We start from the raw sequence: 57,671 nt of genomic DNA, 5'->3' as shown, positions 1-57,671 counted from the left end.
TTTACTAAGAGAGACTATCTCAGCTCTTGCCATGTCAAGATTTTCATTTGCTTGAAGTATCCCTTTTTTGCTCTCTTGTGCATCATGTATCGCCTGAGAAATCTCATCTTTGATGCTATTTGCTTTTTTAGTTGCATCATCTATAATAGATACAGACTTCTCAACACTCTCTCCAACTCCCATCGCCGTTGTTGAGAGCTCATGTGAGATTGAAGCGTTTTCGCTTGCTGATTGTTTTGAAGTCTCTATGAGGTCTCTTAGTGTTAAAATAAGTGTATTGAAACTATGTGCCATTTGTGAGAGCTCTAAAGGTGCATTTTCATCCACTTTTATTGTTAGGTTTTTATTATCGCCAATAGTTAAAAGAGATGTTTTAAATCTCTCTATAGGTTTTACTAAACTTACGTTGATAACATAGATAGAGATTATAATAATTACAACAAGCAGGAGCAGTGAGTCAATGATTAAAGTATTTCTTATCTCATTTGCAGATGCTATAACCTCCTCTTCACCTATTCTTGAGATGATAGCCCATTTAAGGTCCTCTCCTATTTGAATGCTAGAGTAAGAAAATATAACGCTGCTACCATCAAAACCTGTTGATGTAACGTTTCCAGTTTTTCCTTCAAGAGCATTGCGAGAGGCTTGTGTATCGCCAGAACCAGTAGAAGGATTTGCGAAAGATGCCTTTACTGAGTGAGTATCTTTTCTCAAAAAGCTATCACTTCTCATAAGCTTGTCAGCTCCAACTAGATAATCATCTTGAGTTGCAGCGCTCCCTTCTTCTCTGTAGCTCATAACTTTGCTTATTGCGCTATTTGAAATTTGAAATATTAAAACAGCTTTAACTTCTCCATTTACTTTTACAGGTGTAGATAGAAACATTGAGGGTTCATTGTTGCTTGGTGCGTAAGGCTTCATGTCTATAAAAGTAGGACGATTGTTTTTTAGAGCTTCTTTGTATGCCATGCCCAAAGAGCTATCTTTTAGTGAGCCATGAGTAAGATTTGCTCCATTGTCCGACTTTTTTGCACCTGTGTACATAACATGACCATGTTTTGCGCATACAACAAATATGTCGCTATAACCATAATCTTTCATATAGGCTTGAAAATATGTCTCATGAGGAGCAATTTCCGCTAATGCCATCTGGTTTTTAGCTGGATAATCATCTTCTCCTTTAACTTCTAGTTCATTATGGACTCTTATAAGTGAGCTAGCAAGTTCAGCCAAATCTTTAGACCTTGAGAGAACCTCAATATCTTTTACCCTTGATTGGAAAAAATCCTCAATCTGACCTTTTTTAAGATCTCTTCCTTTTGAGAGTTGAGATAAATTTTCACTAAGTAGTGCCTCTTTACTTTTTGAACTAGCTATTGAAGTTGATATTAAAGCCAACACAGCTAACGAGGCAATCACTAAGAGGATAACCTGCATTTTTATAGACATTTTTTTCATTATTTTTTTAGCTCCAATTTTAGATTTTGAATTTTAACATAGATATTATGAAACTGCTTATAAATGAAGAGAAAAGTGTTAAAAAAACATTGTTTTATAATGTTAAATGATAAAGTTATTTATTAAAAACTTCTAAAAACTGCGCCCCATAGAGCTGAAACTTCTTCTCTGCAACACCGTTTACCTCTAACATATTCTCTCTGTTTTGCGGTTTTGCAACGGAGAGATTTTTGAGTACTTTATCTGAGAAGACTATGTAAGCTGGAACTTTTAGCTCACCAGCGATTTGTGTTCGTTTTGCTTTTAATTTTTCAAATAGTTCTGCATCGAAATCTTCTTCATCTCTAGGTTTTACTCTCTTTGCTTTATCGCTTACATGTAGTCTTGAGGCTCTTATAAAAATCTCTTTTTTGCCTCTTAGTGTCTCTGCGGCTTCTTGTGTTAGTTTGAGAACGCTAAACTCACCCAAATATACTATTTTTAGCTCTAAGAGCCTCTCTAAGATAACATACCAAACTCGCTTGGCTCTACTCTCACCAATCCCATAGACAGAGAGTTTATCAGCACTGTTAGCTAAGAGTTTTTGCTCTTTTGAACCTCTTAAAATATCTATAATGTAGTTTTTTCCAAACTTCTGCTCTGTTTTATAGATGGCACTTAGAATCATCTGAGCCTCTTTTGTGATGTTCTCTCTAATCTCTTTAGAGTTTGCGCAATTGTCGCACCCAGTTAAACACTCATCAAGCGTATCTTCAAAGTACTCGGCTATCTGCTTGTGAAAACAGATTTCACTTGTTGCGTATTTGTAGATAGTCTCTATTTTTTGGCTTAGATGCTCTTTATACTCCTCATTTTGTATATCATCCAAAAATCTTTTGTGTTGAGTAAGATCAGCTGCATTAAAGAACATAATAACCTCTGCGTCATCCCCATCTCGCCCAGCTCGTCCTATCTCTTGATAGTAGTTCTCTAATGATTTTGGAAGTGACATGTGAACTACAAAACGGATATTACTCTTATCTATTCCCATTCCAAAAGCTATGGTTGCAACCATAATATCTATCTTGTCATTTACAAAAATTTTGAAGTTTTGCTCTCTTACATGCTGAGGCAGACCTGCGTGATATGGCAGAGATTTATAACCGCTTTTATTGAGAAAGAGACTTAACTCCTCTGCCTTTTTTCTTGAGCTTACATAGATGATTCCGCTCTCTTTTTTATGTCTTGCTAAGAAGAGTTTGAGCTGTTCGTGTCCATTTGCAACTCTGCGCTCAAGAGAGATAAAAATATTTTTACGAAATATTTTCCCCTTTAAGAGAAGCGGATTTTGAAATCTCAACTCTCGCAGTATATCCTCAGTTACATGCTCTGTTGAAGTTGCAGTAAATGCGCAGATGGGAGTTGATGCAAAGTTTGCTCTTAAGTTCCCAAGCGCTCTATAATCATCTCTAAACTCATGTCCCCATTGTGAGATACAGTGCGCTTCATCTACTACAAAGAAGTTTATATTTAAACCTCGCAGCATCGCAATTGTGGCTTGATTGTTTAGCCTCTCAGGAGAGAGATATAAAAACTTTAACTCGCCATTTTGTGCTTGAGCGATTATCTCATCTACTTCATCACGGCTTTGTGCGGAGCTTATCATCTGCGCACTCATTCCTTGCGCTCTAAGTGAAGAGACTTGGTCTTGCATAAGTGCTATAAGTGGCGATATAACTATGCTTATGCCGTCCATCAGAAGTGTAGGGAGCTGATAAACAAGCGATTTTCCGCCACCAGTTGGTAAAATCATAAGCAAGTCACGACCATCTAAGATGGCATTAACACCATCTTCTTGAAGCTCTCTAAAACTGTTATGCCCAAAGTTGTCTTTGAGTAGTTTGTATTTCATCAATAAGAAGCTGATATGGCATCAACTTCATCCCATGAGAGGGAGTTTTTTTTGTGAGAGATTATGTGCGCAACGTAACGGGCAAACATATCTGTCTCTATATTTACCTTTGAGCCTCTTTTATAGTTTTTAAAAAGTGTCTCTTTCATGGTGTGGGGAATGATAGTTAGACGGAAGCTATCATCAAAAACCTCATTTACTGTAAGGCTGATTCCATCAACTGTGATTGAGCCTTTAGGGATGATATATGCTATGAATTTTTTATCAATTTTTATATAAACGTCATAAGAGTTGCCACTGTTTTTTATCTCTTTTATCTCGCCAATAGCGTCAATATGCCCTTGAACAATATGACCTTCAAATCTATCGCCCATCATCATGGCTGGTTCAATGTGAACTTCATTTTTGTAGTTCTCCATCGCCAAAACACTTTGACTCTCAGGTGATAGCTCAACGCTAAAGCCATCACTTGAAATCTCAATAACCGTCAAACAAGCACCATTTATTGCAATAGAGTCGCCAATAGAAGCTTTGTGTTTTGCTCTGATACTCAGTTTACTTCCACGCAAACTCTTAACATTTGCTATCTCTCTTATGAGTCCTGTGAACATTTGTTATCTCTTTTAATTGTAAATTATAGTATCGTTAAAATACTATTTTGCCCTCTTCTTGAAGACCTTTTATAATCTCTTGCGCCTTTGTATGACCCTTGTAAGCGGCTTTTCTACATAAGTCTAGTGCCATGTCATGATCTTGTGCACATCCAAATCCTTGATCATAAAGCAGTCCAAGATTGTAAAGTCCCTCTGCAAGACCGCCATCTGCGGCTCTCTTAAAACAGATAAAGCATCTTGCCTCATCTTTATGAACACCATGTCCCTCTTTGTATAAAACACCAAGGTTGTTAAAAGATTCCAGATGTCCTCTTTTTGCTCCCTCCTCATACCAAAAGGCAGCCTCTGAGAAGTTTTGTAAACATCCAAGCCCACGCTCCAACATAAGAGCTGTCTCATACATTGCTGGAACAACCTCTCTAGTTGCAGCTTCCATAAAAAAGTCATGTGCCTTAAACTGGTCATGCTCTACTCCGCCAAGACCGTTCATATATAAAATCCCTAAATTATAAAGAGCATAAGGCTGTTTAAGTTCAGCGGCTCTCTCGTAAAGAGAGAGAGCTTTTTTTTCATCTATATCACAACCTTGAGCGTTTTGGTACATGTAACCCAGAGATGCCATAGCATCAGCATTTCCCTCGTTTGATAGTTGTGTGTAGAGTTTAAATGCACTCTCAAAATCTTTGTTGTTATATGCGTCGTGAGCTTTTTTTATCATTTGTGTAAACCATCTTTAAAATATATTGTGCAAATAATACTAAAAAAGGATAAATTTGGGCTAAAGCGACTCTTCTCTTAACGCCTCAAGAGCTTTCATAAACTTCTCTTTATCAAACCCATACTCATTTATTAGCTCTATTGCTAACCCAATATTTTTCTCTTCTAAAACACCCTCAACACTTATAGCAACAGAGAGTACATGTAGAATTTTTTGCTCCCTTGTTGAGGGGTTTGGTATATTTGAGATTAGTTTTATAAAACTCTCTTCAAACTCCCACTGCTCAAACAGTAAAGAGGCTATTTCATAGCTGTTGGCATCAAATAGCTCTTTTTCTGCTTCCAAAATCGAGTTTTTTTGTGATAGTTCTATAAAAGCAGAGCTAAGCTGATTTTTTATTATCTCATAAGAAGTTATTATTTTTCCGCTCTCCATTAAAAAAGCTACTGATGATAGCGTTTGAATGTCAAAATCTTCATCCTTTAGCCACACCTTTAAAAACCTTGTGCGCAAGATACATATTTTGTCAAACTCTTGAGCGGAGATGTTATAAACAGACAAATCCAGCGGGAATGATTTTTTTAAAATAGTAGCCATAATTATGCCTCTTAGAACAGTTACTCCAAGCAGAGTAACAGCACTCTCAATGGAAGCAACACTACTCTTTAAGCCATAATATGGAGAGTTTACCAACTTTAAAATATTTGCACATAAAAGTGGCTCCTCTTTGAGTGCGGTAATGAGCGAATGGATATTTATCTCATTTGAAGAGAACATTTTTTGTATCTTCTTTATAGAAGACGGTAAATTTGGAAATGAGTCTGGAATAGCTATTTTGCTCACTAACTCTCCCCTTTAATCGTGTCGCAGATAAGAACAGTATCTCTTTTGTTAAAGACACCCATGATATTGCTAGACTCTCTAAGATGCTCTACTATTTTAAAATCATCTTCTGCTGAAATTACATAAACTGGCGTTTGTATCTCTTTGTTTTCCATAAAAAATAGAACCTCTGAACAGATGCCATCTATTAGAAAAAAGTCGAGTATCATCTTGTCATACTCATTTTTTTCTAAAAGCTCTTTTGCTTTGTTTATGGAGTTAGTAACTGTAATGTTGTAGTACGGGAGAAGTTTCTCTACTAAAATTTTTACATACTCCTCACTATCTTCAACGATAAGGAGCTTTTCGTTATCGCTGTTTTTTGAAGCAAAAATTTCTATTTTTGTTAATTCAGTTTGTATAGGAACAGCGATATAAAAACAGCTTCCCTCGCCAACACTACTCTCTACCCAGATTTTACCGCCATGCAAATCTTCTACTATTTTTTTGGTTATCACAAGCCCTAATCCTGTGCCCTTTGAAGCGGTTTGAAGGTGATTGTCTATCTGCGTAAATGGTGTAAAAAGCTGAGAAATGGACTCTTTATCCATACCTACACCGTTATCGCAGATTGATAAAACATACTGATTTCTTTGTTTGTCAAACGTAATAGAAAATATAACCTCTCCGTCATTTGGAGTAAATTTGATTGCATTTGAGAGTATGTTTATGAGGGATTGCTTCATAAGTTGTGCGTCTATAAAAAGAGCCAACGATATATCTGCTGGCATTGTTAAAGTGATATTTTTGGCTTCAGCAAGAGGCGAAATAATGATTGAAATCTCTTTTGCTATATCTGAGAGAAGCGTCATCCTTGGATGATAAGATATTTTTCCAGCTTCAAGTTTTGCAAAATCTAAAATAGTATTTACAAGGTTTAGCAAATTATTTCCAGCTATGGATATTTTTTCTATGTAAGAGCGCATATTTTGCGGTATCTCTTCTCTTGTTTGCAAAATTTGTGAAAAGCCTATTATCGCATTTAGCGGAGTTCTTAACTCATGTGACATATTTGCCAAAAACATATCTTTAGAGCGATTGGCTGACTCCGCTTTATCTGCAAAAATTGTTAGCTTATGCTCTTTTTCTCGGTTGATGAGTGTAATTTTTAAAATCTCTAAAAAAATATGTAAAATATCAAAGATAAATGAGCTATATGGGATTTTTTTAATATTTAGAGTTATAAAGATTGTCGCATTATTAAAGACTATTCTCTCAGAAATATCACTGCTTCTTTCATCTTCTTTAGTAGTTACACTATATGAGTCAATTGCCCATAAAAGCGACTCTTGCAAAGACTCTTTTAGTATGTTTTTGATGAAATCGCACATCTCTTGGGCTTTATCAAAAGGGATAAATTTTGTTTCATTTAAAATATAGCCATACTGCTGTATAAAGCGCATACCGCCATTGACGACTAAAAAGGTAAGTGATGATACTTTTTCAAAGGGCTTATTTATCTGCTCAAAAAGTTCTTGAGATGTTTGGGCTGTATTGTTTAGATAAGCTTGTTGCTCATTTTTTGGCAAATTTTTATCTATTGCGCTATACAAATCACTTACATTTTGGTGGTATTTGCGATGCAATTCATCAATTATGGAGATATCTACACCAAAGTAATCCATATCTAAAACCAAATTCTTTATAGCAGAAGTAGTCTCATGAAATCTGCACAAGAGAACATCATTTGATGGAAGCTCTATGATGTTGCTTGTATCTATGATATTTTTTTCATAGCACTCAAGTAGAAGTTCGTGTTTGCTTTTATGGATAGATAACATTTCATAAAGAGACTCAAGCGCATTTATAAGGCTGTTTTTTGAAGTAGTTGTTTTTTGAGCGCTATCATCTAGAAACTCTTTTTGCATGATAAATTCAGCAATATGTAAAAATTTATATATAGTTTTTAAACCTCTTTGAAGTTGATGATTGACAGAGGCTATATCTATAATAGACTGCATAATAATCTCAAAAGATGAAGCTATTAGGTATGTGTTGGGTCTAACTGGAGAGTCCTTATAAACCTGTTTAATCTTATTAAAAAGAAGATCATCAAAATCATCATTAAACAGCGAAACAATAAACTGCGCCCTTACTCTTTTTAACATTGGAATATCTTTAGGGTCAATAAGTTTCGCGAAATCTGCATTTGATAAAAGATAGTCATAAAATTTATCCACAATCAAAGAGGATAGAGACTCTATATAAAGACCGATATTTTTTCTATCTGATAGCACCTGTTCTGTTATGTTGAAATTTTTTATGATTAATTCTAAAGAGTTGCCCATTTTATGCCTTTATGATTGGTATGCTTATGTAAAAACAGCTACCTTTTCCTGATTGAGTCTTGACTTCTATGTTTCCATTATGAAGCTCTACTATTTTTTGAGATATAACAAGTCCTAGTCCAGTGCCTTTAAGGGCAGTGTTTTGATGCTCTTGTACCTGAGAGAAAGGCTTAAATAATTTTTCAAGCTGCTCTTGTGATAATCCTACTCCTTCATCGCAAATTGAGATGATATGGTTCTCTTCATCATTTTTATATGAGATATTAATGGCAGAATTTTGATTTGAAAATTTGATGGCATTTGATAAAATATTTAAAATAACCTGCTTTAGAAGTTGCTCATCAGCACTCAAACTAATCTCAAAAAAGCCTTTTTTTATGATTTCAATATCTTTTTTTAGAGCTTCATTTTCTACTAGCAAAATAGTCTCATTAATAAAATTTTCCAACAAAATCTCTCTTTTGTTAAGATTCATTCTGCCTGATTCTATCTTTGAGAAGTCTAGGATATTGTTTACTAGATTGAGCAGATGTTTGCCTGAGATATTGATTTTTTCTACAAAAGTTCTTATCTTCTCTTTAGGCATATCATCTTTAGCCATTAAAATTTGAGAGAAACCGATAACAGCATTTAATGGAGTTCTAAGTTCATGGCTCATTGTGGCCAAGAAAGTACTCTTTGCTTTTTCTGCACTAAGGGCTGCTATCATTGCATTTTCAAGTTCGGTTATATCTGTTCTTATCCCAATATACTCAATTATATTTTGATTTGAGTCGAGTATTGGATTTATGACTGCTTTTGTCCAATATGATGATTTATCTTTTTTTAGATTTTTGATTTCACCAAACCATGGCTCTTTTTTATCTCTTATGGTGTGCCACAACTCTTTAAAAATCGCCATTTCTGTATCAGGATGTCTTATTATATTGTGAGATTTTCCAATTAGCTCATCTCTTGAGTATCCAGAAATTTTGCAAAACTCATCGTTTGCGTAGGTGATTACCCCTTTTTTGTCTGTTTTTGAGACTATGAAACTTCTATCTACACTTGATTTGTATTGCTCAAGCAGAGATTTTGAGTTTGAGAACTCCTCATTTAATTTGTTTGTAGAAGTTAAAATATTTTTTACAAAACTAAAAGTTATGCTTATGAGCGCAATAATCCCAATAGTTGAGAGTATAACAATTAGAGCTAATTTATAAAAAATAGAGTTTAATTTTTCATCTATAATATTCCCTATTTCATGAAATAGAGCATTTTCAACACTATTTAAAAGATTTATAGTCTGAGAAGCTTGTTCAAACCAATAGTCAGGATTTGTTGCAAAATCTATATTGTTTTTTGAATTTGCAAGACTATCATCAATTATCGCAAATGTATTATCTATGTTCTTGCCTTTAAAAATTTCTTCAAACTCTTTTAAAAAGTCCTCGGTAATAGTGCTCTTAAACGCATCAATATTGTGATTGTAGTTTTTTAAAGAGCCTTTAATAGTTGAATAATCATCAATCAAAATCTTATTTTCTATAAAAACTTTATTTAGAGTAGCTCGGATAATCCCAAGAGACTCTTTTGCACTAGATAAATAAACTAATGCTTGTACAAAATTTCTGCTTTCTTTATCGTTCATAAAGGTTGGTATAGTAGCAACATAACTTAAAAGCAGCTCTATTTTTTGAGAGTAATAATCTTTTATATAAGCTATGGACTTAGTTTTCAAATCCATATTTTTTCTTGTGACATCTATCTCGTTTAGTAGATTTAATATAGTTTTATCTTTTAGTTGCTTCTTCTTGTAGATATATTTAGCATTATCTAGTGCTTTGTTTAGAGCATCTCTCGCTAAGAGGAGGTTTGTATCTTGTTTATCTAGTTCATTTTTTGCTAAAAAACCACTGCTTAGTCCTCTTTCTGTCTGCATAGCATGAACAATTTTTGAAATTGCTATTGATTCTAGGATATATCCTTTTGTAAGTTCAAAATTATTTTTTTCACTTAGACTCTGTGATAGAATCATAAAAAATAGCAACAGAGTTAAGAGCGTGGGGATGATAGATAAAAATAGAAGTTTGTATCTGATGTTTAAAAAATTCATAGCTTAATCTAAGAGAGAAACTTTTAGGACTTTATGCAATTCCGCCATATCAATTGGTTTTGATATGTAATAATCAAATCCTGACATCAAGAGCTTTTCTTTATCGCCTTGAATAGCAAAAGCAGTTACAGCTACTGTGGGAGTAGTGAGTAGAAGTTCATTTTTTATCTTCTTTATAAGAGCATATCCATCCATAATCGGCATATTTATATCACTTAAGATTAAATCAAAAGAGTTTGTTTGTAGCATTTCATAGGCTTCTTGACCATTGTTGGTAAGTACGATTTTTGCATCTGGATATGATATCTTTATCATCTCTTCAAGTACGATGAGGTTAAACTCTTCATCTTCAACTAGTAAAAATTTCATCTATACTCCTCTATTAGGTTGATTAAATGTGGTGTTTCATCGACATCTGTAAAACTATCTCTTATCTCTAAAAATTTATCTAAGTTATCAATAAAAAGATTTAGCAATATTGGGTCAAAATGGGTTCGAGCTCCATCTTTCATAATCTCTATGGTCTTCTCTAGTGGGAAAGCATCTTTATAAATTCTTTTTGATGATAAAGCATCAAATACATCAACAATTGATACTATTCTTGCGTATATATGTATCTCCTCACCCTTAAGACCTAATGGATAACCAGAACCATCATATTTTTCATGATGCTGTTGTGCAATAATTTGCCCAGCTTTTATAATAGGGTATCTCTCTCCATCTTTAAGCATTAATCCGCCGATAGTAGTATGCTCTTTCATTAGCTTAAACTCTTTGTCATCGAGCTTTCCATGCTTTAGTAAAATTGCATCAGGAATCCCTATTTTACCAATATCATGCAGTGGAGAAGAGTATAGAAGTAGTCTCTCCTGCTCCTCGTCCATGCCAGAGAGTTTTCCTAACAGTGCAGAGTAGTGGCTGATTCGCTTGATGTGCATACCTGTTTCTAAATCTCTATACTCACTAGCCATACCAAGCCTTAGAGATACTTCATACTCCGTCTCTTGAGCAAGTTTGAGTGCTACATGCAGTTGGGCTGTTCTCTGAATAACTAATTTATCTAGGTTTTTGTTTAGCTCTTCAAGTGCTACTTGGCTTTTATGTAGTTTTGTATAGTTTAATGTACGCAGTTTTAACTCTACTGTATCGACTGGTTTTGCTAAAAAATCATTTGCGCCAAGCGCTAAGGCTCTGTTTTTCTCTTCAGAATTTGCAGTCACAATAATTACTGGAATTTTTGAGTAGATGGGGTCTTTTTTTATTTTTTCTAGCATTGCAAAGCCATCCATCACAGGCATTCTAAGGTCAAGGAGTATAACATTTGCATTTATATGTTGAAGTTTGTCTAAAGCATCTTGCCCGTTTATAGCCTTGATTAGGTTCATATTTTCTGTATCCATAAACGCTAATTCTATTAAATCTAAGTTAAATGGCTCATCATCAACAGCAAGAACAGTAATAGTATTCATACTTCTAACCCCACATATAATCTTTTTGAAATTGTAATCAAATCTATATTAATTCCGAATTACTCATTTTAACAAAACCTGTTAGAATTATCTTTAGCTACTACATGTAACGCTGAGAAATTTTAAAAACTTCTAGCTATAATTTTAAAAATTGTTATATACAAAAATATGGAACTTATATGAATTATGATGTAATTATTATCGGTGGCGGTCATGCGGGGGTTGAGGCTTCTTTGGCATCTGCTAGAATGGGAAATAAAACTCTGCTTATCTCAATGCTCGCTGAAAATGTTGGAGCTACAAGCTGTAACCCAGCAATCGGAGGTTTAGCAAAAGGTCATTTAGTACGAGAGATAGATGCTCTAGGCGGAGAGATGGCTTTAATAACAGATGAAGCAGGGATACAGTTTCGCATACTAAACCAGACAAAAGGTCCAGCAGTTCGTGGAAGTCGTGCCCAAATTGATATGGATAGATACCGAGTAATCGCTAGAAATAAGATTTTAAACACTCCAAACCTAGAGCTAGTTCAAGAGATGGCAGAATCACTTATTATCGAAGATGGTGAAGTAAAAGGTGTTAAAACAAATCTTTTAAATGAGTACAGCGCCAAGAGAGTGATAGTTACAAGTGGTACATTTTTAAGAGGCGTTATACATGTAGGCGAGATAAAACAAATTGGCGGGCGATATGGTGAACAGAGCAGCGATGCTCTAAGCGCCTCACTAAAATCTTGTGGTTTAGAGATGGGAAGATTAAAAACAGGTACATGTGCTAGAGTTGATGCTTCAACTATAGACTTTTCTGTAATGGAAGAGCAAGGCGGTGATGAGCTTCCAAATCCATTTAGTTTTAGAACAAATCGTGAAGAGTTTAGAAAAACCAAAAAGCAGATTCCTTGCTACATCACCTATACAAATCAAAATACACATGACATTATAGAGAGCAACTTCTACAGAGCACCAATGTTTACAGGTCAAATTGAGGGACGTGGACCACGCTACTGCCCAAGCATAGAAGATAAAATAAACCGCTTTAGAGACAAAGAGAGACATCATCTCTTTATAGAACCTCAAACTCTTGAAAATACAGAATGCTACATAAATGGTATGAGCACTTCACTTCCACCAGATGTTCAACAGCTGATGATTAACTCTGTAAAAGGGATGGAAAATGCAAAAATAGTCCGTTATGGGTACGCCATAGAGTACGATTTTGTAGATCCAAGAGAGTTGAAACACACGCTAGAGACAAAAAAGATAAAAGGTCTTTATCTAGCAGGGCAGATTAACGGTACAACAGGTTATGAGGAAGCTGCTGCGCAAGGTTTAATGGCTGGCATAAATGCTTCACTTAGCCTCCAAGGCAAAGAGCCTTTTATTTTACGCCGTGATGAGGCTTATATAGGCGTTTTGATAGATGATTTAGTAACAAAAGGGACAAAAGAGCCATATAGAATGTTTACATCCCGTGCAGAGTACAGACTTCTTCTGCGTGAAGAGTCAGCAGATACAAGGCTTAGTCATTATGGACATACATTTGGGCTCATAGATGATGAGAATTATGAGAGAGTAAAAGCAAAAGAGGCACAGATTCAAGAGGGTGCGAGGATTTTAAGAGAGACAATTTTTACACCAAATAAGGAGTTTATAGCATTTTTGAACTCTATTGGCGAAGAGGGTGTAAGAGATACTATCTCGGCTGAACAGATAGTGGCAAGAAAAAGTTTTGATGTGTCAAAAATGTTAAAGCTAATTCCAGAGTTTGAGATGTATGAGTCATATATACTAGATGAAATTTTAGTAGAGGGGAAATATGCCCGCTATGTCCAAAAACAGAGCGAAGAGATACAGAAGATGAAAAAGTATCTAAAAGTAGAAATTCCTCAAAATTTTGCCTTTAGAAGCATTAGCGGATTAAGCAAAGAGATAGTAGAAAAGTTGGAATCTTTCAACCCGCCAACACTACAAGCAGCTTCACAAATCAGCGGAATAACCCCAGCTGCTATAGAGATTTTACATATATATATAAAAATAGATATAAAAAACAGAAATAAATAAAAAAATAGACAAAGGCACTTTGTGAAAATATATTATTATGTACATACAGGACATCGCACAGGGCTTGATAGATTTAGGCGAGCTTGCACTATTATCAGAGCCTTGGGAGATATAGATATTACGCTTCTTTGCTCTGACTTTAGGATAGCAAATGAAGCTAGACATTTTGGAGTAGATAAAGCCGTTGGTATTGATGTTGTGAGAAATATTCCTCAAATTGCACAACATGGCGATAAACTTATCTTTGACTCAGAAGAAGCAAATCCTATAATGCTTGAAGATATGAGAGATTTTTTTTCTACTTTTATACGAGTAAGTGATAAAAAAGATGAGATAAAGATGGAAAATGAGCTTCTAATATCTCCGTATCTGAGTGGTAAAGGGATATGCACCGCCTTAGCAGTTGATGAAAAATATTTTGAGAAAAAAGTTAAAACAACAGAAGTTAGTTACTTTTTTGGAGATGATGATTATGAGAAAGATTTGGGTAAAAACTTCTCATTTATTGAAGATTTAAACCCCGCCTTGCAACTTGGTTTTTACTATTTTTTAGATTATGAAGAGATGCTTAGAAAAAAGTTTAAAAATCATTATGAATTTGAAGATTATGATGAGATGATTCAAAGCTCTAAAATTCTTATCTCCGCCTCTCCTCAAGCTATTTTAGAGAGTGTTGCATCTGGAGCAAAGGCTATTTATATTCAAAGAGAAGATTATACAAGAGATTTTTTAGAGCTTTTTGAGAGCTTAAATATTCCGATTGTAAAAAATTATAAAAAAGAAGACCTTATTGAAATTATAAGTTCGATAGATAACATAAACTATTTCGAAATGGAACAATCTACACCAAAAATAGTAAAATTTATAAAAGAAAGCTTAAATTTATAATTAATTAAAAGTAATTTAGTATATAATCAGCCTCAAATTTTATAAGAAAGAGAGCAAATATGCATAACAGTAGCCGTAGAGGGTTTATGGGTAAAGCATTTGGCGCCGTAGCAGGTGTAGGGGCAGTTGCTTCATTGGTCGCAATGAAAAAAACGTGGGATCCGCTTCCAAGCGTTAAAGCTGCGGGTTTTACAACTCTAGATATGAGCATATATCCAGAGGGTCAGTTAATAACAGAAAAGTGGAGAGGGAAGCCGATTTTTGTTTTGAAAAAAACAGCGGCAATGATTGCAAAACAGACAGAGAGTCAAAAAGCAAGAGATATCGTTGTTGGCGATTCTCACTTTATGATAGCTATCGGTTTGTGTACGCATTTGGGGTGTATTCCAGCATATATTCCAGCTGAGGAGTCATTTCTTTGTGCATGTCACGGCGGTATGTTTAACTGGGCAGGGGAAGTTACAAAAGTTCCACCACCACGTGCATTTGATATTCCTCCATTTAAAATTGAAGGTACATCTCTTGTTCTTGGTGAAGTTGGTCCAGAGTACAAAGCTATGAAAGATAGCGGCATAACGCTTTAAGGGGGAGGAATTATGGCACATTTTACAAAAGCAACTAGTGTTAAAGATTGGTTAAACCAACGTTTAGCAATTGAAAAAGTTGAAAAAGTTATGGCATCTGAGTATTGGATTCCAAAAAATATTAACTTCTTGTGGGCGATGGGGATGGTTCTTGCAATCACGTTCGCACTACTTTTAGTTTCAGGAATTTTCTTGTTGATGTATTATCAGCCAGATGTTAAAGATGCGTTTTACAGCGTAAACTACACGATTATGAGAGATGTTGATTTTGGTTGGTTATGGAGACATGTTCATGGAGTTGCTGCTTCAGTTGTTTTCTTGATTATCTATATTCACATGTTTACTGGTATCTATTATGGTTCTTATAAAAAAGGCCGTGAGATGATTTGGGTTTCAGGTATGCTTCTTTTTGTTACATTCTCTGCTGAAGCATTTAGCGGTTATATGCTTCCATGGGGACAAATGAGCTACTGGGCTGGTATGGTTATTACAAATATCTTTAGTCTTGGCGGATTACATTTAGATGGTTTAGTTGAGTGGATTAGAGGGGATTATGTTCCTGCACAAGCTTTCTTAACTCGTTTCTTTATGCTTCACGTACTTCTTTTACCATTGGCTATCATGGGATTAATCGGGCTTCACTTTGCAGCTTTACGTATTCCACATGTTAATAATCAAGATGGTGAAGAGATTGACTTTGATGTTGAAGCTAAAAAATATTTAGCTGGTGACAAAGCTAGTTCAAAAGTTATCCGTTTTGCAAATGACTTTATGTCTAAAGACTTGATGGTTGTTGGATTTTTCTTAATCTTCTTCTTTTATCTTGTATTTTTTCAATATGGATTTGCGCTTGACCCTGTAAACTTTGACCCTGCTGATGGACTTAAAACTCCAGCACATATCTACCCAGAGTGGTATTTCTTATGGTCTTATGAGATTTTACGTCCATTCTCTGTAAACATCGGTCTTATAGCATTTGGTTTTGCACAAGTTATTTTTGTACTTTTACCATGGTTAGACAGAAGTCCAAATGCTGTTCCAGCAAGTCGCCGTGGAGCATTTAGTATCTGGTTCTGGTTATTACTTATTGATATGATAGTTTTAACAGCTATGGGTAAACTACCTCCAGAGGGTATGTTTAGTACTATCGGTTTAGTTGCCGCAGTTGCGTTTATCCTTTTATGGGTTGCACTTCCGTTTATAACTATGAATGAAAAAAAAGTATAAGGAGAATAGGATGAAAAATAAAGAACCTTTAATTCTGGTTGTTGTTGTTGCTTTTACTCTCCTAACTTATTGGTTAGTTGAGCCATACGCACACTCTGTAATGCACAAGCATGTAGAGAGTGAGCAGTTTGCTTATGCAGACTTAAAACCAGTTTCAAAAACTGGAAATGTTGCAAACGGTAAAGATCTAGTAATGGGCGCTGCTGCTTGTACTGGATGTCACTCGATAGAAAAAGAGGGCATGCCAGCTGCGATGGATGCTGTTTCTGCTGCTGCTAGCTATGGTGTAAATCCACCAGACTTAAGTAATGCTGGTGCTATTTATGATGCAAAGTTTTTGGCTAACTTGATAGTAAATCCAGCTCATGCACTAAAAGTAGAGCATAAGTTTGATGCAGCAAAAGGTCAAATGCACCCAATGACAGCGTTCTTTGGTGCTGGTGGAGATATTGATCAAGAAGTTGCAGATATGGTTGCATACTTAAAATCAATAGCTATTAGCCCAAGTGAAGTTACTCCAAAAATTGCATATGAAAATGCGTGTGGTAGATGTCACGCACTTGAGTATGAAAATTGGACTCAAATTGGTGAAAAACCTGCATTTAAATTTGAAAAAGATGCTTTAGCGTTTGATATTCAAGTGTTAGAGTACAAAGAACATTTAACAAAATATATGGGTAAATTGCCTCCAGATTTAAGTATGTATATCCGTTCTCGTGGCGAGCACTTTATAAGTACATTTATAGAGAACCCTCAAGCTCACTTAGAGGGTACTGCAATGCCTAGAGTTGGTGTTACTGCTGATGCTGCTGAGAAAGTGATAGAACACTTAGCAGATGCTGGTGATACAAAAAGACACGAAAGAGACTCAATTGGTAAATCAGTGTTAATTTACTCTGTAATCTTTGCTATATTTGCTCTTTTATGGAAAAAACAGGTTTGGAAAGATCTACACTAAATCTATACGTCTCTACAATCCTACCTCGTCTTGAGGTAGGAATCCTCTCTTTAACACTCCTCTATACTATCTTTATTCTTCTTGATTGCAACAATGGTCTGTTTTTATCTGATTGATTCTTTTGTGATTTGATTCTTATGCTGTGGTCAAAAAGTCTTTTGCAAATTGTCCTGCGCATCTATATTTAATTTTAGTAAATTCAATTCAAATGGAAGTTTTAAACTAGCAGACTTTTTTTATATTATTTCTTAATAGCAACAACAAGAGTGTTGCAAACTAAATCATGAAGTGCTTTTTTGTCTCTTCTATAAAAAGGGATAAGTAGTCCAAGAAGTGTCATGGCCGTAAACAAAAATAGAGTAAATCTAAATATTGCTTTAAAAAATCCTATGTTTTTACCACTTTTGTCATCTACTACTTTTATGTCATAAGCTTTTTTTCCAGGCGTCTGTCCAAACTTACTTAAAAGAGTTGCATAAATAACTCCATAAAGAGCTACTCCAAAAAATACAGCGAGCTGTGAGGATTGAAAATCATCACTCCCATTCATTACAACATAGGTTATGATATATAAAATTGGAGCATATATCATAAACATATCTGTAATAAAAGCTTTTACTCTATAACTATATGGAGCATAAACTAACTTTTGTGACTCTTTTACTTGTACAGTTTTACTGTTTTTTTTTAGGTTTCTAAATCTCATAATACAATTATAGCAGAAGAAAAAAATCTTTATATCTTGAAATTTGTGATAATTTTATAGAGTTTAGCAGGATTTTCTTTGCATGTAACATTAGTTAAAATTTTTAAGATGTGTAATAAACAACACAATTGCTGCCGCAAAGCGCAAATAGTTAATAAATTATTAACGAAACTACTAATTTAAACTTAATTTAAAAATTGCGGAGGTAGAATGTTGTAATTTCTCAATTTCACTTTAATTTAAGTGATATTTAAGTGATAATATTATCACATTAGGTATCACTTCAATTATGGGTGATTAAGAGATAAAAAACAGGAGATATAAATGAGAAAATTAGTAAAAATGTCAATAGTAGTAGCGTCTTTAGTTGCAACTTCTGCAATGGCAGCAGATAAGGGTATAGATATCGCAGTAACTGGTCAAGCAGCACTTTACTACCAAACAGTAGCTGGTAATGGTAATGGCGAAAAAGATCTTTTTGATAGCTCAAAATCAAGAGCAAACGCTGGTCTTCAACTTAACTTAGATGCAGATCTTAAAAACAACTTCACTTTTGGATCTCAAATTACATACTTAGGTACTTCAGGTTTAGAAAAAAATGTTGTTGGTAACACTATGCAAGATATTAATGCAAAAGCTGGAAGTACTGGTATTAATGATGATATCTATTTAAGTCAATTATATATTGCTAAAAAAATTGCTAACACAACTGTAAAAATTGGTCGTCAAGAACTTCCAATGTCACTTTCACCATTTGCTTACTCAGAAGATTGGAATGTATTTAAAAATACTTTTGATGCAATTCTTGCGGTAAATACAGATCTTCCAGATACAACTGTAGTTGGAGCTTACGTAAGTGGCGGAAACTATAATGCACCAGCTTCAAATATGGCGCAATTTGGTGATTTAAAAGTAGCAGGAATGGACATTGATGGTACAGCATACATGCTTACTGTACAAAATAAATCTCTACCAATGGCTACTGTAACAGCAACTTATTATGGACTTCAAAATATAGCAACTGCTGTTGATGCTGATGTTTTATGGGGAGATGTGACTATTAGTGACAAATCTTTACCAATGGGTCTTAAAGTGGGAGTTCAAGGCGGATCTATTATGCCTGATAGCGCTTCAAACTTAAAAGATACAAACGCTTTTGGTGCTAGAATAAGCATTAAGCCAATGGATCCTCTAACTCTTTGTGTTGCATACTCAAATGTTAATGATGGTGATGTTCCTTTAGTAAATGTTGGCGGTGTTAAAACTCCACTTTATACACAAATGATAGCTAACCAAGATCCAATCTCTAAAGATGCAGATACTATCATGGTAAAAGCAGATTACAACATGGGTGATTTTGGAGCAATTACACTTCAAGATGCATTTACATCTGCAGGTAGCAAAAACAGAGAAAATGCTGGTCGTACAGCTGGCAAAAATGCAGATTATAATGATTTAGAGCTTGTTTATAAAATCAAAGCAGGTGGTGTTCAGTATTTCGCAGCAATTGCTAACCGTACTTGGAGTGAAGAGAAAGTTGCAAATTCTCAAGACAGTGAAAACTGGATTCGTGTTTGGGGTCGTTACAACTTCTAATAAAGAGCTAATTACATTACCTCTTTATGCTCTTACGCATCTTGCGTAAGAGACTCTTCTTAAAAATCAAAAACTTCTTATTGCAATCAAATCATAATTTATAAAATTAGACCTCTTTATGCTATAATCTTTAACTAAAATCAATAAAAAGAGTAAATATGAAAAAGATAAAAATAGCCTTGGCAGTTGTAGTTGCACTCTTTATCTCAGGGTGTGGAAGTAAGATACCTTTTAAAGCACAAGAGCCACTTGCTGATGCTGCCTTAGTTTATGTATATGTTATAGAATCAAAAGGGGATATAGAGAGCGCTTCTTATCAATCTTATAGCATAAGAATTAATGGCAAAAGAGTAGGTGAGAGACTCAAAGCTGGTGAATATACAACATTAGATATTAAGCCAAACCCTGCAAAACTATCCGCTACAAAAGATCAAATTGTAGAAAAGTCTCTAGATTTGGATTTAAAGGCTGGTGAGACATACTATCTTAAAATCAGAGATAATTTAGAAAGAGGTGCTTTTGCTTTTGAACAAGTATCTAAAGATGTAGGTGCAAAAGAGATTACAACAACTGGAGTTGCTGGAACTATGATAGAAGATATAGATAACACTTTAACAGAGCTCGTAGGAACTGGTAAAACTCAAGAGAGCCAAGTTGTAGAAACAAGAAAAACAGCTGCTCCAGCACCAACTCCAGTTTCAAAAGTAGATGAACTAGAAAAAGCTTATAAACTAAAAGAAAAAGGTGCTCTTAGTGATGAGGAGTTTAATACTTTAAAATCTCAAATAATCTCTAAATAGCCGCTCTATTTTGAATGGCTTTTAAAAAAAGATAATTCAAACAATAAAATTATAGATAGAAGATTCAAAACTTATGGTAGTTTTGAATCTTCTTTAAAATTTACTTCTCCATTTTGAAAATCCCAAGATTGATACAAACTTTATTTTAGCTCTAAAAGATATAATAACACACGAATAAAATAGGAAAACAGATGTTAATAGATAGCTATGATAGAGTAGTTGATTATCTGCGTATCTCTGTAACGGAGCGATGCAACTTCAGATGTCAATACTGTATGCCTGAGAAACCATTTTCATGGGTTCCAAAAGAGAACCTACTCACCTTTGAAGAGCTCTTTTTGTTTGTAAAAGTAGCAATAGATGAGGGCATTAGAAAGATACGCATTACAGGTGGAGAGCCACTTCTGCGTGAGGATTTAGACAAGTTTATAAAGATGATTTTTGATTATGCCCCAGATATAGATTTGGCAATGACTACAAATGCCTATCTTCTTAAATCAACCGCACAAAAATTGCGTGATGCAGGATTAAAACGTCTAAATGTAAGCATAGATACACTCAAACCAGAAGTGGCATTTGCAATTGCAGGAAAAGATGTTTTGAAAAACGTTTTAGATGGTGTAAATGAAGCGCTCGCAGTTGGATTGAAAGTAAAAGTAAATATGGTTCCTATGAAAAATATGAACGCTCAAGAGATAGTTGATGTCTTAGAGTACTCAAAAAAGCGTGGAATGACTATTCGCTTCATAGAGTATATGGAGAATAAATTTGCTTCTAAAGAGATAAGCGGGCTAAAGTCTGATGAGCTTTTATCTATGCTAAGAGAGCATTATGAATTTGTTGATGAGGGATATGATGGCGCTTCTCCATCACGCTATTATAAAATGAGCGATGGATACAGATTTGGGATAATTGAGCCTTATGGAGATGACTTTTGTAAACAGTGTAATCGTATCCGCTTAACTGCTGAGGGACAACTTATACCATGTTTATATTTTGATGAGGCTCTAAGCATCGCAAAATCAATAAAAGAGGGCGATATAGTCGCTGCTAGTGAAGTTTTAAGAGATGTTGTAAAAAACAAACCAGAGAAAAATCGCTGGGGTGGTGAAGATGGCGAAGTCTCCACAAGAGCGTTTTATGAAACGGGCGGATAATGGTATATTTAGTAGAACATTTCTATAGCATACAAGGTGAGGGACGCTATGTAGGTACTCCTTCTCTCTTTTTTCGCTTTGGTGGATGCAACATGAGATGCGAAGGTTTTGGATGTGAGGAGAGTACGCCAAATGGAGAAAAAATAGTGGGCTGTGACACTATCTATGCGGTAAATAGAGAACATTTTTTACAAAACTGGATTCCAATAACCTCTGCACACGAGCTTTTAAATATCTTAAATTTTTATGATTTGCCATTTGCTGTTGATGTCGTTTTAACTGGTGGGGAGCCGCTTATTTATGCAAATGAGCCTATTTTTATAGAGTTTTTAGAGAAGCTATATGAGAGAGGTCATAAAATTACTTTTGAAACAAATGGGACTTTGAGCGTTGATTTTGAGCGACATGTAATCTATAAAAAGTGTATATTTGCACTATCAGTAAAACTATCAAATTCAAATGAGGCATTTGCAAAAAGAGTAAAAGGCGAAGTAATAAGCAACATTGCATTAAATGCAAAAGAGGTTTTTTTTAAGTTTTCAATAGATGCAGATTCAATTAATGCAGCACTTGAAGATGAGATTTTAGAGATAACTTCCTTTAGCCCAAAAACTAAAGTTTACTGCATGCCTCTTGGTGGCACAAAAGAAGAGGTAGAGGCAAATACAGAGCCCTTGGTAGAGTTTTGTAAAGCAAAAGGGTACAATTTTAGCGATAGACTCCATATACGAATATGGGATCAAAATAGAGGTGTGTAGTGATTATAAGAAAACTTTTTAAATTTGAGAATGCACATGTAGTTAGGGGATGTTCTACTCTTAGATGTAGAAGCTCAATTCATGGTCATTCATACAAAGTAGAACTTCTTTTTGAATCAAATTTCTTGGATAACGCTCAGATGGTTTATGATTTTGGACTTATGAAGCAAAATATGAAAGCCATAATTGATAGTTTTGATCACTCTATCACTCTTTGGGATAAGGATGAGGCGGAGTATATAGCTTCAATGCAAAAGCACTCACAAAGATGGGTGCTTTTACCATTATCACCATCCGCTGAGCAATTTTCAAGACTATTTTTTGTGCTTATAGATAAACTTTTATCACTCACTACTTCAGTAAACGGAGAAAAAGAGGTAAAACTTTATAGCGTGATAGTCCATGAGACGGACACAGGATACGCACAAGCATTTAAAGAGGATGCTTACTCAAAAAATATGGGCATCGTAAATATAGATGAAATTATATTTAGCGACACCATCAAAGATGATTGGGCAGATAGAGATTTTTGGGATAAGATGAAAAAAGATAAGAGATTTTTAAATCCTACAACGGTTTAAAAGCTCTTTTTGTTCTTTGGAGTTAAAACTAAATCTAGTAGATATTATCTTAATAGAGCTATCTTTTTTTAGCATTTGGCACTTCTCATCAACAATTATAAAAGCATTGCAGAGGGCTAGTGGCATTATCATCCCTGGTGAAAACTTTTCATGTGCTTTAAATGAAGCGCCATCAAAAAATCCAGGAATTACCGCTATTTTGCCATTTTTTATAGCATAATCATTTGCCATTTTAGTTTCAAGAGGTGCGATATATTTTGCTGCATCTCCTTTGAGAGCTAAAATAATTGTTTGAGCAAAAATTTCAAAGTTTAGCGCAGCTGCTAGGGGATTGCCTGGAAGATTTAAAACAAGAGTCTCTTTACATTTGCCAAATGTTGTAGGTTTTCCTGGTTTTATATCAACTTTATCAAAATAAATTTCATATCCAAAAGCACCAAACGCCTCTTTTGTAAAGTCGGCATCTCCAACGCTTACACCTCCAGAGGTAATTATAAGGTCGCTATCAAGAGCACTTTGAATATGCTTGTGAATATTTTCAAGTGAATCTTTAGCAGTTCCTATAAAGTCAACATCACATCCAAGTTCCTTTGCTCTAGCAAAGAATGTAGGGCTGTTTGTATTGTAGAGCTGATGTGCATCAACACTTTCAAAATGCATCTTTAACTCATTTCCTGAAGCAAAAATTGCCACTTTTGGTTTTTTATATACTTTTATATGACTAATGCCTTGAGATGCAAGAAGTGTTACATGATGTGCAAATATCTTCTCCCCTTTATTAAGCAGAGTTGAGCCGCTTTTTATGTCCTCTGCGTATAGGCGAATATTGCTCCCTTTTTTTACTTTATCCATAATTGTTATAGCGTTATCAAAGTTTTGTACTCTCTCTATGGGAACTACACTATCACATCCGATAGGTATTTTTGCTCCTGTCATTATTTTGATGGCAAAACCACTCTCTAACTCTTCGCCTGAGTTATCTCCAGCAAAAATAGTATGCTTAACCTTTAGGCTCATTTGCGCATCATCAGCTTTAATGGCATAACCATCCATAGCGGAGTTGTCAAACGGAGGAAGGTTGTGAGTGGCTGTTATGTCTTCCGCTAAAACGTATCCAAGTGCATTCTCAATAGGGACAATTTTTAGTGATTTTGGCGCTGTGTGTTTGTAGATTATTTGTAGTGCTTCTTCTATTGACGTAGCCATGTTTCTTCTTTTTGCATTTTTATTGTAACATTTCGGTATGAATGAAATGTATGATATGAGTATTGTAACACATAACTGGGGTGTTATTGCGGTTTTAGGTGTCATTTTGATAAATATTTTAATGCTCTTTGGCATAAAAAGCAGTGTAAAATATATGAGAGCAATCTCTCTTTTTACACCTATTGTTGGTACTGCAATTGGGATGGTAATCTTTACGGGTATTGTAATGATGGCTTCAAAACATCTTGATTTTACTATAGAAAATATAGTGATGATACTCTTTGCAACAGCGCTGATATATCTTGAGGTAAAACGCTCCAAAGGAGTCAGCCGAGTAAATAAAAGAGATGAAGCCTCATTTTTAGAGTATAAAAGAGAGGCTACGAACATTTTTCTTGCAGAGATAGCTGTTGTGCTTAGTATCTCTCTTTGGATGTGGGTATGATTTACATACTTGATGATGAAGCTGGCAGAAAAACACTACATGTAAGAGCTGAACTCTATAAATATTTAATCAAAGTTCGCCGTCACAAAGAGGGCGATATTTTACACTTTAGAACAAGAGAAAATCTTGAGTTTCTACATGCTTATAAGATAACTCTACTTGAGCCAAGAAGTGCTGAGCTGACTCTAATCTCCTCAGAGACAAATGAGCTTAAGAGTTCTAAAAACCTTCACATTGGCTGGTGCATTATAGACTCAAGTGCTATTGAGAAAGTTCTTCCCGCACTTTGTGAAATAGGAGTTGAGGCAATAACTTTTATCTCATGTGAGAGAAGCCAGAAAAATTTTAAACTAGATTTCAAAAGATTTGAGAGGATTCAAGAAGCTTCGATGCAGCAGTGTGGCAGAAGTAGTTATATTGAATTTAATACATGTAAGAGTGTAAAAGAGTTTATAACAAAATATCCAGATACAAAAGTTTTTGATTTTTGTGATAACGTACTTAATGATTATAGTGATATAAAAACGGTTCTTATTGGATGCGAGGGTGGATTTTCTCCAAATGAGAGAGAACTATTTAAATCTTTGGGAAGTTTTAGACTGGATACTCCTATGGTTTTACGCTCAGAGAGTGCGGTTTTGGCAGTTGCTAGTAGAATAATACTTTAACATTGTCTTTAAATTAAGATAATTATAGGTAAAATGCGACTCTTAAAATCCGCTCTCATACGGATTTAAAAAATATATAGATATTCGCAAACTACCGAGTATCAAAAGGTAAAAAGATGAAAAAAGATATTCACCCAAAATTAGTAGAGTGTACTGTTACATGTTCATGTGGAAACAGTTTTAAAAATGAGAGTCAAAAAAGTGAAATGAGGATTGACATCTGTAATGAGTGTCATCCATTTTTCACAGGTTCTGAGAGAATGGTAGATACTGCTGGAAGAATTGATAAATTCAAAAAGCGTTACGCTCAAAACTAGTCAAGATTTTTCTTGCTAACATTAGTCCCTACTCCAATTGGAAATATAGGCGACATATCGCTTAGAGCTATCGAAGCTCTAAGTTCTGCAGATACACTCCTTTGCGAAGACACAAGAGTCACAAAAAAACTTATCCAAATCCTTAAAGAACGGTACAACACCACTTTTAAAGATGAGCAAAATTTTATCTCACTCCATTCTCACAATGAAAAAGAGTTTATAGAGAAGCTCTCAACATCTTTTTTTGAACAAAATGTTATTTATGTAAGTGATGCAGGAATGCCTGGGATTAGTGATCCTGCGCAAGCGTTAGTTAAATATGCTCAAGAAAATGGTGTGAAGTATGATGTTCTTCCTGGCGCAAATGCACTTCTAACGGCTTTTGTAGCAAGTGGTTTTGTAGAGACAAAAATGCTTTTTTGGGGATTTTTACCGCATAAGGGCAAAGATAGAGAACTCTCTCTACAAGGTGCACTCAACAGCGGTTTTACAACAATTGTTTATGAATCACCACATAGGTTAGAGAAACTTTTAAATGAACTCTCATCACAAGAGCCTTTGAGAAAAATATTTTTAGCAAAAGAGCTTACTAAAAGGTATCAAAAATACTATTTTGGAACAGCTCTTGAAGTTAAAAAGAGAGTTGATGAAAATTTAAGAGGCGAGTGGGTTGTAGTAATTGAAGCTTCAGATGCCCATAACAGCTCTGCTATAACTCAAAAAGAGATTCTAGAGCTTGATTTACCAAAGAAAGTTCAAGCAAAATTAATCTCTAAAATAACTGGCGAGAATACAAAAGCTTGTTATGAGAGATTGTTACACCTCTAAATGTACACTATTTTAATAATTTTGGATAAAATGCCTACATGTTAATTTACGCAAAACAACCAATAAACTATATTATACAAAAACATCCAACTAAGATAAAGAAACTTTATCTTGCAAAAGAGATGGATAAAAAAGAGTACTCACAGCTGATGAAAATTGGTTTTGAGATAAAAAGAATCCCACCAGATGCAGCAGGGAAAATGTGTAAAAACGCCTCTCATCAAGGCATATTAGCAGAGGTAGATGAGTATGTGCTTTGCAACTACAAAACCTTTTTAAATTATGAGTTTGTACTTGTTTTGTCTGGAGTGACCGATGTTGGTAATATAGGCGCAATTATAAGAACTGCATACGCACTAGGTGTGGATGGTGTAATTGCCTGTGGAGTGAAATCACTTCCTATTGAAGCAATTGTGAGAACAAGTACTGGAGCGCTATTTGATATGCCTTTTGCAATTGAGCAAAATGTTCTTGATGTTTTAAATGATCTTAAAATGTCAGGATTTACCTCTTATGGAGCAGACATGGGCGCAACAGATATTAGGGATGTAAAAATAAAACAAAAACGAGCACTCTTTTTGGGTAGCGAGGGAGAGGGCCTTACTCAAAGAGTGAGTTCAAAACTTGATGAACTCGTTAGCATAAAAATGTCACACGAATTTGACTCTTTAAATGTTAGCGTCGCTGGAGCTATTTTGATGGATAGGATGAGAAAATGAGTAGTGGAATTGATAAGTTAAAAAAAATAGGTATTCAAAAAATTCATGAAAATACTCATATTTCAAGATTACATGTAGAGGCTATTTTACAAGAAAATTTTGAAGATATGCACAACAAAGTTCAGCTTGGTGGGTTTTTATCGATACTTGAGAGAGAGTATAACGTTGATTTAAGTGATTTAAAAATAAAAGTAAAAAATCATTTTGAAGATATTGCAAAATATTCACAACTTGAACCATCAAAAACAAACCTCTTCTTAGCAGACAGAAGAAAAAATAAATTAACATTTTTTTATATTGCTTTAGGTATTACTCTTTTTGTTCTGTTTGCATATTTGAGTACAGATATTACGCAAGAGGAGTTGCTCTCTAAAGAAGAGAGCAGTAAAATTGAACCAACTGCTCAAAACAAGGCTTTACCTACTTTGGTTGAAAACAATCTTAGCGTCACAGATAAAAATAGCACCTCTTTTGATAAAAATGAGAGTAAAGTAGAAGAGATAGAAGAGGTTATTAAAGAAAAAACTCAAGAGCCGATAAAAGAGACAACTCAGCAGAAACCTCAAGAGACAATCAAAAAAGAAGAGATTAAAGAAGAGATTAAAGAGGTCTCTCAAGCAAAAGTAGCCCCAGAGCAAGAGAGCAAGGGCAAGTCTCTTAAAATTATCCCAAAGAGTAAAGTCTGGATAGGGTATATTGATTTGAGCAGCGGTAAAAAATATCAGAAAGTCTCTTCTGAGGAGTTATCGCTAGATTCCACAAAAGATTGGCTTCTTGCATTTGGACATGGACATTTAGATATAGAATCAAATGGTAAACTTCAGAAGTATGAAACAGTAAAAAACCTAAGATTTGTATATAAAAATGCAGAGATAAGAGAATTGAATGTAGATGAATTTAAAGAGTTAAACAGCGGTAATATATGGTAAAGATATTTTTTTTAATACTATTTTTATTTTCATCTCTACATGCACAAGATCTTCTTATAAAAAAGATTCAAAATTTAGTAAGTCCAAAGACGTTTGCTAAAGATAGAGCTTTTATAGAGACTATCTTCTCCCCAAAGAGTGAGTTCTATAACAGTAATGGAGCAGTTGACTCAATTAAAGTTATAAAAACGTTAAAAGAAAATGGTATTTTAAATCTATTTTTTCAAAAACCTCGTGATATAAACATAAGTTTTAAGACTAATGGCGAGGCACTCTTTTTTATAAAAATCATGAGTGATGCTCTTCAAAATATTGGATATTATAAATATGTGACAAAAGAGTCTAGTCTTGATGGCGAGGAGTTTGTATGGAAAATAAATCTTACATCAGAATATGCGGCTGATCCAATAATTCTCTCTCAAGAGCTCAAAAAAAATGGGTGTCAAATCAGCGACGTTGTGCGCGAGAATGAGAGTGACTGGAGTTATGTAGTTGATATGAAAAATGCAAAATTAGATGTCAGTACGCTAGAAGGCGGAGTGACATTTAGTCTAAAGCGCTCACTTTATGCTTACTGGCTTGATGTTTCAAACGTTGAGTCAGTTGATATTACTAGCTCACTAAGAAATGATTGGTACCCTTACATAGCATTTTACGATAAATCACTAAAGCTTCTTAGTGTAATAAAATTAGATACAAAAAAAACAGAGATAACTATAGATATAAACAGTGATGTTCGTTATATAAAAATATCAGATATTTACACACTTAAAAATATTAAAGATGACTTGGTTTTATTGCCAAGAGAGAGAAAATATTAACAGAGCGATAAACTTAATTCTAAAATTTTTTCGATAGAATGTCATTAATTATTTGAGTAGGAAAATTCATGTTTGATGAGATACAGTTTGATAGAATGAAACGGTTGCCAAAGTACGTTTTTGCTGAGGTAAATGAGTTAAAGATGGCTGAGAGAAGAGCTGGTGTTGATGTTATAGATTTTTCTATGGGAAATCCAGATGGCGATACTCCAGAGCATATTAGAGAGAAGTTGATAGAGTCTGCGCAAAAGACAAGAACACATGGTTACTCTGTTTCAAAAGGTATTCCAAAACTTCTAGTTGCAATTGCTGATTGGTATAAAAGAAGATACGACTGTGATTTAGACCCTTCCACTGAGTGTGTAGCGACTATGGGCTCAAAAGAGGGTTATGCGCATCTTGCTTATGCTATCACAAATCCTGGCGATGTTGCAATCGTACCAGATCCTACATATCCGATACATGAGTACTCTTTTATTCTTGCTGGCGGAAATGTTTCAAAGTTTGGAATAGAGTTTGATGAAGATTACAGACTTAATGAAGATAAGTTTTTTGAAGATTTAGATAGAGTTTTTAAGGAATCATCTCCTAAGCCAAAATTTGTTCTTGTAAACTTCCCTCACAACCCGACAACAGCGACAGTAACACAAGATTTTTATGTTCGCCTTGTTGCAATGGCAAAAGAGAAGAGATTTTACGTTATCAGCGATATTGCTTATGGAGATATAACTTTTGATGGTTATGTAACTCCATCTATTATGAGTGTTGAGGGTGCTAAGGATGTTGCTGTTGAGAGTTTCACACTATCAAAAAGCTATAATATGGCAGGTTGGCGTGTTGGTTTCTTTGTAGGAAACAAAAAGCTTATTGGCGCACTTCAAAAGATAAAATCATGGTTGGATTATGGAATGTTTACGCCTATCCAAGTTGCAGCTACTATTGCATTAAATGGCGATCAGCAGTGTGTAAAAGATATAACAGACAAGTACAACCACCGCCAAGAGGTTCTGCTTGACGCATTTGATAGAGCTGGATGGCATATCAAAAAAAATCAAGCAAGTATGTTTGTTTGGGCAAAAATACCTGATTATTGTCTTCATTTAGGCTCATTAGAGTTCTCAAAAAAACTTCTAAAAGAGGCTGGCGTTGCGGTTGCTCCAGGGATTGGCTTTGGTGTTTATGGGGATGAGTATGTTCGTATTGCACTTATAGAAAATGACAATCGTATTCGTCAAGCAGCACGTAACATTAAAGAGTTTCTAAAACAGTTTCAAGATAAAGCATAAAGAAGAAAAAAAGATAATAAAAGAGATGGAGAAGTAGCATGATAAAAGTTGGAATAATCGGCTTAGGCACTGTAGGAAGCAGTGTTGTAAATATATTAAGAGAGAACGCCGATGTCATTTCCGCTCGTGCTGGTGTCGAGATAGTAGTAAAGAGTGGCGTAGTAAAAAACTTAAACAAAGATAGAACTCATCTTGGAATAAAAATTAGTGATAATGTTGATGATATTTTAGATGATGAAGAGATTGATGTTGTAGTTGAGCTTATGGGTGGAGTGGAAGAGCCTTTTGAAGTTGTAAAAAAAGCTCTAAAAAACGGTAAAGCTGTTGTAACCGCAAATAAGGCTCTTTTAGCTTATCATCGTTATGAACTAGCAGATATTGCAAAAGATATAGCTTTTGAGTATGAGGCAAGTGTCGCTGGTGGTATTCCAATAATAAATGCACTGCGTGATGGACTCTCTGCAAATCATATAGAATCAATCATGGGTATCATGAATGGTACATGTAACTACATGTTAACCAAAATGACAAATGATGGTGTTGCTTATGATACTATCCTAAAAGAAGCTCAAGCGCTTGGCTATGCTGAAGCTGATCCAACCTTTGATGTAGGCGGATTTGATACAGCTCATAAACTTCTTATCTTAGCTAGTATAGCTTATGGGATAGATGCAAAACCAGAGGATATATTGATAGAGGGGATAGAAAATATCTCTCGTGATGATATAGCTTTTGCTAAAGAGTTTGGATATGTTATCAAACTTCTTGGAATTGCAAAAAAAGATAAAAATGAGGTTGAACTTAGAGTTCATGCCTCTTTGATTAAAAAAGATGCGATGATTGCAAAGATTGACGGTGTTATGAATGCTATTAGCGTAGTTGGAGACAAAGTTGGCGAGACTCTTTACTATGGAGCTGGAGCTGGCGGTAATGCAACTGCTAGTGCTGTTGTTGCAAATATCATAGATATAGCAAGAAGTGGCAAGAGTAAACCGATGTTGGGCTTTGATAAACCAATGGAGGGCAAGCTTACTCTAAAAGCGGCTGGAGATATAGAATCAAAATATTACTTACGCATAAATGTATCTGACAAGATAGGTGTTTTGGCGCGAATTACAAAAATATTTGAAGAGAACTCTATATCGATAGAAGCAGTTCTTCAAAGACAATCTTGCACTCAAAGCGCAAATCTTTTAATCTCTACTCATAAAGCTTATGAACATGATATTCAAAATCTTATCTCATCAATAGAGAAGTTAGAGTTTGTAAACTCAAAGCCTGTGATGATTAGGATAGTATAAAAAAAGTTGAAGATTCTTATTACTGGAGCAAGTAGCGGAATAGGCGAAGCCTTGGCTAGGCTCTATGCTAAGGCAGGGCATCAATTAGTTCTTCTAGCTCGCAGAGAAGATAGACTAAAATCCTTGAGAGCGGAGCTCTTTGATGCAAAAAGCGTTGAGTTGGTTGTAGTAGATGTAACTGATTTTGAACTCTTGCAAGATAAGATAAAGAGTTTGAATGACATCGATATGGTCATACTCAACGCTGGTGCATCTCTTGGGCACTCTTTAGAAATCACCCCCTTTAGTGATTTTAAAAAAATCTATGATATAAATCTTCTCTCAAATCACGCTATTTTAGAGCTGCTTTTGCCACAATTCAAAGCTAAGAGAAGTGGGAAAATTGTATTTATCTCATCTTTGGCTTCACTTATATCAATGCCAACTTCAGTTGCTTATAGTTCATCAAAAAGAGCGCTTAATGCTTATGCAGAGGGCATTAGGTATAAATATAAAAATGATGGAATAAAGGTTATAAATATCTTGCCTGGGTTTATAAAGAGTGAGATGACAGATAAAAACAGCTTTAAGATGCCATTTTTTCTTGATACAAAAAGTGGGGCAAAGAGAATTTATGAGGCGATTAAAAAAGAGAAAATTTTCTATCCTTTTCCGCTTAGATTTTATTTAATCATCTCTGTTTTGAAGCTGTTTCCGCAATTTTTAAGAGATAAGATTGTAAACTCGTTACTTTAAATTTGATAATAGACAGATAAAGATATGGTAGGTTTTATGGAAAACATTCAGACAATAGATAGTGTTTGTACATACTGTGGTGTCGGTTGTGATATAGCAGCACATGTAAAAGATAATAAGATTCAAAAGATTTTTGCGCATCCAGATGGGGTTGTTTCACAGGGGAAACTCTGCATAAAAGGTAAGTATGGGTTTGATTTTGTTGATTCAAAAGAGCGATTAAGAACACCCAGAATCAAGAAGAGCTTTTTGGAGAAAAACCCATCTATAAAAGAGGCAATTTTATCTTCACTTCTAGATTATGATGATGTTTGGTATGAGAGCGATTTGGATGGTGCTACCACAGCCTCTGCTATGAAATTAAAAGAGGTTCAGCAGAAGCATGGACGCAAAAGTGTCGCTTCAATAGGTGGGGCTAGAACATCTTGTGAGAGTGTTTATCTTTTTCAAAAGTTTACACGCCATACGCTAAACTCGCCTCATGTTGATAACTGTGCTAGAGTGTGTCACTCACCGAGTTTAAAAGGGATGCGCACAACTATTGGTGAAGGTGCTGCAACAAATCCATACAACGATATATATAACTGTGAATTTATGATTGTCATAGGTTCAAACACCATAGAAGCTCATCCAATTATCGCAAATCGTATAGTTGAAGTAGCTCAAAAACATGACAATATGGCTGTTTTTGATGTAAGAGAGATAAAGCTTCATAAGTTTGCAAAGTATAAAGCTATTATGCCTCATGAAGCCAATCTTCTTGTTTTAAATATGTTAGCACATGTAATTATCAGCGAAGAGCTTTATGATGAGAGTTTCATAGCGGAGCGAACAAAAGGTTTTTTAGAGTTTAAAGAGAAGATTTTAAATGATCCTTACGCAAATCCTAAATTTTTTGAGCGTCTTGAGGGGTATGAGTACTTAGCCAAGATGATTCCAAAAGTGGCTCGAGAGTATGCTCTTAAAAAATCTATGATATTTTGGGGTTTAGGAATTACTGAGCACACAGATGGTTCATACGCAGTTATGGCTATAACACACCTATCTTTAATGACTGGAAATATCGGAAAAAGTGGTGCAGGGCTAATGCCTCTAAGAGGTCAAAATAATGTTCAAGGTGCGTGTGATATGGGAATGCTTCCATATTATGATCCAGATTATCAATCTCCTAAAGAGATTGGTTTAATGACTCCACAACTCGTTGATGAGATGTTAGAGGGGCGATTGAAGGCTGTTTTGAATATGGGCGAAGATTTAATGCACATTCATCCAAATATTAATAAAATTGAAAAAGCACTTCAAAATGTCGAATTTATAATGGTTCAAGAGCTATTTATGACGGAGATAGCTTCTAGGGCAGATATTGTCATAGGTGTGAAATCTGCTTACGAAAAAACTGGAGTTTATATAAACGCCATGAGGAGATTGCATCTATCTCAACCGCTTGTTGAATCAGACTTGCCAGATGATTGGGATGTTATCCAACTTCTTGATAATAAAATGGGCGGAGAGAGCGCTTATAAAAATTCAAATGAAATTTGGGATGAGGTGCGTGAAGTTGCATATAGACGCTTTAGCGGAGCTTCTTATACAAGACTACAGAGACACCGTAAACGTGGACTTCAATGGCCAGTTCATACAGAAGATACACCTATTCTTCACCAGTTGGATTTTAGAACAGATGATGGTTTGGGAGAGTTTTGTTACCACCAATACGGGCTTAGAAATATGATAAAAGAGATTTTGGATAAAAATTTAAGCGGCTACTATCTCACAACGGGCAGAACGATTGCTATGTACAATAACTCTGCACAGACAAAACAGACACTGAGTCTGATGGATCGTTATGATGAAGATTTACTTCTTGTAAATGAAGGTGACGCTTCTGATTTTAGAGGCGAGAGAGTGATTTTAAAGAGTAAAAATGGACAGACTACTCCACTAAGAATTAAATTTACAAGCAAGGTAGAGCCAAAAACTCTCTTTGTTACATTTCATCACGCTGATTCTAAAGTAAATGCACTCTTTGGAGATGAGAGTGATGAGCTTATTTTAACAGCGGCTTTTAAATCTATAAAAGTAGAAGTGGTAAATTTATAGTGAGCAGAGCTAAGGGAAATGTGGCAGAAGATAGAGCCTCTTTGTTTCTCTTGGAAAATGGCTATATGATAGTTGATAAAAATTTCTACTCTCGCTTTGGCGAGATAGATATAATCGCATACAAAGAGGAAGTTTGGCACTTTGTTGAGGTTAAGAGTGCACTTGATTATGAGCTTGCAGTTCAAAATATTACAAAGAGTAAGCTCTCCAAGCTTATAAAAACTGGCGATGTTTATCTTAAAAAAAATGCTCTGCATGTAGATTACATGTATGATGCAATCATAGTTACGCCAGAGAATATTTGGCATTTAGAAAATATCACACTTTAGTTTTTAAGTTCAACCTCGTCTAAGAGAGCAAAAAAACCATCAGGTTCTCTGCTACCTCTATCTGCGTGTATTATTTTTCCATCTTTTGTTAAAAAGTAGTGTCTAGGCACACCTTTAACTTCAAAATGTTTTGGGATATTATGCTTATCTCTTGACATGTAAAGAAGGATATACTCCTCTTTTAATTTTGAAATAACCTCATCCTTTGATAGTGTAGTCTCTTTAAATCTATCGCACCATCTGCAATCATCGGCTCCAACAAAGAGATAAACTCCTTTATTCTGCTCTTTGGCTTGTTTAATTGCTACCTCATAATCATTTAACCATAGCAAATTATCAGCACCAAATAGAGTCAAGAATGATAAAAACAGAGAGGTCAAAAACTTCATGCGTATGTATCTAACAATTTATCTGAAGGCTGAGCTTTTTGGCTCTCTCGTGTAACTTTTGATTCAAGTGAGGTAATATTTGAAACAGGGCTGCTGTTGGTACTTGTATCTTTAGCATTTGAGCTTGTGCTTGTTTCAGCTCGCCCCACTTGAACTTGATTTGAATAAGGTGACTGAAATAAATAGCGAGTTACTTCCATAACTTCCTCCTTTTTCTTTTTATAATATAATAACATAAAATAAAAAGAGTTGGAGTTTTGTATGGTTGCAAATATATATTTTGGCTCATCTGAGCAATCAAGAGAGAGTGTTGGTAAGAGAGTAAACCCATACAATGGTGAGGTGGCTTCAGAGTTTGTTACATGTAATGCAGATGACGCAAAAAAAGCTCTAAATATAGCGCTTCTTGCATCAAAAGAGGCTTCAAAAACAACAATTGCTCAAAGATGTTCTTGGCTCTTAGATGTCGCTTCTAAGTTAGCACAGAACAAAGAAGATATTGCAAAAACCATAACAGATGAAGTTGGAAAACCAATAACTTACTCAAGGATAGAAGTTGAGCGCTGTATTGAGACAGTTACTTTAGCAGCAGAGACTATGAGAACTATGCATGGAGAGACTGTAAATACAGACGCATTTGCTTCTGGAAAAAAAACAATCTCTTTTTTCTCTCGTGTTCCTTGTGGTGTTGTTGTGGCAATTACTCCTTTTAATTTTCCACTAAACTTGATAGCGCATAAGATAGCTCCAGCACTTGTTGCTGGAAATGCTGTGATACTAAAGCCAACACCAGAAGCGCCGCTCACTGCATATAAATTTGCAAAGCTATTTATCGAGAGCGAATTTGCTATAAAAGATGCTCTAAGCGTTGTTTATGGAGATGCAGATGTTGGCGGTACCTTAGTTACTAGTGAGATACCTAGAGTTATAAGCTTTACTGGAAGTGTTGGTGTTGGAGAGATAATTACTAAGAGTGCGGGGATAAAAAAAGTCTCACTAGAACTTGGAGGAAATGCCGCTACTTTTATAGACAAAAGTGCCAATTTAGACCTCGCAGCTCAAAGATGTGCGATAGGAGCTTTTGTAAACTCAGGACAGGTTTGCATCTCCTTGCAACGTATCTATGTTCACAAAGATATTTATAGTGAGTTTGCTTTAAAAATAGCCGAGGCAACTAAAAAATTGGTTGTAGGCTCTCCTTATGAAGAGGATACTTTTATGGGTCCTCTTGTTAATGATGAAGCAGCCAAAAGAGCGATGGAGTGGGTACAAAGCGCTATCAAAGAGGGTGCGACACCTATACTTGAACCTAGAGTTGAGGGAAGAGTTTTTTATCCTTGTGTTATGGCAGATGTAAAAGAGGATATGGCGATAGTCTGCCAAGAGGTTTTTGCACCAATTGTCTCTTTGATAGAGGTAAAAGATTTTGATGAGGCTTTGCCTATGATGAATAACTCTCCTTATGGACTGCAGTTTTCAATTTTTACAAATGATTTAAATCTTACAAAACGTGCGATAAATGAGCTTGATGCTGGTGGAATAGTAATCAACGATATGCCAACTTTGCGTTTTGACATTCAGCCTTATGGTGGAGTAAAACTAAGCGGTGTAGGGCGTGAGGGACCAAGGTTTGCTATCGAAGAGATGAGTGAAATAAAGAGCGTTATTATTTGTTAAACACCTCTTTTAAATACCTTCATTGGATTTTTTGGATATAATCTTGTAATTTTACAATAAGAGATATGTATATGGATATTAGAGAAGAGTTTTTAAGATTTTTCGAGTCAAAAAACCACGACAGAGTAGAGAGCGCTCCGCTTGTTCCAGATGATGCAACACTGCTTTTTAACAATGCGGGAATGGTTCCTTTTAAGTCGATTTTTACAGGTGAAGTTCCCTCTCCTGCTAATCCTCGTGCTGTTTCATGTCAAACATGTATCAGAGCTGGCGGAAAACATAATGATTTAGAGAATGTAGGCTATACAGCAAGACATCACACTTTTTTTGAGATGTTAGGCAACTTTAGTTTTGGCAACTATTTCAAAGAAGAAGCAATTGATTATGCATGGGAATTTATAACTGGGGTTTTAAAATTTCCAAAAGAGAAGCTATGGGTAACTGTTCATGAGAGTGATGACGAAGCGGAGGCTCTTTGGCTGCGACATGTAAGCATAGATAGAATTATGCGTTTAGGCGATAAAGATAACTTTTGGCAGATGGGAGACACAGGACCTTGTGGACCATGTAGCGAAATCTTTTTTGATCAAGGTGCAGAGAAATTTAGTGGCCCAGAGGATTACATGGGCGGAGATGGCGATAGATTTTTAGAGATTTGGAATTTAGTTTTCATGCAGTATGAAAGAAGTAGTGATGGCACACTAACCTCTCTTCCAAAACCATCAATTGACACAGGGATGGGGTTGGAGCGTGTTGTTGCAATTAGCGAAGGAGTGAGCAGTAACTACTCATCATCACTGTTTATGCCAATAATCAAAAAAGTTGAAACGCTTATAGAAAAAGAGTATGTTTATGCGACTGGTGCATCTTATAGAGTTATCGCTGATCATATCAGAACATCTCTGTTTTTACTTGCGCAGGGTGTAAATTTCTCAAATGAGGGAAGAGGTTATGTTCTTCGCCGAATCTTGCGTCGTGCTGTAAGACATGGCTATCTTTTGGGCTTTAGTGAACCTTTTATGTTTAAGCTAGTTGATACTGTTGTTGAGATTATGGGTGGTGAATATGACTATTTAGCTCAAAAATCACATTCTGTAAAAGAGCAGATAGAGCTAGAAGAGGCGAGATTTTTCAAAACAATTGCTTCTGGGATTGAGCTATTTAACGCTGAATTACACAACACTAAAGATATATTTAGTGGTAGTGTAGCGTTTAAACTCTATGATACTTTTGGATTTCCACTAGATTTGACGGAGGATATGTTAAGAGAGAAAAACCTAAAACTTGACTCTGCTAAGTTTGAAGAGTTGATGCAAGAGCAACGCTCTCGAGCAAAAGCTGCTTGGAAGGGTAGTGGAGACGAGGCTGTTCATGGAGACTTTAAAGAGCTTTTAGAGAAATTTTCAGAGAATAGTTTTGTAGGCTATGAGAGCACAAAGCAAAAAAGCAGGGTTTTAGCACTTCTTGATGAGAGCTATCATCACGCTGATAAATTATCGGCTGGAGTTAATGGCTGGGTCTTTTTAGACACTACACCATTTTATGCTCAAAGTGGCGGACAGTGCGGAGATATTGGAGAGCTTAATGGTTTTGCAAAAGTGCTTGATACCAAAAAGTTTTTTGGATTAAATCTATCTCAAATCTCTACAGAAAAAGAGTTAAAAGTTGGCGATGAGGTTGAAGCAGTAGTAGATATCTCAAGAGGCGAGATAACAAAACACCACTCAGCGACACACCTTTTACATGCAGTTTTATTTGATGTTTTAGGAGACCACATCTCTCAAGCTGGTTCACTAGTTGAAGCTTCAAGACTTAGATTTGATTTCTCACATCCAAAAGCAATCTCTAATGAAGAGTTAGCAGAGATTGAGCGCAGAGTAAATTATGAAATAATGCGTGGAATCAGAGCTAATACTGAGGTTATGAGTATAGATGAGGCTAAAAAATCTGGTGCAAAAGCTCAGTTTGGTGAAAAATATGGCGATGAAGTTCGAGTGGTGAGTTTTGGTGATGCAAGTATTGAATTTTGTGGTGGTGTGCATGTTGAGAACAGCGCAAACATAGGCTCTTTCATCATCACAAAAGAGAGTGGTGTAAGTGCTGGTGTTAGACGCATAGAAGCAGTTTGCGGAAATGCGGCGTTTAACTATTTTTCAGAACAAAGAGAGCTACTAAGGGAAGTCGAGCATGAGGTTAAAAACTTAGATATTTTAGCTGGAGTTGCAAGACTGAAATCTAATATTGTTGAGCTAAAAAAAGAGCTTCATGATGCAGAGAGTTGTATAAAAACAGATATAAAAATTCAATCTATAAATGGCATCAGTGTTGTGGTAGATGAACTTACAAGCGGTGATATCAAAGAGAAGATAGACGAACTTAAGAATCAACATGAGAGCCTTTGTGCGATTTTGTTTCAAGTAAAAGATGACAAAGTTATGATGGCAGCGGGTGTTAAAGGCTCTGATGCTAAAGCTGGAGATTGGATTAAGCATATCGCTCCACTTCTTGGCGGCGGCGGCGGCGGAAGAGCTGATTTTGCTCAAGCTGGCGGAAAAGATATCTCAAAACTCTCAGAAGCAAAAATCGAAGCTCTTAGATACATAACAGAGGTTATCTCATAATGCAAGGTATATTTTTAGAGTACAAAGTAGCTATTATATTTTTACATGTAATAAGCGCTGTTGTATGGGTTGGTGGGATGGTAGCTATGCGTTACGCAGCTCATCAATCATTTTTAGAGATAGAATCCCCAGCAAAACGTTTAGAGCGAATCGCTCATGCGCTAAAGAGACTCTTTAGCATAGTTGTTCCATTTGTTGTAACTCTTTTCATCACTGCTATATTTATGGTTAAAGGATATGGACTCTCACAGAGTGATTTTTCATCTTTGTCATACATAAAAGAGGCTTTGTGGAGCACTATGTTTATCAATCTTATGGTTATGATTTTAAGAAGAAACAGAGGCGAGAGATTTTTAAATGAGGGAAATATGGTAGGTGCAAAGAATCAGATAGAACTAATCGGAAAAGTTATGGTTCCCTTAAATATTGCTCTTGGAGTAGTTGCAATATTTTTAGGAACATATCTCTCAAGCAATCTTTAAATGATAAGACTAGCTTCATCATCAACAACAAGAGCTAAACTTTTGCAGAGTGCGGGGATAGATTTTATCCAGCAAAGCGTTGATTTCGATGAAGATAGTGTTATCGCAACCTCTCCCAAAAATTTTGTTTATCAAGCAACCATAGGAAAATTTGAAGCAAATTTAAAGGCATTTGGATATGAAGACTATCCTCTTTTAGTTGCAGATACTGTTGTTGTCTCAAGAGGTAAATTACTCAGAAAAGCAAAATGTGCTGATGATGCACGCAATATATTAATGACTCAAAGCCAGAGTGTTACTACTATTATTACATGTATGATTTTTCAATCAAAGAGCATAAAAATTATCGATATTTCTAAAACGGATTATCTCTTTGATGCTTTTGATATGGATGATATAGACAGCTACATAGAGAGTGGAGAGTGGAGAGGCAAAGCTGGTGCATGTATGGTTGAGGGCTTTTGTAAAAAATATATTAAAAGCACAACAGGATATGAGAGTACCGCAATGGGGTTAAATACGAATCTTTTAAGGGGTTTCTTATTTTAAAACTTAATAGAGCCTATTTTATTGGAACAATTGTTGTAGCTTTAATTATCTTTATCGCAATAGTTTATATAAGCCTTATTGGCAATGAACAACACAAAATAAAAGAGCAGAGTTATAAAAAAGAGAGCTCTTTAATGAGAGAGCAAGTTGAGAAGATGATTCTTAATAGGCAAAAAACTACACTTGCTACTGCTTTTGCCATAGCAAACGATAAATCTTTAGCAGAGGGTATCTCTAGTAATAGTATTGAAAATAGCTCTTATGATGAACTGATTTCAAAATTCATAGAAAATGAGTTGTATAAAAATAGTTGGATGCAGATACTTGATAAAGATTTGCAATCTATATATGTTAGTTCAAATGGGCAAAATGGAGCAGTTTCAAATCAAAATAGAGAAGACTTGCTTGAAGCATCAACACTTAAAAAGCCTCTTATTTCTGTGAGTATAGGAGAGGGTGATTTTGGCATAAGAGCAATAGTTCCTATTATAAAAAACAGTGCCCTTGTTGGCTTAGTGGAGCTATCCTCAAGATTTGATGCTATTTCCAAGCAGATGAAAGATATAGGAGTTGACTCTATCGTAGTTTTAAGCAAAGAGTACAAAAATACTTTAAAAAACCATTTGAGTAAAAATTTTATAGATGATTATTATGTAGCAAACATAGATGCGTCTGTTGTATTGATGGAATATTTAAGAAAAAACGGAGTTCATAACTATATTCACACGCCACAAAAGTTTGAAAATCACTATATCATAAGCACTTATCCACTTAAAAATATTCAAAATATAGTTATTGGACACTACATAATGTTTAAAAAGAGGGATGATGTTTTAAACATTAACTTGGATTTTTTCATGTATAAGTGGATTGGTATTGCGATAGTTGCTTTTATGATAATGATGGCTGTTCTTGGGAGTTTTTTACATTATAGAAATAAAAAACAGAAGATGTACTATAAAAATATTATTGACTCCTCATCAAATATAGTGATGGTGGTAGATAAAGATAATATCATCAATATGAATAAAACTTTTTTTAAATATTTTAATGATTACGACACACTAGAAGCTTTCAAAGCTGAGCACCAATCAATTTCTGATTTTTTTGTAAAAGAAGAGGGTTGTATATATAAAGATATGGATGGTGTGAATTGGCTTGAGTATCTTATAAAAAATCCAAAAAATAGCCTTGTAAAAATTTTATATAATGAAAAAGAGTATTACTTTACGGTAGGAGTCTCTTTGATATCAGAGGAAGATGCTCACTATAGTGCTATCTTTTCAAATATAACAGATGAGAAAATTTATCAAAAAGAGTTAGAACATACAAACATAACCGACCCTCTTACAAAAATCAGAAATCGTTACTGCTATAATAAACAGATAAAAAAAGAGTGCGCAAGCTCAAACAGATACTTTTATCCTCTCTCTTTAGTTATTTTTGATATGGATAATTTTAAAAATATTAATGATAATTATGGGCATGACGTGGGAGATAAAGTTCTAATTGAATATACAAAACTCATCACTACATGCTTAAGGGATAGTGATATATTTTGCAGGATTGGAGGAGAGGAGTTTGCTCTTATCCTTCCACATGTAAATAAATCTGATGCTTATAAGTTGGCAGATAAGATTAGGTCAAAAGTACAAGAACATAATCAAATAGTTGCAATAACTATGAGTTTTGGTGTTACAGAGTATAAAAAAGATGAGGATTTAGAGCTTACTTTTAAAAGGGCAGATAAAGCTCTTTATGAGGCAAAAAATGCTGGAAGAAACAGGGTTGTTGCTATATAATGTATTACACTAATGAACTCCAAGCGCTAAAGAGAGCTTCAAGATACAGAAGTAGAGAGGTGGTGGATACATCAATTTTGGATTTTGCTTCAAATGATTATCTAGGGCTCTCTCACAATAAAGCACTACATGAGGCTACATGTAAGAGACTCTCAAATATGCCTCTTCACTCCTCTAAAGCCTCTCTTTTAGTAAATGGGTATCATCAGATTCATAAAGATTTTGAAGATGCGCTTTGCGTTGCAAATGGCTTTGAAGACGGGGTTATTTTAGGAAGCGGTTTTAATGCAAATATTGCTTTGATTGAAGCGTTAGTCCGCTCAAAAGATGTTCTTTTTATGGATGAGAAGTATCACGCCTCAGGCATATTAGCTACCAATTTTAAAAAGATAAATGTAAAATTTTTTAAACATAATGATATGCAAGAGTTACAAAAGCTTTTAAAGACAACTAAAGCCCAGAGAAAAATAGTTGCAGTTGAGGGAATCTACTCTATGGATGGCGATATGGTAGATAGAAGAGTTTTTGAACTTTGTGATGCTTATGATGCAATTTTGATAATGGATGAAGCACATAGCAGTGGAGTTGTTGGAGAGCATTTGATGGGAATTTATGACCACTATAACATAAGCATAAAGCCAAACCATATAAAAATGGGAACGCTTGGTAAAGCTTATGGAAGTTTTGGCGCTTTTATTTTAGCTTCTTCTCATATTGTTGAGTATTTAATAAATCGTGCAAAGCCTATAATTTATGCAACTTCACTCTCACTCTATGATACTCTCTTAGCTCACAACGCACTTAAGTACATTTTAGAGAATTTAGACTCTTTAAAAGAGGAGATAAGAAAAAGGCAAGAGATAGTTTATGATGAACTTGGTATCAAGATGGATGCTCTAATTTGCAGTGTTGTAATAGATGATAATGAGAAAGTTATAAAAATACGTGATGAACTTAAAAAGTTAGGTTTTTCTGTTGGCGGCATAAGACAGCCAACAGTAGAGCGTGCTATCATCCGCCTTATTGCTAGAATTGGCGAGAGTAGTGAAGATTTAAGAGCATTATGCAGAAGTTTGGATAAGATTCAAAAATGAAAATTTCAAAACTACATGTAAGCATCAATGAAAAAACTTTAGTAGATGTAAGTTTTAATATCAACTCATCTCTAGCTCTTGTTGGACAGAGCGGAAGTGGAAAAAGCCTCACAATAAAGGCGCTCTTAAATATGTTGCCAAGCAGTATGAAAATGTCGCTAGAATACGAAAACAGTTTTGAACTTATAGCTGGGAAGAGTGTGTCGTTTGTTCCACAAAACCCTTTTACTGCTCTCTCTCCTCTAACAAAGATTAAAAAACAGTTTTTTGTCTCAAGTAAGAGAGTTGAAGAGTTATTCGCTCAAGTAGATTTGGATGTAGAGCTCCTTGATAGATTTGCTCCTGAGCTCTCAGGTGGGCAACTTCAAAGAGTGGTAATAGCTATGGCGCTAAGTCATGAGCCAAAACTTATGTTGCTTGATGAGCCTACAACCGCTCTTGACCCTAAAACAAGGGTTGTGATTTTGGAACTCCTAAAAAAGCTTCAAAAGGAACTAGGCTTTAAAATGCTATTTGTAACACATGATATGAACTCTGCAAAGATGATTTGTGAAGAGATTTGTGTGCTCAAAGATGGCAGGGTTGTGGAGAGTGGAGAGACACTACATGTAGTTGAAAATCCAAAACAAGAGTACACAAAAATTTTAATAGATGCAAATTTTGCAAATAGGGATTTTAGAATATGAGAATTATCAGAAATATCTTCTTTACGCTCTTCTTAGCCGCTGTCTTAACCCCTTTTATAGTTATTGGCTATTTTTTAAAAGAGTATAGTTATGATATATCTTCAGTTATTGAGTATCACCCGCAACTTACAACAAGAATATATGACAGACATGGTGAAAAAATTGCAAATCTTTTTGAAGATGAGCATAGATACTATGCGAAATTTGATGAGATACCTCCACGTGCTATTGAGGCGCTCTTAGCTATTGAGGATACCACTTTTTTTGAACACTCAGGGATTAATCTTGATGCTATTTTTAGAGCAATTATAAAAGATATGCAAGCTGGAAAAATGGTAGAAGGTGCAAGTACCATTACTCAACAGTTAGTGAAAAATAGACTTCTCACAAGAGATAAAAAAATCTCAAGGAAGATAAAAGAGGTTATATATGCTCTTAAAGTTGAACTCTCTTTGAGTAAAGAGGAGATACTTGAGAGATATTTAAATGAGATATATTTTGGACATGGTTACCATGGTATAAAAACAGCAGCTGATGGTTATTTTCATAAAAATCTCAGTGAACTTACATTAAAAGAGACAGCTCTTCTGGTAGGTCTTGCTAAAGCTCCAAGTACTTATGCGCCAACAAAAAATTATGATATTTCTATGGGCAGAGCAAATCGCGTTATCTCAAGAATGCATGCACTCGGATGGATAGATGATGATATGCAGACTAAAGCTTTGCTTGAGAAGCCAGAAGTTTTTGATGATACTCTAACACAAAACAGTGCACCATTTATTGTAGATGAAGTACAAAGAATAGTTGCAGGAATTGGCATAAACGATTTTAAATCAGGCGGATATGAGGTACATACAACAATTGATTTAAAACTTCAAGAAGCGGCAGAAGATTCGCTTAAAAAAGCTTACAATCTCTCTGTGGCAAGAATAGAAGCAAGTACACCCTCAAAAGATAAACAGGGCACAAAAACGGACCTCTTAAATGGCGCATTAGTATCAATAAACCCAAAAAATGGAGATATCTTAGCTCTTGTTGGAAGTGTTGATTATAAAAAAAGCTCGTACAACAGAGCCACTCAAGGAAGGCGTCAACCAGGTTCTGCTTTTAAGCCATTTATATATCAAGTTGCAATTGATTTAGGCTACTCTGGCGTGACAGAGTTGGTTGATATTGCAAGAACATATACTTATTACAAAGATGGAGAGGAGCAGAAGTGGCAGCCTAAGAACTATGAAAAGAGTTATAAAGGACTCTTAACACTCAGAGAAGCACTGGTGCACTCAAGCAATCTAGCAACGATAAATTTAGTAAATGATATAGGATTGCCACAACTACTTAGAGAGTTTAAAAAATTTGGTATTAAAAATCTTCCGCCAGATCTCTCTATAGCATTAGGAAGTATTACTCTCTCCCCACTGCAATTGGCGCACTACTATAGCTCTTTTGCAAATGATGGGGTTCAGGTTGAACCAACTCTTATACGAAATATCGATAAAGGAGTTACTACTATTTTTGAGAGTGAGTTAAAGAGCAAGTACATCACAGACCCAGCTCAGGCGTATATAATGACAACTATACTGCGAGATGTTGTTGAGCGTGGTACTGGACGCTCTGCTCGAGTTGATGGTATTGAATTGGCTGGAAAAACAGGAACTACTAACAAAAATATGGATGGATGGTTTGCAGGGTACTCTCCAAGTATTGAGACTGTTGTTTGGTTTGGAAATGATGATAATACACCAATGGATAGAATAGAGACAGGTGGTAGAATAGCAGGACCAGCTTTTTCTATGTATTATGAGAAAGCTTTAGAGTTATACCCTCAGATTCCAAGGAAATTTGAAGCCCCTGATGGAATCAAAGAGATTGTAATAGATGGAAAAAAAGAGTACTTTAGCGACACTTCAAAACCACCTCGCATTGACGCTGATTCAAATACAAATGAGAAGCTACTCTTTTAAAGTGAGCCTCTTTGTGGATTTTATATCTTAGTATTCGTCACGTACAATATTATGACATCTAAAGCAAGCATGCTCTATGTAAGTGTATGCTCTTTGAGCCTCTTCTCTACGAACTTGACCTGATTGGTTATGTTTATTTTCAATTGCATCTAAGATAATCTGAACATTGTGGCTGATAATTTGTGCGCTCATTACAGCCTCATTTGCTTTGTTCTTTTTCTTCTCAGGAAGCATTGAAGAGAACTTCTCTTTATTTCCTAGTAAATCTTGTGCATGCTTTGCAAAACGCTTAACAGACTCTTCCACACCAGTTTGGTCACTTGAGATGAATGCTCTTTGAACTTCACTAAGCTCTGCATTTAAAAGCAACATATTTGATTTTAATTCATAAGCAGAGAGTGATGAAAACAGTAGTGTTACTAAACCAATTGCAACTATTTTTTTTGACATAATAAAACCTTTTTTTTGTAGTAATTAATTGTAGCATAATGTCTTTTGATTAATAGTGATATTAAGGATAAATTTTTTAAATTTTATATTATTATATTTAAAAAAATGCAAAGAAGAGAGTTCTTCTTTGCTTAGTGGGTTAGATAAAAGCTCTGTTTAGTGCGCAAAATAGAGCTTTTACTGAAGCTGTTGCTATATCATTGTCAGCTCCAACACCAAAACAAGATAGAGTCTTAGGGGTCTCTATCTCTATATATGCTATCGCTTTTGCAGAACTTTTGTTGCCAAATGAGTGTTCAAAGTATGAGTTTATAGAAAAACTGTTTCTATAATCTTTCATTAAAGCGTCTCTACAAGCATCCACTGGACCGTTACCCTCTCCGTTTGAGACTATCTCAGTGCCATTAAGGATATAGGTAAGTGTACATTTTGAGATACCTTTTAGCGATGAGACTGTAAAATCAACCAAAGAGATATGCTCTTTTATGTTAAAGTAGTTCTCGTTAAATATCTCAAATATCTCCTCAGAGCTTAACTCTTGACCTTTTTTATCACTTACATCTTGAACTAATTTTCCCATCTCTGGATGCATCGTTTTTGGAAGTTGGTATCCAAAATTTTTCTCTAATATATAAGCAACTCCGCCTTTTCCAGATTGTGAATTGATACGGATGATGCTCTCATAGCTTCGCCCCACATCATCTGGGTCAATAGGAAGATATGGAACTTCCCAATGTGAAGCTGGATTTGATTTTCTATGAGCTAAACCTTTATTGATCGCATCTTGATGAGAGCCAGAAAATGCCGTATATACAAGCTCTCCAACGTATGGATGACGAACATGAGTCTCTATCTCCGTGCATCTCTCAACTACATCTAAAACCTCATTTACGTTAGAAAAATCAAGTTTAGAATCAATACCTTGAGTTGTCATATTAAGAGCAAGAGTTATAATATCAACATTTCCTGTTCTCTCTCCATTGCTCAAAAGTGTTCCCTCAACTCTGTCTGCACCTGCTAAAAGTGCTAACTCGGTAGCTGCTATACTTGTCCCTCTGTCGTTGTGAGTGTGAGTTGAAATGATTACATTTTCTCTATTGTCCAAATGTCTGCTCATCCACTCAATCTGATCTGCGTAGATATTTGGTGTTGCCATCTCTACTGTTGCTGGAAGATTTATGATAACTTTTCTGCTATCACTAATCCCCCATCTTTTTGTTACCGCATTTGCTATCTTTGCGGCATACTCTAATTCAGTTCCCGTAAAACTCTCAGGAGAGTACTCTAAAAATATCTCTCCATCATGAGATTTTTCATATTTTTTAACAAGGTCAACACCCTCTAGCGCAAGAGTAATTATCTCATCTTTAGATTTTTGAAATACCATTTTTCTTTGAGCACTCGAAGTTGAGTTGTATAGATGAATAGTCGCTTTTTTAACACCACGAAGTGCTTCAAAAGTTCTCTCTATCAAATGCTCTCTAGCTTGAACTAATACTTGAATAGTTACGTCATCAGGGATAAGTTTGTCATCTACTAGGCGGCGTAAAAAGTCAAATTCAACTTTTGAAGCAGATGGAAAACCAACTTCAATCTCCTTAAATCCAATTTTGAGTAAGAGTGCAAATAGTGAAAGTTTTTTATTCATGTCCATTGGGTTGATAAGTGCTTGATTACCATCACGCAAATCTACACTACACCATTTTGGAGCTTCTGTTATGCTGTTGTTTGGCCAAGTTCTGTCTGGCAAATCTATCTTTGGATAGGGACGATATTTCCCTTGTGGAATATTTTTCATAATAAACCTTCATAAAATTTGAATTTCAATAATGCACTCTTATATACAGTTATTGTGATGTGAATTATAGCAAAATTGTGGTTAGCTGATTATTTTAAAAGAGAGTAAAACCTCGCAAAAAGCGAGGATAAAGGTTTGAAATGTGTTAACAGCTATAAGTTGTTTTGAACTCATAAGCAGTTGGACGGCTCTCATCAGGCCAGATTTGTCTCTCAAACATGTAGTGCTGATAATCATCAATAAATGTTTTTGAAAACACAGGTCTTAAAAATTCGTTATCTGCTATAAGTGCTTCTGTTGCTTCACGTAGAGTATGAGGCATTTGAGGAATCCCTTTTTCACGAATCTCATCTAAACTTAGTTCAAATAAATCTTCATCCATTGGTCCAACAGGAACAGTTTTATTTTTGATACCATCAAGTCCAGCCATCATTAGAGCAGAAAATGCTAAGTAAGGGCAAGCAGTAGAGTCTGGAAATCTCATCTCAATGCGAGTAGTTTTTTCTCCTGCACCATAAGGGATACGGCAAGATGCAGAGCGGTTTTGCATTGAATAGGTAAGAATCGAAGGTGCTTCAAATCCTGGGATAAGTCTCTTATATGAGTTAGTAGATGGGTTTGTAATAGAAGCTAGAGCTTTTGCATGTCTAAAAATACCGCCTACATAGTTAAGAGCCATCTCTGAGAGATTAGCATAATTTCCCTCTTTGTAGAAAAGATTTTTTCCATCCTTCCAAAGAGATTGGTGAACATGCATACCATTTCCATTATCACCAAAAAGAGGTTTTGGCATAAAAGTTGCAGTTTTGCCATTTAAGTGGGCTACCATTTTTACAACATATTTTAATTTTTGAACATTATCAGCAGCTCCAATCATATCAGAGAAAACTATGCCAATTTCACCCTGACCTTGCGCTACTTCATGGTGACCTAAAATTACTTCAAGTCCAACTTGCTCTAACACATCCATCATCTCAGCTCTTAAATCAACCTGAGTATCGATTGGAGCAACTGGGAAGTACCCACCTTTTACACCGCCACGATGTCCGCTGTTGTAGCCATCTGGGTAGTGAGTGTTAGAGTTCCAGTCACCCTCTTCAGTATCGATTTTATATCCTGCTTCATTTATGTTGTCTATGACTCTTACATCATCAAAAACAAAAAATTCATTCTCAGGACCAAAATATGCAGCATCAGCAATACCAAGAGATTCTGCATGTTTTAGAGTAGCTTTTGCGATTGAGCGAGGACATTTTTCATACATCTGACCTTTGTAGATGTCATAAACATCACAAAAAATTATAATGGTAGGATCAGCTGTAAAAGGATCTAAAAAAGCAGTAGGAACATCAGCTTTTAAAATCATATCTGACTTGTTTATTGGTTGCCATTTGTCTATGGAAGAGCCATCAAACGGGAAACCATTTGTTAAATTATCTTCGTTTATAGCACTTGCTCTATAAGTAACATGGTGCCATGTACCTTTTAAGTCAGTAAATCTTAAATCTACATATTTAACATCATTTTCTTGGCAAAAAGAAAAAAATTCTTCTATGGAATTTACAAATTTTCCCATCTGTTTCTCCTAAGTTTTAATAAGTGAAGTATATCTCAAAATATATAGAAAATGTAATTTTAATTGTCTAAATTTTAGGCAATCACTGAAAAAATTTAATCTCTCCGCCCAATTTTGCGTACATCATAAGGTTGGCAATATTTACTGATCTGTCACAGGATCTCTCTAGTTTTCTTAAACTGCCAAGCACTTTTACATACTCAATTGAGAGCTCTTTTTCATCAATTATTTTATTTAATATCTCTTTTTCAAGCACAGAAAAAAGATCATCATTCATACTCTCTTCAACAAGAACTTTTCTGTAATTATCCTCATAATTGCACTCTTGAATATTTGTAAAACACTCTAAAATATATTTAAGTGCATTTATACTGCTTTTATGAAGCAGTAAGATACTAGGCTTGAATGGCTCAATAGTACATCCGCTCTTTGAGTGTTCGCTCATTCTGCGTGCATATTTTTTTACTCCTCCTCCAATGCTTATAAGCTCATTTGTCATTTTTAAAAATGTTATTAAAAAGCGGAGTTCATTAGCTTCAGGTCCAAAAAGTGCAAATGTTTTTATTACTTCATTGTCAATCTCATCGCCTATTAATCCTATCTTTGCTAACAATGTTTCAACTTCTTTGAATTTATTTGCATCATCACTCTTAAATGCCTCCAATGACAGTTCATCAGCAGCTATGATATCTTTTAAAAGAAGTGATAGTTTATCTTTTATAAAGTTTATTCTTTCATGATATTTTGTTCCCATCTGTTTATCCTTTTTATATTTTTTATGCGGTTTTAGTTCTATTTTTCAACCAAATTTTCCAGTTATATACTCTTCTGTTAATTTCTCTTTAGGTGTTACAAATATCTCTTCTGTTTTGCCAAGTTCAATTAGCTCTCCAAGGTACATAAATCCAGTGTAGTCACTAACTCTGGCAGCTTGTTGCATATTGTGCGTAACAATTATGATAGAGACTCTCTCTCTTAGTTCAACGATAAGTTCTTCAATCCCGCCTGTTGAGATAGGATCAAGTGCGGAGGTTGGCTCATCAAAGAGTAGAACTTCTGGCTCAACAGCGACGGCTCTGGCTATGCAGAGTCTTTGTTGCTGACCACCAGACAAGCCATTTGCATCATGTTTTAGCCTATCTTTTACTTCATTCCAAATAGCTGCATCTTTGAGCGCTTTTTCAACTCTGCCACTAAGTTCAGTTCTGTTTTTTATACCCTGAAGTTTTAGTCCATAAGCAACATTATCAAAGATACTCATTGGAAAAGCGGTCGGTTTTTGAAAAATCATCCCTATTTGAATTCTAAGTTTTATCAAATCCTCTTTTGATGTTAAAATATTTCTATCTTTAAAAGTAATTTCGCCTGAATATTTGTTGTTTGGATATAAATCATGCATACGGTTAAAACTTCTAAGAAGAGTTGTTTTTCCACATCCTGATGGTCCAATAAGAGCAGTTATGTTATGTTTTGCCACAGGCATAGATAGTTTTTTTACACTTGGTACATCTGCTTTCGCATAGGTAAATTCAAAGTTTTTAACTTCAAGTGCTTTTTTTTTATTTATTTCAATTATTGTTGCCATTAATGTTTGCCTCTCTTTTTGAGTAAAAATAGTCTTCCTAAAATATTTAGTGTTAAGATGAACATGCTAAGTATAAAAGCAGCTGCCCAGCCAAGTTGTTGCCAATCTTCATAAGGACTTGAGGCATAGTTGTACATAGTTACGGTAAGTGATGCCATAGGTTGCATCATGTCTGTATTTAAAAAATTATCATTAAAAGATGTAAAAAGAAGCGGAGCAGTCTCTCCTGCTACACGTGCTACTCCAAGTAAAATTCCTGTTAAAATACCAGCTTTTGCCCCACGATAAACAACTTGAATAATTACTTTGTACTTAGGCGCACCAAGCGCAAATGCGGCTTCTCTTAGTGTTGATGGAACAAGTTGAAGCATATCATCTGTTGTTCTTAGGATAATAGGTAGCATTATGATTGTCAGAGCTATTGAACCTGCCCAACCGCTAAAGTGTCCCATTGGAGTTACAACTACCGCATAAACAAAAGCACCAATAACAATCGAAGGTGCAGACATCATAATATCTGAGATATCACGTACTACCTCTGCTATTTTTGATTTTTGACTATATTCACTAAGGTATGTACCAGCCAATATTCCAAGCGGAACACCAAAAATAGAAGCGTAACCAACGAGATAAAGCTGTCCTATAAGTGCATGTTTTAAACCGCCTTGATCATTTCCAGGAGGGGCACCTTCATTTAAAAAGATATTTGCACTCAGTGCATCAATACCATTGATAACAAGAACGCTTAAAATCCAAAATAAAAAGCCCATTCCAATAATAGCACAGAGCGTAGAGAGCGTCATTACTGCTTTATTTATTATGATTCTTTTTTGAGTGTATGTCATTATAGAGCCTTTCTTCTGCGTAAAAAGTAGAACTTAGCTATGGAAATAATTGTAAAGCTAACCACTAAAAGAAGTAAAGAGAGTTCAAAAAGAGATGAGTAGTAAAGAGTGCTATTGGCCTCTGCGAACTCATTTGCAAGTGTTACAGGAATTGATGTTGCTGGTTGTGTCAAATCTGTTGAGATTTTATGGACGTTGCCCATAACAAATGTTACAGCCATTGTTTCGCCAATAGCACGACCAAGAGCCAATATAAATGAGCCGATAATTCCAGCCTTTGCGTAAGGAATGATAATATCTTTAACAACATTCCATTTGGTTGAGCCAAGAGCATAAGCAGACTCTTTTAAAATATCTGGAGTTGTGTTCATTGCATCACGAGTAACAGCTGCCATAAAAGGTAAAATCATAATGCTAAGAACAATACCAGCACTCAGCATGCTGATTCCGATTCCGCCAAATATATCACGAATAATAGGCACAAAGTAAAAAAGTCCCCACATACCATAGACAACAGATGGAATAGCAGCGAGAAGTTCTATCGATACGCCAACTGTAGCTTTAAGCTTTGCGTGAGCTATCTCACTTAGAAAAATTGCAACACCAATAGCGATGGGTACAGCTAAAATCATTGCTAAAAAAGTGGATACAACTGAACCGTAAATAGCAGGAAGAGCACCAAATTTTTCTAAGTTTGGTGCCCATTTATCCTCTGTAATAAAAAGAAAACCAAATGCTTTTATCGATTCTAGAGAGTATTCAAAAAGTATAGTAAATATCCAAGCAACAAGCAATAAGATACTAAAAGCGATAAGTTTTGTTATGTTTGCAAAAAATTTATCTATAAAAATACTCAAGCAGTTTACCCCTTTATAAAATAAGTGCTGAATTTTATGTTTCTTTGATTACAAAAAGATTACAAAAGTAAGATTTTTTTTATATACTTCTTTAAAAGGAGTTATTTATGAGAGAAAAATCTAAAACAAAAATAGAAAAAAAAGAAAATAAAAAAGATGAGAAGATAAAGATTTGGGTAAAGAAAGAGACACTGCTTTATGAGAAGGAGTTGGAAAAACTTCAAATTGAACTGCTTAAATTTCAAAATCATGTAAAAGAGAATGGACTTAAAGTTCTTATGATTTTTGAGGGGCGTGATGCTGCTGGAAAGGGCGGTACGATTAAGAGAATAACTGAGCATCTAAATCCAAGAGGTGCTAGAGTTGTAGCACTTACAAAACCAAGTGATCAAGAACGAACACAGTGGTATTTTCAAAGATACGCAGCAAATTTGCCAAGTGCTGGAGAGATAGTTCTTTTTGATAGAAGTTGGTACAACAGAGCTATGGTTGAGCCTGTTATGGGATTTTGTAGCGAGAGGGAGCATCATAAGTTTTTAAAAGACGCACCACAGTTTGAGAAGATGATAGTAGAAGAGGATATAAAAATATTTAAATTCTATTTTTCAGTAACAAAAGAGGAGCAAAAAAGAAGATTTGCACAAAGAGAGCAAGATCCTCTTAAGCAGTACAAATTATCTGATGTTGATTTAAAAGCTCAAGATTTATGGGATGAGTATGCTCTTGCAAAGTACATGATGTTAAGCGCAACACACACAGAGACCGCTCCATGGACAGTTGTAAAAAGTGACAATAAGAAAAAAGCTAGAATCAATACAATCAAGCATATTTTAAACTTTGTTGATTATCCAAATAAGATAGATAATACTCAAATAGAGGTAGATAGAGATATTATAGTATATGGCAGAGATGAAGCAATAGCCATGGAGAGTAAATTTAAGTTTTCGCCAAAGAACAAGTAGTAGCTGTAATCATCTTGTAATAAGGAGCCATTATAATTTCTTAAACATTCAAAAAGGAAAACAAATGTTAAAGAAATTAGCTTTAGTTACTTTGGTTGCAGCAGCATCAATTAGTTCTTCATTTGCGTCGGATAAGATAAACGGTGCAGGTGCCTCGTTTCCTGCTCCTCTATATTATGATTGGGCATATAACTATAAAAAAGATACAACAAATCTTGTAAATTATCAGTCAATAGGTTCAGGCGGAGGAATCAAGCAAATCGCAAAAAGAGTTGTTGAGTTTGGTGCATCTGATGAAGCTCTAAGCACGTTAGCACTTGCAAAGGATAACCTATTTCAGTTTCCAGCAGTGATTGGTTCAATCGTAGTTGCATTTAACGTAGATGGAGTTGCTGATGAAACTCTTAAGCTTAGCAATGAAGTTGTAGCAGATATTTTTGCAGGAAAAATTACAATGTGGAATGATAAAGCTATCGCAGTGGATAATCAAGGGCTTAATCTTCCAAATCAAAAAATCATAGTTGTACACCGTTCGGATGGAAGCGGAACAACTTTTAACTTTACGTATTATCTGACACAAAGTTCTAAAAATTGGAAAGAGAGTTTCGGAACAGGTAAGACGATTGACTGGGCTACTGGAATAGGCGCAAAAGGCAATGAAGGTGTAGCAAGTTTGCTTAAGCAGACTCCTTACTCAATCGGATACATAGAAAATGCTTATAAAGAGAAAAATAACCTAAGTGCGGCTATTTTAAAAACTGCTAATGGAAAATGGGTAAAAGCAACAGAAGAGAACTTCAAAGCTGCTGCAAAATATGCTACTTGGACAAAAGCGGAGCACTTTTACTCTGTTTTAGCACTGCAGCAAGGTGATACATCTTACCCAATCGTTGCGGCTACATTCATACTTCTTCCTAGAGAAGGCGGCGATATGAATAAAAAGGTAATAGCTTTTTATGATTACGCATTTAAAAACGGTGACGAATCAGCTAAAAAGTTAGGTTATATTCCTCTTCCTGAGGAGACTAAAAATATGATTAAAGAGTATTGGACAACTAATATAAAATAACCAGCTACATGTAGTGTTGTAACAATTTTTCTCTCCTAAGAAAATCTCCTACAAGCCACACTATCTTCTCAAATAGTGTGGCTTATTTTCGTTTTAAAATCTTTTTATTTTCTTGCAAAGATTGTAATGTTTTCGTAATCTAATAATTTTATAATTTCCATACAAAAAATAAGGGATTTAAAAATGAAAAAAATTGTTTTATCAACTATAGCTGCTTTAGCGGTTAGTGCAACTAGCTTAAGTGCTTCACAGCAGTTTTATGTAGATGACAAAGGTCAAGTTTTCACAACATCTGCTGCAGATCGCATTGCTATAAAAAATGACGAGACTTCAGTTTTTGCAAAAAGCTCAAAGTTAGAGTTTAGCGGTACTCACTATTTAGGTTTTATCAATAAAAATATGAAAAGCGGAGATACGACTAATAATTTTGAAATGCGTAGAAACTATGTTCAAGTAAAAGCTTATGTTATGGATGATCCAAAGAGCTACGTGCGTGTAACATTAGATGGGACTTACTCAAACTCAACAGCTAACTCAGGTGGACATGCTGATGTTTTTGTTAAGTATGCTTACCTTTATTTAAATGATATTTTACCTTATACAGGTGTTGAATTTGGTATGGCTCACCGTCCTTGGATTGACTATGAAGAGCACCAAGGTTGGTGGATGCGTTCTATCTCTAAAGTATTCGTAGAGGCTGATGAAGCAGCACATCTTACTAATTCGGCAGATTTGGGTGTTAATTTTAAAACAAAAACTCCTTACTTTACATCTGAACTTGGTATATTTAACGGCGAAGGTTATCACGGTACTAACGATAGCTCGGGTGCTAATGATGAGGAGTTAGGTGATGGTGTATCTGCTGAGTGGAGATTAACTGCTGCCCTACTTGGTAACGGCGATAAAAAGAGAAAACCGTTAAAAGACAGCTATTTTGATGCATCATTTTTTGGTCAATACAACATGGATAACTCTCATAATGCCAACTCATTAGGTAAGTCTGAGAATTATAAATTTTATGGTTTGCATACAGTTTATAACAACCCGTCATTCTTAATTTCAGCTCAGTATGTAACTTCTGATAACGATCTTGCAAATGACAGCAACTGGAATGGACAAGGTTACTCAGTAAACGGTACTTATCGTTTTGGCGAGAAAAAACAGTTCTCCGCTTTTGCTCGTTATGATGAGTGGGAAAATGAAAATACAACAACGGGTGTAGTTGCTTCAACTGAAGAGAATGCTATTTACGGTGTTGCATGGCAACAAAACAGAAACTTTAAATGGTTGCTTTCAGGTCAATCATATAACATTGAGGAGAGTAACTCTAAAGACTGGGATTCTGTAATGCTTACTGCTGAGGTTCATTGGTAGGATATAAACATTAATAGATATAAGCCCACTGAGGGCTTTATATCTCAACAATAATTCTACATGTAAATGTTTTAATGAATTTTAGCTACTATATAAAATGATGAAAAAATTAGATATTTTAAAAAATATGCCAAAATCAATTGTTCTAAAGAGTGATGGAAAGGTGGTTCTTGGTGTTTATGGTGGAAAAAAGAGTTTAAAAAAATTAAAATATCAAAAGCTAAAAGATATCTTTGATGCAAAGGCTTACAAGAGAGTTAAAAAACTTAAGAAAAAAAAGTCTAAGAGCTGCAATATTAGCTGGGATGGACGAGAGTATGAGGTTTATTTTAACTCTAATATCTTTTACTTTTACGATATTACATCCTACTTTGAAGTTGAATCAAAACTAAAACAGAGTTTGGGCGAACTTACTTCTAAAAAAGAGGAGCTTCAAGCAGTTTTTGATCTTGCTGCAAACGGAATTTCTATCCTAGATAGAAATGGAATGTTTTTATATGCGAACAAGTTCTTTCAAAATATGATGGAGTACACGATGGAGGAGTTATATAGCCACTCATGTATCTCTCTCTCATCTGCTGAGTACGCAGCTCCATCAAAAACTGCAGTTGAAAAAGCGATAGAGTTTGGAAGTTTTGAGAAGTTTAAAAAAGTTTGTGTTACAAAGTCTGGCATCCATATAAACGCTAGTATGTCTTTGGCATATCTGCAAAGCAGAGATGAAATTATCATGATAACTTCAGATATTACAGAAGATATTATGTACCAAGACAAACTAAAAAAACAAGTTGAGATAGAAGTCGCAAAAAGAACCCAGCAACATGAGATAATGTGTCATCAGTCAAGACTAGCTGCTATGGGCGAGATGATAGATTCTATTGCCCACCAATGGAGGCAACCGCTAAATAGCCTTGGCATCATAGTCCAAGGGCTAAGACATATCTCAAGCCAGAAAAATATAGATGTTAAGTTTTTAAAAGAGATAGAAGCAGAAATGATGCAAAAACTAAACTACATGTCCCAAACCATTGATGACTTTAGTGTCTTCTTTAGGATAACTAAGCAAAAAGAGAGTTTTAACCTTTTACAAAGCATAGAAGATGCCATAAGACTTATAGAGATACAACTGAAAAACTATACTATTGCTATAGAGATAACAAAAGATGAGAGCTTAGATTTGAGCATTTTAGGTTTTGCAAATGAGTTTAGGCAAGTTATATTAAATATGATAAATAATGCAATGATGGCGATAGTCTCAAGAAGTGTGCAAAATGGCAAAATAGGGATACTCATAAAAAGAGTAAAAGAGAATTTTCAAATAGAGATAGTTGATAATGGTGGAGGAATCTCTAAAGAGGATATGCCAAAGATATTTAATCCATACTTTACAACAAAAGATAAAGGAAGCGGAATAGGGCTTTATATGTCAAAAGTGATTATAGAGAGCCACATGAATGGACTCTTGAGGGTCAAAAAC

Annotated in this window: 54 protein-coding genes (2 of these 54 running past the window's edge); 34 read left to right on the top strand and 20 right to left on the bottom strand. The window is 35.1% G+C overall.

Annotation, left to right across the window (positions count from 1 at the left end):
- The 9 genes from SUDEN_RS10030 to SUDEN_RS09990 all read right to left on the bottom strand — a co-directional run.
- Positions 1-1,458 carry the 5' portion of a methyl-accepting chemotaxis protein gene (locus SUDEN_RS10030; RefSeq protein WP_011373546.1) on the bottom strand. It extends 591 nt beyond the left edge of the window, so the window shows 1,458 of its 2,049 coding nt (coding positions 1-1,458); the start codon lies at positions 1,456-1,458; its stop codon lies beyond the left edge, outside the window.
- Positions 1,459-1,573: 115 nt separating this feature from the next.
- Complete coding sequence (recQ, locus tag SUDEN_RS10025; protein WP_011373545.1) at positions 1,574-3,349, bottom strand: DNA helicase RecQ; 1,776 nt, start codon at positions 3,347-3,349, stop codon at positions 1,574-1,576.
- Positions 3,349-3,960, bottom strand: a complete 612-nt coding sequence (ribE, locus tag SUDEN_RS10020) for a riboflavin synthase (RefSeq protein ID WP_011373544.1) — start codon at positions 3,958-3,960, stop codon at positions 3,349-3,351. Before ribE ends, recQ begins: the two co-directional genes overlap by 1 nt.
- Before the next feature lie 34 nt (positions 3,961-3,994).
- On the bottom strand, positions 3,995-4,681 hold the full coding sequence (locus tag SUDEN_RS10015; RefSeq protein ID WP_011373543.1) for a tetratricopeptide repeat protein: 687 nt from the start codon (positions 4,679-4,681) through the stop codon (positions 3,995-3,997).
- 60 nt (positions 4,682-4,741) lie between these two features.
- A complete protein-coding gene (locus tag SUDEN_RS10010) occupies positions 4,742-5,524 on the bottom strand; it encodes an HDOD domain-containing protein (protein WP_011373542.1) in 783 nt (260 codons plus the stop codon).
- Positions 5,524-7,851 carry an ATP-binding protein gene (locus SUDEN_RS11135; RefSeq protein ID WP_011373541.1) on the bottom strand — a complete coding sequence of 776 codons (2,328 nt, stop codon included), beginning with the start codon at positions 7,849-7,851 and terminating at the stop codon, positions 5,524-5,526. Before SUDEN_RS11135 ends, SUDEN_RS10010 begins: the two co-directional genes overlap by 1 nt.
- Position 7,852: 1 nt before the next feature.
- Positions 7,853-9,946, bottom strand: coding sequence for a nitrate- and nitrite sensing domain-containing protein (locus SUDEN_RS11130; RefSeq protein ID WP_011373540.1), 2,094 nt, complete (start codon positions 9,944-9,946; stop codon positions 7,853-7,855).
- A gap of 3 nt (positions 9,947-9,949) precedes the next feature.
- Positions 9,950-10,315, bottom strand: a complete 366-nt coding sequence (locus tag SUDEN_RS09995) for a response regulator (protein ID WP_011373539.1) — start codon at positions 10,313-10,315, stop codon at positions 9,950-9,952.
- Complete coding sequence (locus tag SUDEN_RS09990) at positions 10,312-11,415, bottom strand: HD-GYP domain-containing protein (protein WP_011373538.1); 1,104 nt, start codon at positions 11,413-11,415, stop codon at positions 10,312-10,314. The genes SUDEN_RS09995 and SUDEN_RS09990 overlap by 4 nt, the downstream gene beginning before the upstream one ends.
- Positions 11,416-11,594: 179 nt before the next feature.
- Here SUDEN_RS09990 and mnmG point away from each other — a divergent pair, with 179 nt between their 5' ends.
- The 5 genes from mnmG to SUDEN_RS09965 are packed head-to-tail and all read left to right on the top strand — an operon-like array spanning position 11,595 to position 17,132.
- Entirely contained in the window at positions 11,595-13,475 is a 1,881-nt protein-coding gene (gene mnmG / locus SUDEN_RS09985) for a tRNA uridine-5-carboxymethylaminomethyl(34) synthesis enzyme MnmG (protein WP_011373537.1), read from the top strand.
- A 21-nt stretch (positions 13,476-13,496) separates the two neighbouring features.
- On the top strand, positions 13,497-14,363 hold the full coding sequence (locus tag SUDEN_RS09980; RefSeq protein WP_011373536.1) for a hypothetical protein: 867 nt from the start codon (positions 13,497-13,499) through the stop codon (positions 14,361-14,363).
- A gap of 59 nt (positions 14,364-14,422) precedes the next feature.
- The gene (petA, locus tag SUDEN_RS09975; protein WP_041672333.1) at positions 14,423-14,947 is read left to right on the top strand and encodes a ubiquinol-cytochrome c reductase iron-sulfur subunit; all 525 of its coding nucleotides are present in this window, start codon (positions 14,423-14,425) and stop codon (positions 14,945-14,947) included.
- A 12-nt stretch (positions 14,948-14,959) separates the two neighbouring features.
- Positions 14,960-16,174 carry a cytochrome b gene (locus SUDEN_RS09970; protein WP_011373534.1) on the top strand — a complete coding sequence of 405 codons (1,215 nt, stop codon included), beginning with the start codon at positions 14,960-14,962 and terminating at the stop codon, positions 16,172-16,174.
- 10 nt (positions 16,175-16,184) lie between these two features.
- Positions 16,185-17,132, top strand: coding sequence for a c-type cytochrome (locus SUDEN_RS09965; protein WP_011373533.1), 948 nt, complete (start codon positions 16,185-16,187; stop codon positions 17,130-17,132).
- 241 nt (positions 17,133-17,373) lie between these two features.
- On the opposite strand, the gene SUDEN_RS09960 is transcribed toward SUDEN_RS09965, so the two are convergent.
- Positions 17,374-17,838 (bottom strand): RDD family protein, encoded by a 465-nt coding sequence (locus SUDEN_RS09960; RefSeq protein ID WP_011373532.1) that lies wholly within the window; start codon positions 17,836-17,838, stop codon positions 17,374-17,376.
- A 324-nt stretch (positions 17,839-18,162) separates the two neighbouring features.
- On the opposite strand from SUDEN_RS09960, the gene SUDEN_RS09955 reads away from it, so the two are divergent.
- The 5 genes from SUDEN_RS09955 to SUDEN_RS09935 all read left to right on the top strand — a co-directional run bounded on the left by SUDEN_RS09955 (position 18,163) and on the right by SUDEN_RS09935 (position 22,730).
- On the top strand, positions 18,163-19,434 hold the full coding sequence (locus tag SUDEN_RS09955) for a hypothetical protein (protein WP_011373531.1): 1,272 nt from the start codon (positions 18,163-18,165) through the stop codon (positions 19,432-19,434).
- Between the two features lie 158 nt (positions 19,435-19,592).
- Entirely contained in the window at positions 19,593-20,234 is a 642-nt protein-coding gene (locus SUDEN_RS09950; protein ID WP_011373530.1) for a DUF2846 domain-containing protein, read from the top strand.
- A gap of 191 nt (positions 20,235-20,425) precedes the next feature.
- Complete coding sequence (gene moaA / locus SUDEN_RS09945) at positions 20,426-21,391, top strand: GTP 3',8-cyclase MoaA (RefSeq protein ID WP_011373529.1); 966 nt, start codon at positions 20,426-20,428, stop codon at positions 21,389-21,391.
- Positions 21,391-22,149 carry a 7-carboxy-7-deazaguanine synthase QueE gene (locus tag SUDEN_RS09940; protein ID WP_041672331.1) on the top strand — a complete coding sequence of 253 codons (759 nt, stop codon included), beginning with the start codon at positions 21,391-21,393 and terminating at the stop codon, positions 22,147-22,149. Before moaA ends, SUDEN_RS09940 begins: the two co-directional genes overlap by 1 nt.
- On the top strand, positions 22,149-22,730 hold the full coding sequence (locus tag SUDEN_RS09935) for a 6-pyruvoyl trahydropterin synthase family protein (RefSeq protein WP_011373527.1): 582 nt from the start codon (positions 22,149-22,151) through the stop codon (positions 22,728-22,730). Before SUDEN_RS09940 ends, SUDEN_RS09935 begins: the two co-directional genes overlap by 1 nt.
- Here the strand turns inward: SUDEN_RS09935 and SUDEN_RS09930 are convergent.
- Positions 22,710-23,936, bottom strand: coding sequence for a molybdopterin molybdotransferase MoeA (locus SUDEN_RS09930; protein WP_041672330.1), 1,227 nt, complete (start codon positions 23,934-23,936; stop codon positions 22,710-22,712). The genes SUDEN_RS09935 and SUDEN_RS09930 overlap by 21 nt on opposite strands.
- Positions 23,937-23,973: 37 nt before the next feature.
- On the opposite strand from SUDEN_RS09930, the gene SUDEN_RS09925 reads away from it, so the two are divergent.
- From SUDEN_RS09925 to SUDEN_RS09870, 12 genes are all read left to right on the top strand, one after another.
- Positions 23,974-24,381, top strand: coding sequence for a hypothetical protein (locus SUDEN_RS09925; protein WP_041672328.1), 408 nt, complete (start codon positions 23,974-23,976; stop codon positions 24,379-24,381).
- On the top strand, positions 24,378-25,049 hold the full coding sequence (locus tag SUDEN_RS09920; protein WP_238374808.1) for a 16S rRNA (uracil(1498)-N(3))-methyltransferase: 672 nt from the start codon (positions 24,378-24,380) through the stop codon (positions 25,047-25,049). Before SUDEN_RS09925 ends, SUDEN_RS09920 begins: the two co-directional genes overlap by 4 nt.
- A 116-nt stretch (positions 25,050-25,165) precedes the next feature.
- The gene (rpmE, locus tag SUDEN_RS09915; protein ID WP_011373524.1) at positions 25,166-25,366 is read left to right on the top strand and encodes a 50S ribosomal protein L31; all 201 of its coding nucleotides are present in this window, start codon (positions 25,166-25,168) and stop codon (positions 25,364-25,366) included.
- A gap of 12 nt (positions 25,367-25,378) precedes the next feature.
- Complete coding sequence (gene rsmI, locus SUDEN_RS09910) at positions 25,379-26,194, top strand: 16S rRNA (cytidine(1402)-2'-O)-methyltransferase (RefSeq protein ID WP_011373523.1); 816 nt, start codon at positions 25,379-25,381, stop codon at positions 26,192-26,194.
- Positions 26,195-26,232: 38 nt separating this feature from the next.
- Complete coding sequence (rlmB, locus tag SUDEN_RS09905; RefSeq protein ID WP_011373522.1) at positions 26,233-26,913, top strand: 23S rRNA (guanosine(2251)-2'-O)-methyltransferase RlmB; 681 nt, start codon at positions 26,233-26,235, stop codon at positions 26,911-26,913.
- Entirely contained in the window at positions 26,910-27,842 is a 933-nt protein-coding gene (locus tag SUDEN_RS09900) for a hypothetical protein (protein WP_011373521.1), read from the top strand. The genes rlmB and SUDEN_RS09900 overlap by 4 nt, the downstream gene beginning before the upstream one ends.
- A complete protein-coding gene (locus tag SUDEN_RS09895; RefSeq protein ID WP_011373520.1) occupies positions 27,836-28,663 on the top strand; it encodes a hypothetical protein in 828 nt (275 codons plus the stop codon). The genes SUDEN_RS09900 and SUDEN_RS09895 overlap by 7 nt, the downstream gene beginning before the upstream one ends.
- Before the next feature lie 68 nt (positions 28,664-28,731).
- Entirely contained in the window at positions 28,732-29,949 is a 1,218-nt protein-coding gene (locus SUDEN_RS09890; RefSeq protein WP_011373519.1) for an LL-diaminopimelate aminotransferase, read from the top strand.
- A 38-nt stretch (positions 29,950-29,987) separates the two neighbouring features.
- A complete protein-coding gene (locus SUDEN_RS09885) occupies positions 29,988-31,250 on the top strand; it encodes a homoserine dehydrogenase (protein ID WP_011373518.1) in 1,263 nt (420 codons plus the stop codon).
- 6 nt (positions 31,251-31,256) lie between these two features.
- Positions 31,257-31,985: an SDR family oxidoreductase gene (locus tag SUDEN_RS09880; protein ID WP_011373517.1), complete on the top strand. Its 729-nt coding sequence runs from the start codon at positions 31,257-31,259 to the stop codon at positions 31,983-31,985.
- A 36-nt stretch (positions 31,986-32,021) separates the two neighbouring features.
- Positions 32,022-34,085, top strand: coding sequence for a molybdopterin oxidoreductase family protein (locus tag SUDEN_RS09875; protein WP_041672324.1), 2,064 nt, complete (start codon positions 32,022-32,024; stop codon positions 34,083-34,085).
- Positions 34,085-34,414 (top strand): YraN family protein, encoded by a 330-nt coding sequence (locus SUDEN_RS09870; protein WP_011373515.1) that lies wholly within the window; start codon positions 34,085-34,087, stop codon positions 34,412-34,414. Before SUDEN_RS09875 ends, SUDEN_RS09870 begins: the two co-directional genes overlap by 1 nt.
- On the opposite strand, the gene SUDEN_RS09865 is transcribed toward SUDEN_RS09870, so the two are convergent.
- A complete protein-coding gene (locus tag SUDEN_RS09865) occupies positions 34,411-34,803 on the bottom strand; it encodes a thioredoxin family protein (protein WP_011373514.1) in 393 nt (130 codons plus the stop codon). The two genes, SUDEN_RS09870 and SUDEN_RS09865, sit on opposite strands and share 4 nt — an antisense overlap.
- A complete protein-coding gene (locus SUDEN_RS09860) occupies positions 34,800-35,003 on the bottom strand; it encodes a hypothetical protein (RefSeq protein ID WP_041672320.1) in 204 nt (67 codons plus the stop codon). The genes SUDEN_RS09865 and SUDEN_RS09860 overlap by 4 nt, the downstream gene beginning before the upstream one ends.
- A 61-nt stretch (positions 35,004-35,064) precedes the next feature.
- On the opposite strand from SUDEN_RS09860, the gene SUDEN_RS09855 reads away from it, so the two are divergent.
- The 8 genes from SUDEN_RS09855 to SUDEN_RS09820 all read left to right on the top strand — a co-directional run bounded on the left by SUDEN_RS09855 (position 35,065) and on the right by SUDEN_RS09820 (position 45,678).
- Positions 35,065-36,480 carry an aldehyde dehydrogenase family protein gene (locus SUDEN_RS09855; RefSeq protein WP_011373513.1) on the top strand — a complete coding sequence of 472 codons (1,416 nt, stop codon included), beginning with the start codon at positions 35,065-35,067 and terminating at the stop codon, positions 36,478-36,480.
- Between the two features lie 71 nt (positions 36,481-36,551).
- Positions 36,552-39,101 (top strand): alanine--tRNA ligase, encoded by a 2,550-nt coding sequence (gene alaS / locus SUDEN_RS09850; protein WP_041672319.1) that lies wholly within the window; start codon positions 36,552-36,554, stop codon positions 39,099-39,101.
- A complete protein-coding gene (locus SUDEN_RS09845) occupies positions 39,101-39,583 on the top strand; it encodes a hypothetical protein (protein WP_011373511.1) in 483 nt (160 codons plus the stop codon). Before alaS ends, SUDEN_RS09845 begins: the two co-directional genes overlap by 1 nt.
- Positions 39,584-40,132 carry a septum formation inhibitor Maf gene (maf, locus tag SUDEN_RS09840; protein ID WP_011373510.1) on the top strand — a complete coding sequence of 183 codons (549 nt, stop codon included), beginning with the start codon at positions 39,584-39,586 and terminating at the stop codon, positions 40,130-40,132.
- Positions 40,133-40,266: 134 nt separating this feature from the next.
- Positions 40,267-41,934: a sensor domain-containing diguanylate cyclase gene (locus tag SUDEN_RS09835; protein ID WP_011373509.1), complete on the top strand. Its 1,668-nt coding sequence runs from the start codon at positions 40,267-40,269 to the stop codon at positions 41,932-41,934.
- Positions 41,934-43,028, top strand: coding sequence for an aminotransferase class I/II-fold pyridoxal phosphate-dependent enzyme (locus SUDEN_RS09830; protein ID WP_011373508.1), 1,095 nt, complete (start codon positions 41,934-41,936; stop codon positions 43,026-43,028). Before SUDEN_RS09835 ends, SUDEN_RS09830 begins: the two co-directional genes overlap by 1 nt.
- The gene (locus tag SUDEN_RS09825; protein WP_011373507.1) at positions 43,025-43,714 is read left to right on the top strand and encodes an ATP-binding cassette domain-containing protein; all 690 of its coding nucleotides are present in this window, start codon (positions 43,025-43,027) and stop codon (positions 43,712-43,714) included. Before SUDEN_RS09830 ends, SUDEN_RS09825 begins: the two co-directional genes overlap by 4 nt.
- Positions 43,711-45,678 (top strand): transglycosylase domain-containing protein, encoded by a 1,968-nt coding sequence (locus SUDEN_RS09820; protein WP_011373506.1) that lies wholly within the window; start codon positions 43,711-43,713, stop codon positions 45,676-45,678. Before SUDEN_RS09825 ends, SUDEN_RS09820 begins: the two co-directional genes overlap by 4 nt.
- A gap of 27 nt (positions 45,679-45,705) precedes the next feature.
- On the opposite strand, the gene SUDEN_RS09815 is transcribed toward SUDEN_RS09820, so the two are convergent.
- The 7 genes from SUDEN_RS09815 to pstC all read right to left on the bottom strand — a co-directional run bounded on the left by SUDEN_RS09815 (position 45,706) and on the right by pstC (position 52,789).
- Entirely contained in the window at positions 45,706-46,128 is a 423-nt protein-coding gene (locus tag SUDEN_RS09815) for a hypothetical protein (RefSeq protein WP_011373505.1), read from the bottom strand.
- Positions 46,129-46,267: 139 nt separating this feature from the next.
- The gene (gene leuA, locus SUDEN_RS09810) at positions 46,268-47,926 is read right to left on the bottom strand and encodes a 2-isopropylmalate synthase (RefSeq protein ID WP_011373504.1); all 1,659 of its coding nucleotides are present in this window, start codon (positions 47,924-47,926) and stop codon (positions 46,268-46,270) included.
- Between the two features lie 145 nt (positions 47,927-48,071).
- A complete protein-coding gene (gene glnA, locus SUDEN_RS09805; protein WP_011373503.1) occupies positions 48,072-49,502 on the bottom strand; it encodes a type I glutamate--ammonia ligase in 1,431 nt (476 codons plus the stop codon).
- 82 nt (positions 49,503-49,584) lie between these two features.
- Positions 49,585-50,256 (bottom strand): phosphate signaling complex PhoU family protein, encoded by a 672-nt coding sequence (locus SUDEN_RS09800; protein WP_011373502.1) that lies wholly within the window; start codon positions 50,254-50,256, stop codon positions 49,585-49,587.
- Between the two features lie 45 nt (positions 50,257-50,301).
- The gene (gene pstB / locus SUDEN_RS09795; RefSeq protein ID WP_011373501.1) at positions 50,302-51,087 is read right to left on the bottom strand and encodes a phosphate ABC transporter ATP-binding protein PstB; all 786 of its coding nucleotides are present in this window, start codon (positions 51,085-51,087) and stop codon (positions 50,302-50,304) included.
- A complete protein-coding gene (pstA, locus tag SUDEN_RS09790) occupies positions 51,087-51,932 on the bottom strand; it encodes a phosphate ABC transporter permease PstA (RefSeq protein WP_011373500.1) in 846 nt (281 codons plus the stop codon). Before pstA ends, pstB begins: the two co-directional genes overlap by 1 nt.
- A complete protein-coding gene (pstC, locus tag SUDEN_RS09785; protein WP_011373499.1) occupies positions 51,932-52,789 on the bottom strand; it encodes a phosphate ABC transporter permease subunit PstC in 858 nt (285 codons plus the stop codon). Before pstC ends, pstA begins: the two co-directional genes overlap by 1 nt.
- A gap of 107 nt (positions 52,790-52,896) precedes the next feature.
- Here pstC and ppk2 point away from each other — a divergent pair, with 107 nt between their 5' ends.
- From ppk2 to SUDEN_RS09765, 4 genes are all read left to right on the top strand, one after another.
- The gene (ppk2, locus tag SUDEN_RS09780) at positions 52,897-53,751 is read left to right on the top strand and encodes a polyphosphate kinase 2 (RefSeq protein WP_011373498.1); all 855 of its coding nucleotides are present in this window, start codon (positions 52,897-52,899) and stop codon (positions 53,749-53,751) included.
- 64 nt (positions 53,752-53,815) lie between these two features.
- Positions 53,816-54,820, top strand: coding sequence for a phosphate ABC transporter substrate-binding protein PstS (gene pstS / locus SUDEN_RS09775; RefSeq protein ID WP_011373497.1), 1,005 nt, complete (start codon positions 53,816-53,818; stop codon positions 54,818-54,820).
- A gap of 183 nt (positions 54,821-55,003) precedes the next feature.
- Positions 55,004-56,194, top strand: coding sequence for a hypothetical protein (locus SUDEN_RS09770; RefSeq protein WP_011373496.1), 1,191 nt, complete (start codon positions 55,004-55,006; stop codon positions 56,192-56,194).
- Between the two features lie 97 nt (positions 56,195-56,291).
- On the top strand, positions 56,292-57,671 hold the 5' portion of the coding sequence (locus tag SUDEN_RS09765; RefSeq protein WP_011373495.1) for a PAS domain-containing sensor histidine kinase. Its footprint extends 48 nt past the window's final position; 1,380 of the gene's 1,428 nt are visible here — the first part of the coding sequence; its start codon is at positions 56,292-56,294; its stop codon lies beyond the right edge, outside the window.

Origin of the sequence: Sulfurimonas denitrificans DSM 1251 (assembly GCF_000012965.1) — a bacterium.
Lineage (GTDB): Bacteria > Campylobacterota > Campylobacteria > Campylobacterales > Sulfurimonadaceae > Sulfurimonas > Sulfurimonas denitrificans.
This window is presented reverse-complemented; position numbering and strand designations above follow the sequence as displayed.

Bases quoted from the DNA above. Each gene is read 5' to 3' on its own strand.
- SUDEN_RS09930 (WP_041672330.1), bottom strand. From the start codon at position 23,936: ATGGCTACGTCAATAGAAGAAGCACTACAAATAATCTACAAACACACA.
- SUDEN_RS09885 (WP_011373518.1), top strand. From the start codon at position 29,988: ATGATAAAAGTTGGAATAATCGGCTTAGGCACTGTAGGAAGCAGTGTT.
- SUDEN_RS09970 (WP_011373534.1), top strand. From the start codon at position 14,960: ATGGCACATTTTACAAAAGCAACTAGTGTTAAAGATTGGTTAAACCAA.
- SUDEN_RS09960 (WP_011373532.1), bottom strand. From the start codon at position 17,838: ATGAGATTTAGAAACCTAAAAAAAAACAGTAAAACTGTACAAGTAAAA.
- alaS (WP_041672319.1), top strand. From the start codon at position 36,552: ATGGATATTAGAGAAGAGTTTTTAAGATTTTTCGAGTCAAAAAACCAC.
- SUDEN_RS09865 (WP_011373514.1), bottom strand. From the start codon at position 34,803: ATGAAGTTTTTGACCTCTCTGTTTTTATCATTCTTGACTCTATTTGGT.
- SUDEN_RS09800 (WP_011373502.1), bottom strand. From the start codon at position 50,256: ATGGGAACAAAATATCATGAAAGAATAAACTTTATAAAAGATAAACTA.
- SUDEN_RS11130 (WP_011373540.1), bottom strand. From the start codon at position 9,946: ATGAATTTTTTAAACATCAGATACAAACTTCTATTTTTATCTATCATC.
- SUDEN_RS11135 (WP_011373541.1), bottom strand. From the start codon at position 7,851: ATGGGCAACTCTTTAGAATTAATCATAAAAAATTTCAACATAACAGAA.
- SUDEN_RS09820 (WP_011373506.1), top strand. From the start codon at position 43,711: ATGAGAATTATCAGAAATATCTTCTTTACGCTCTTCTTAGCCGCTGTC.
- SUDEN_RS09835 (WP_011373509.1), top strand. From the start codon at position 40,267: ATGAGAGAGCAAGTTGAGAAGATGATTCTTAATAGGCAAAAAACTACA.
- SUDEN_RS09900 (WP_011373521.1), top strand. From the start codon at position 26,910: ATGAGTAGTGGAATTGATAAGTTAAAAAAAATAGGTATTCAAAAAATT.
- SUDEN_RS09940 (WP_041672331.1), top strand. From the start codon at position 21,391: ATGGTATATTTAGTAGAACATTTCTATAGCATACAAGGTGAGGGACGC.
- SUDEN_RS09860 (WP_041672320.1), bottom strand. From the start codon at position 35,003: ATGGAAGTAACTCGCTATTTATTTCAGTCACCTTATTCAAATCAAGTT.
- mnmG (WP_011373537.1), top strand. From the start codon at position 11,595: ATGAATTATGATGTAATTATTATCGGTGGCGGTCATGCGGGGGTTGAG.
- glnA (WP_011373503.1), bottom strand. From the start codon at position 49,502: ATGGGAAAATTTGTAAATTCCATAGAAGAATTTTTTTCTTTTTGCCAA.
- pstS (WP_011373497.1), top strand. From the start codon at position 53,816: ATGTTAAAGAAATTAGCTTTAGTTACTTTGGTTGCAGCAGCATCAATT.
- SUDEN_RS09845 (WP_011373511.1), top strand. From the start codon at position 39,101: ATGCAAGGTATATTTTTAGAGTACAAAGTAGCTATTATATTTTTACAT.
- SUDEN_RS09895 (WP_011373520.1), top strand. From the start codon at position 27,836: ATGGTAAAGATATTTTTTTTAATACTATTTTTATTTTCATCTCTACAT.
- leuA (WP_011373504.1), bottom strand. From the start codon at position 47,926: ATGAAAAATATTCCACAAGGGAAATATCGTCCCTATCCAAAGATAGAT.
- SUDEN_RS09815 (WP_011373505.1), bottom strand. From the start codon at position 46,128: ATGTCAAAAAAAATAGTTGCAATTGGTTTAGTAACACTACTGTTTTCA.
- petA (WP_041672333.1), top strand. From the start codon at position 14,423: ATGCATAACAGTAGCCGTAGAGGGTTTATGGGTAAAGCATTTGGCGCC.
- SUDEN_RS09875 (WP_041672324.1), top strand. From the start codon at position 32,022: ATGGAAAACATTCAGACAATAGATAGTGTTTGTACATACTGTGGTGTC.
- SUDEN_RS09965 (WP_011373533.1), top strand. From the start codon at position 16,185: ATGAAAAATAAAGAACCTTTAATTCTGGTTGTTGTTGTTGCTTTTACT.
- recQ (WP_011373545.1), bottom strand. From the start codon at position 3,349: ATGAAATACAAACTACTCAAAGACAACTTTGGGCATAACAGTTTTAGA.
- moaA (WP_011373529.1), top strand. From the start codon at position 20,426: ATGTTAATAGATAGCTATGATAGAGTAGTTGATTATCTGCGTATCTCT.
- SUDEN_RS09825 (WP_011373507.1), top strand. From the start codon at position 43,025: ATGAAAATTTCAAAACTACATGTAAGCATCAATGAAAAAACTTTAGTA.
- SUDEN_RS09890 (WP_011373519.1), top strand. From the start codon at position 28,732: ATGTTTGATGAGATACAGTTTGATAGAATGAAACGGTTGCCAAAGTAC.
- pstA (WP_011373500.1), bottom strand. From the start codon at position 51,932: ATGACATACACTCAAAAAAGAATCATAATAAATAAAGCAGTAATGACG.
- ppk2 (WP_011373498.1), top strand. From the start codon at position 52,897: ATGAGAGAAAAATCTAAAACAAAAATAGAAAAAAAAGAAAATAAAAAA.
- SUDEN_RS09950 (WP_011373530.1), top strand. From the start codon at position 19,593: ATGAAAAAGATAAAAATAGCCTTGGCAGTTGTAGTTGCACTCTTTATC.
- ribE (WP_011373544.1), bottom strand. From the start codon at position 3,960: ATGTTCACAGGACTCATAAGAGAGATAGCAAATGTTAAGAGTTTGCGT.
- SUDEN_RS09830 (WP_011373508.1), top strand. From the start codon at position 41,934: ATGTATTACACTAATGAACTCCAAGCGCTAAAGAGAGCTTCAAGATAC.
- SUDEN_RS09955 (WP_011373531.1), top strand. From the start codon at position 18,163: ATGAGAAAATTAGTAAAAATGTCAATAGTAGTAGCGTCTTTAGTTGCA.
- SUDEN_RS10015 (WP_011373543.1), bottom strand. From the start codon at position 4,681: ATGATAAAAAAAGCTCACGACGCATATAACAACAAAGATTTTGAGAGT.
- SUDEN_RS09995 (WP_011373539.1), bottom strand. From the start codon at position 10,315: ATGAAATTTTTACTAGTTGAAGATGAAGAGTTTAACCTCATCGTACTT.
- pstB (WP_011373501.1), bottom strand. From the start codon at position 51,087: ATGGCAACAATAATTGAAATAAATAAAAAAAAAGCACTTGAAGTTAAA.
- rpmE (WP_011373524.1), top strand. From the start codon at position 25,166: ATGAAAAAAGATATTCACCCAAAATTAGTAGAGTGTACTGTTACATGT.
- rlmB (WP_011373522.1), top strand. From the start codon at position 26,233: ATGTTAATTTACGCAAAACAACCAATAAACTATATTATACAAAAACAT.
- SUDEN_RS09990 (WP_011373538.1), bottom strand. From the start codon at position 11,415: ATGAATACTATTACTGTTCTTGCTGTTGATGATGAGCCATTTAACTTA.
- SUDEN_RS09920 (WP_238374808.1), top strand. From the start codon at position 24,378: ATGATTTACATACTTGATGATGAAGCTGGCAGAAAAACACTACATGTA.
- SUDEN_RS09770 (WP_011373496.1), top strand. From the start codon at position 55,004: ATGAAAAAAATTGTTTTATCAACTATAGCTGCTTTAGCGGTTAGTGCA.
- SUDEN_RS09855 (WP_011373513.1), top strand. From the start codon at position 35,065: ATGGTTGCAAATATATATTTTGGCTCATCTGAGCAATCAAGAGAGAGT.
- SUDEN_RS09925 (WP_041672328.1), top strand. From the start codon at position 23,974: ATGAATGAAATGTATGATATGAGTATTGTAACACATAACTGGGGTGTT.
- maf (WP_011373510.1), top strand. From the start codon at position 39,584: ATGATAAGACTAGCTTCATCATCAACAACAAGAGCTAAACTTTTGCAG.